Origin of the sequence: Bartonella kosoyi (genome assembly GCF_003606325.2) — a bacterium.
In the GTDB taxonomy this organism is placed as follows: domain Bacteria; phylum Pseudomonadota; class Alphaproteobacteria; order Rhizobiales; family Rhizobiaceae; genus Bartonella; species Bartonella kosoyi.
The window spans coordinates 2,172,672-2,229,122 of sequence record NZ_CP031843.2 but is presented as its reverse complement, the minus strand read 5'-3'; the positions used below and the strand labels follow the sequence as shown (position 1 = coordinate 2,229,122).

Sequence of the window (56,451 nt, the reverse complement as noted above, 5' to 3'; positions counted from 1 at the left end):
GGAATAGGGATAAAATAAAAACGTCTTAAATTACATCATCAGAGATTTGTATTCTGTTGCTCTTTTTCTATGTTGTGAAACAGAAACAGTTTTTCCCTCTGCTGTTTCTAAGTTTTTCTCAAATCTCTCGACAAGAGTTTCACCTTTTTTGTTGACTGTTTCATGTTCAGAACCCGGATTGGATTGTAAATATTCCATAAGGCGTCTTCTTCCTTGTACGTGTTTATATAAACGAGGAGGAAGATAGGGATCTAACTTTTCAGCCGGTAAAGGCGTGTCTGGCTCAAATAATACGCCCTTAACATTATCTTTGTGCAGTCTTTCTAATTTAGCGGATTCGTTATGAAGCTTTTTAGCAAGGCTCAAACTGAACATCCCACATTCAGAGGAGCTTCGTTGAATGTCCATTTCCGCCATGGCAAAATGAATAGGAGGAAATGGGTAATGCTCAAGGGATTGTCGCGTTCTTAATGCGAGTAATGCGGGAAGTGTGTCACGCAGTGAGGTCGGTTCAAAAAAGATCAAAGATATTTTATCATCAATGGTTTGATGATCAACAACCGCAAAATGGATACCCCTATCATGTGCATTAACAATAAATCTGGAAGATTTTACGCCGCTCTCGAGTGTGTCTTTGAGGGCGAGGGCAAAGCCGTTAGGAGGGCTTGTAAGTTTGAGATTCATCTCTGGATATTTACGATTTGCTTGATCAACCAAAGCGGGCATCATGTAAAGATCTAAAATATCATAATAGTTTTTAATCCAACTTCCATCGGCATTATGCTGTTCTAAACCTGCAATGATATCTTTTAATTCCGCACGGTTGAAAGGGGTATAATTTATTTTTTCGATATTAAGCTGTTCTAAATGTGTTGCAAGGCTTTCTAATGAGGCATCTGCGCTTGCACCTTCTGGTATTTGTGCACTTGCACCTTCCGGTATTTGTGAGGAATGAGGGGGGGAGTCTTGTGAATCTTGTGGTTTCATCATATCAACCTTTTTCTTGATGATCGATAGGCTATATTATTTTCTGATATTTTGACCAAATGATGTTTTGAAAGAAAGTCTTGGACTCTTGAACATTAAGGAAAAAATCGTACTTTTGGTGTTTTTATAAGCAGGCTTTTAAAACCAAAAGCTTTCTTAATTTTAAAAATCTGCGGATTTTTTACAGTTGTAAAATCTGGAAAAATTGTCAGAAGTCTAGAGGGCAACGTTATCTTTATATTTTAAGTTATTTCTATTGCATGGCTCATTTCAATGAAGAGATGACAACCTTTTTTAACAGTTTTCCCTGTGAAAAAATGAAATTATCCGCAATCGGTGTTTGTTATACAACAATGCCTATTTTTTTAAGAACATTTTAAGCTCTAGCGGGTTTTTAAGGTTCGCAAATCGGATGAAAGGGTAAGTGCGCTCTGTGAATCTCAAGTGTTCAGGTTGTCGCACACCATCAGCAGTGGGGCAACAGGAGGAGCAAGGTGTATGAGGGGAGTGGTTTTTTTTAACAGAGGGGTGACTGAAAAGGGGGGACTGGTTTGTTATGTTCTAAAACTCTGTCCTTTGAAAGGGGTTGCCTCTTTGATAGGTGGATGTGTTTTTAGGGCGCAGGGGATCTTTTAAAGCTCGTTTATGGTGCTTTATGGAAAAGTTTTAAGGGGAAAGGGTTATGGATTTCAAGTGCACCTTGGCGTGAAAGGCGTCGTTTTTTTATAAAGCAACGGGAGTAATATTCATCTTTTGTGGTGTGGGGCTTTGCAGTGTGGGGCGGCTAACTACTCTGTGTCAACAGAGATCGCTGTGTTCATCTTCTTGCTGTTTGTGTTATTGCTCAGCGTTGCTGTCATCTCTTGCATCGGTGCTTTAAGGGAGGATGGGGGGTGTTTTATAGGGGGAAGGCGGTGTTTTGTTGCGGGCGCTTTATGAGAAGGGGCGTGGTGTCAGTTTTCTCTCTCCTGCTTTTGGTGAGGCAAAACAAAGACCATAAAAAAGCTGGAAGTTAAAAAAGGACGAAAGACACCGTCAAACAATCAATTTTTGCAGCAAACTTTTGAACTTCTTAAACAGTAAAATTTCATACAACTTTATACAATGTTGCAAAACACACTGTTTTAGAACAGATTTTACAACAGTCTCTCAACAATTTCTCACAACACAAAGATGAATGGTGATTTAATGATGAAATTAAGACGCAAATACCCCTTTACCGCACCTGTCATTAAATACGATTTTTCATCTTCTGTCAACAGAAAAACCATGATTTGTCCTTTTTTATCGTGGAAAAAAAGCGAAAGAAAAAAGTGCATTTATAGGGTGTCTCTCACAAAATATGTTGTCTTACATGGGAATTTTTATAGAGAGATTTTTTTTGATGAAGCTTTTGGGTGGGGCAAAGAACATTTTTTTAAGAAAAGAAGGGTGAGGTGGAGAGCTTGTTGATGGTGATGTTGGAAGGGGAAATTCTATCGGCTGGTGGTTTGGTTTATGGAGGGAATGGAACCTTTGATTGGCTGGTATTGGAGAGAAGAGGATTGTGGGGGCGATTGAGATCTAGGGGGCTGTTATCTTCGCTGGGAGTGGAGGGACGCGGCTTGTTCCAACAAAAGAGTATGAGGAACTGTCTTGTTCTAGCGTAAAATATTGTCCTTTGAGAGCATCTGTTTCTTGGGGAGCGGCTGTAATGTTTTTTTAAAGGTGTGAGGTGATTTTGAGGCTTGTTTGGTGTGCTTTAAGCCCCGCAAATCCGATGTAAGAAGCTCTCTCATGTTCTCAAATGCTTCTTGGACGAAGAGGAGGCTTTACAAATGAGGCGTAGGGTTTTAGACGCTTTAACCTTTGAGGGGGACGATAGTGGTGTTTTTTAGCGAATGCTCTTTGGGTTGGAACAGTCAAAATGTTTATCAAGGGCATCAAGAATAATACGCAGTGAGCCAACAAGCGTTGGCAGTGGTTGATCTTCACTTACAAGATATTGTAATGCCGCATGAAAATTGTGTTGACGATGCAGATATTGGGCTTCTTTAATGGCTTCTTGCATCGCTTCATAGCGTTGGGTTGCTCTTTCAACCCATTGCTTTTTGGCTTTCTCATCGGATGCACTGTGCTTAAAGCCATCATAATAACCGTTTGGTAAACCTTTGGCACATAAATAGTCGTTTCTGATTTGCAAGTATTGTTGCGCTGTGTCATATTGCTCTTTACTGATGCCTGATGAATCCTCTTTATAGCCAAGCAAACAAAGACGCCCAATATAGGTCCCCACAAGCGGATTTTTCGCTTCTTCAAGGCTCAACCCAAAGTGTTTTGCACGCATTTCAATGGCTGTTTGAGGCGCCGATTTGCCGGCGCCTTTGGCACGTGAAATACGGCCATTGGGCTCTCTCTGTTTGCCGGTTATTCTCGGTCTACCGCGTTTTTTACCTATTTTCATGAACTTAACCATTTGAATGAAAAATAAACTGTCTACTTTTGGGGGACAGTGATTGTAAAAAGCACTTGGAGTAAATATTGAGGGGGGGAGCAAATACGGGGGGCAAATAGTGAGGGGAAGAAAATTCTTTTGGGGGGATAAGCCGCGTTGCAGAGAAAACGAGAAACAAAGCCTTTAAGCGTAAAGAACAGCAACATGATAGAGCAAAAAGATCATCTGGTGTTGCCTAGCATTGTCTTGACCCTATCAGTGTTATTTTCCCCCATCATGCTTGTTTTTATCTTTTGAGCATCGATAGCCAAGGAATTTGCTTTCTACAGATTTCTCAACTTCTTTGGAAAAAGTAAAAGAAATTTTTGTCAAATGTGAATGAAAAAATAAAGCTCTATGGGGTTGCTCTCCTTATTTTTTCTCATAAAGTCTTTTTTCATAGAATGATTGAGGGCTTATTGAGAGTTATCTGGGAATGATTGGGCTTTTTTTACGCGCGCTTTGCAGAAACTTTTTAATTCCTCCTTTGAAAAGGTTTTGTTTTTTGGGGGGGCTATTGGGGGAGTGAGATTTTTGTTTTTGAACGCAGGACCAAGATACCTGATCTCCATCACGCTGTTTAAGCAGCTCTTATTCTTTATGAGTCGTCCTTTATAGATAGAGCCTTCTTATAAAGATTATCCTTTATAGAAGAACTTCTCTTGGTGTTGAAGGGGGAGAGAACGATAGAAAACGAACTTACCCACCTTTATCATTATAGCATAAGACATCCTCTATTTTCAAATAAAATAATCGTTTATTGGTTCAAAATAAACAGTGAAGGATCAAGTGATCTGGTTTGACACCTTCCTTTTATGGTCATCATTTATAGAGGATAATTTTTTTTCGTTTTAATGGATTTTATCATAAGAAGGGGTGGCTGTCGCTTTAAATGGCGCGATGCAATATCCAAAGAAGCTTTATAAGAAGATATCTTGATAAGAGAGGCTTTTATAAAGCTGGGGGGGATTTGTGAGGTACGAGATATTTCTTTATTAATTTTAAAAGAGGCGCTTTTTTAATTTAAGAAATTTTAAAATGAGAATTGAAAAATTTTAAAGGTGCTGTAGCTGTATTTTAGATAATCAATTGTTTGTTTGTCCTGTGGGATGTTGCTTATTGCCTTACACTTTTGTTTCTTTTGTTCTTTTATGGGGCACATCTCTCCCGTAAAACAGAACGTCTCAAACCACGTACCCAAATCACATACCGTGGGGGTTGTTCATTCACGGGATTTTGCCACTCTTCATGAAAAGCTATGTCTTTCTTGTACCGTTTTTACTCCACATGGGCTTCTCCCTCTTGTAATCTGCAAACGACATGATTTGGATTGATTTCAGTATGGGGATGTGATGAAAGAATCTTACAGTATCGCGGTGTGATAATTCAAGTTTAAAAAAATGATGATTCATCATTATAAATCAATGTGTTGTTTATCAAGACACAAAGAGCTTGTGAAAATATTTTATCCTTTTATGCGATAAAATACTGTCATTTGAGGCGGTGATATAAGGTTCATAAGGCATACAACGCTTGATCCGTTAAATATTTAAAATCTGCAGCGAATATTAAAGAAAGAACTCGTTTGTAGAGCCTTATGCAAGTGGAGCCCATAAGTGATGAGCAGGTGGAATCCACTAAGAGCAATTAGATTGTTTACAAATTGATATGGGTTTTAGAATCTTTGTCCTTTGGAGGGCAGAGAGGTAGATCATTATCTTTTGTCTCGTATAGGTGCGGTTTCATTGAAGCGGTGGTAAACATGTCGTTTATGGCGGGCAGGTAAAATTTCCCCAGGGGATGTTTTTTTGAATTGAAAAGTGTTGTTGATTGAGTTTTGTCAAACAGCGCCCTTTAAGGGGAGGGTGCTTTAGGATTTATGTGATCAATCAGGAGGGAAAAAGGCGCGTTTGGGCTTATAAGCCGTGGGAGAGTGTCTTGTTGTCTCATATTCAAGGCATTAAAAAAAATACTTAAAAGGAATTATTAACGCTTGCTTCATGATGAGAAGAGTGCTAAGCGGTTTTGTCACGCTGATCGCGTGGTGTCAAATATTGAAGCGCGGGAATTTTAGACATGGGGGATTATCCGTATGATGAGAGATCAATCACAACAGCCATCTGTCCATGAGGGGAGTAAGGCTTTTGTCTCCAAGCCATTGTCGGATCAATTGGCGGCTTTCAAAAAAGGAATGTCTCTCTCGACAAAAGATTATGTCATCATTTGTTGCTTGGCTATCCTCTTATTTGGGCTTTTTGCCGCGTCTTCCTATATGCAGCCTTTGGAATTTTTTCACGTTATATCCAAAGAACAGTTTCAAGCAATGGGGCAAATGAAACAAGAAGATATTCAAAAAATGTTTCAGGAGAACCTTGCACAGCCTTTTAAAAATCCTATCATCGGGTATGTGCGTGATGCGGGGTGGAATAGTGTTTGGGCTTTTTTATGTCTTATGCCGCAAATAATTTTTGGCACTCTTTTCGCGTTCTTTCCATTCTTTTTTATTCTCCTCGCCATGGTGAAACGGGATGTGAAACAAATGATGCAGCTGTGGGAAACAGAACCAGAGCAGCAACAGTTAGACAATCAATCTTTTGACAGAATATAATAGGGGGAACACGTGAGCACCTCTTTAATCATTGAAAGGTTGATTGGCGCAGGGCTAATTATCTTTATTTATGCTATATTTTTCTCGGTATTCTTTTCCACCGTGATGACAATCTTGGCACTTTATTATTCTTTTATAAAACGAACAATCTTGTTATGGGCCATGTGGCGGAAATTACAAAAGGGTGCAGTAGAGGATTTGAGGTATGATCAGGCAGAGGGACGAGGGCAGAATATAGTTCCTGCAACACAGTTCAGTGTTCTTTCTTTTAAAAAATCTTTGGAACTCTCAAAAAAAGATTATTCGATCCTCTTTTCTATCACTTTTGTTATGTTTGTGCTTTTTACAGTTCTTATTATTTTTGCGGTTTTTCTCCCAAAATCTGCGATTTTTTTGCACAATCATGCACCTTTCTTGCTTCACATTGGTTCTTTGGTCGCGCAGCTGCTATTTGGGTTGTGGACGTGTATTGTTGTCACTTTGCCTGTCATTTTAATTCTCCATAATCTCCTTTTATTATGGCGTGAAAAAAGCAGTGAAGAAATGAGAAAAATTTGCTTGAGTAGAAAGTAAAATGATGATTGCACATCAATGCGATAGGGAAAAAGAGGGAACGTTATGATAGGACATTTGTTTTTTTTAGGCCTCATCATTATTGTCATTTTAATGTTTATGGTCATGGTCAGGCTGCCTTATCGGTTGATCAGGCATGTGAGGTTGTCCTTTAAACTTACTCAAGAATTGAAAAAGAGGACGACGCAACAAAAGCAAGCCATACAACAATTGCGCAATGATCAGGGAGAGATGAAAAGACACAATCTCGCGCTTGAGATCCTTGATGCAAAAATGCGCTTTCTTAACTTCAAAGAATCTCTGTTTCTTTCTTCAAAAGAATGTAAAATAATTCTTTTTGTCTTTATCCTCTTTTCTCTTCTAGAATCGGTTTTCTCTATCGCAAATTTGGCATGGTGGAAAAGTGATGGGATTGGCTTTATCATGATGCTGTTGAGCCTTATATCGATAGCAATTCTTCTCTTGTCTCCGATCATTGGCATGGTGTGCATAAGATTAACGAGAAAATTGAGAGAAACGCTTCAACAATTGGAAGAAGCAATCAAACAACGCGATCAGGAAATCCGTATGCAAAATGTGCAAGGGGGACAAAATGACGAGTAGTATGATAGTATTAGCAGCCCTTTCTTGCCTAGTCTTTACGCTTTTAAGTGCTTTAATATGGGTACCAATTTTGGTCATTTATTATCTGTTTATCAAGCGTGCACGGCTCTATTGCAGCGTAAAAAAGGAATTGAAATGCGTGTTGAATGAACGCGATATCGCCTTAAAATAGATCTCGCAAAAATGAAAAGCAGCAGCCTGTTTGATCAAAAACAACTTTCGCTTGTTTGGCAAGATTACAAAAAAATATTCACTTTTTCGACCGTCATGGTGACACTTCCGACAATTATAACGGTTCTCGTGAAGATATGGAGAAGGAAGGGCCTTTTTTCCGTGGCTCTCTTAGAGCCATTGGCATGGATTCTTGCCGGTGCTTTTTTATTCTTACCCGTTGTTTTTATGATGCTTTTTATCGTGACACGTCAGTTGAAGAAAACGGTGCAGCAACTGGAAGAAGAGGTTGAGCAGAAAAAAGCACCAATTATACTATACAATGTGAGCGAGGGGAAAAAGTAAAGAGGGACTTTTGTTGTCATAGGCATTGTTTGAATTTGTTCATTAAGGAGCATGAGACGTGGTTGCGTTTTATGCTTTTTTTAATGCTTGTGTGCGTTTTGAAAAGAGTTGGGATTCTTGCCTTGTGAGCAGAGAAAAGTGAAGAGGAGGCGCTTTTGATGTGTTCATGAAGGGAGCGTGGGGTACCTTGGTGTTTTATGCTTTTATTCCCAAGCGAGAGTGTTTTGAGAAAAGTTGATGCAGTTGCATAATGAGGGGAAAGTGAAGTGCTTTAGCGTACAACTGGAAGAAGAGGTTGAGCAGAAAAAAGCACCAATTATACTATACAATGTGAGCGAGGGAAAAAAGTAAAGAGAGACTTTTGTTGTCATAGGCATTGTTTGAATTTGTTCATTAAGGAGCATGAAACGTGGTTGCGTTTTATGCTTTTTTTAATGCTTGGGTTGTGTTTTGAAAAGAGTTGGGGCTTTTGCCTTGTGAGCAGAGAAAAGTGAAAAGGGGGCTTGTGAGCCTTGGCTTTGATTGATTGATGAAAAGGTGTAGGGGATTTATTGATGAAAGGGTGTGAGGCGCCCGCTTGCATTTTATGCTTTTATTCCCAAGCGAGGGTGTTTTGAGAAAAGTTGGTGCAGTCGCATAATGGGGGGAAAAGTGAAGCGCTTTAGCGTATTTTTGGGCGCTATCGTTTTGGCTATCGTTTTTTTCTTCTTTTAAGAAAGAAGAGGCTTATTTTCCTTTTATCAAAAAATGTGTTTTACCAAGCGATAAAAGAATGAAAATCTGTGCTTAAAGCAAAAGATGCAGTGGTGGGTGAGGGGCAAGAAGAGCCTATTTTCTCCACAGCGTATGGAGCAAAAGTGCATGAGGTAAAAGCACATGGAAAAGGTGAGCCAAAAGCACATGTTTTGGATTTGCATGTTTGCGCCCATAGAAAGGGCAACGGTGTTGTAAAAAAAGTTGGGGTTGGAGGGGAAAAATTGAAGGAAAAGCAGATCATTGGGAATCCTTTTTTTATCAGATCGCGCGGGCCAAGTTTCTCTTTGGATGAAAAAGATTTTGCGCAATTTTATTGTGTCCTTTGATTGTGGAATTGTGGTGGTCTCTGGTCGATAGGCTGTGGCTTGCCAAACGATAAAAACCTTTATTATTCTGGAGCATTTCTTGCTCTAAAATTCGATTTTAAGGCAAAGGGGATGGATTTTAAGGCTTTAAGATAAGGGGGGTGGGTTTTAAGGCAAGGGAGTGGATTTTAAGATAAGGGGCGTTGGGAGTTTTTGAAGCATAGGTAAGCTGTGCAGGTTTAAAGGTGGTAGAGGGTAAAGGAGAAGATCTTCGCAAGGTGCTGGGCTCTCGATAGGGGGGCATACCTTTGGAAAAGGAAAAAACAAAATATTATACTCTGCGAGCATTTTGGGGCGTTAGCATGGATGGGGGGTGTTGAAGCCCTCTGATCACAACAGCTGTTAGGGAAGGTGAGGGGCTAGGCTTTGAGACCTAGGCTTTGAGAAAGGCATCAAAAAAATTCATTTCGGCTGCGTTTTGGTGATGGTTCAAGCCGTGGTACAAGACAAAAGCAACACAGTTATGATTTTCTTGAACCGGTTCGTTTCTCTTGTGAAAGGAACTTATCTCCTGAAAATAATCAAGAGCAGTACTCAGAATTTTAGAGCCAAAGCTTCACAATTGTGCAATAGAAAGATATCCCTAATCAAAAATGGCTTGAGGAGAAAAAACAGACATTAAGACAACCGAGACATATTATGCGTGAGGAAAACATGATGTTTAAAGTTGATAAAAAAAACGTTTCTCCGATATTGTCTTCATAAAAAAGATGGAAAAAGAAAAGCGATTGATTTAACAAGTGATTGATCGTGATACATTGATATAAAAATTGAATTCATTGGGGAGGACAAAAGTTTTAATCAATGAAAATAGCTTAAAATTTTAGACAAATGAGGGGGCAAAAAATGAGGGACAGTGGGGGAAATTCAATATCGTCTAAAGAACCACGGTTTTTTTCGTTTAAAGAAGCGTTTCTGACGCGCAAAAATTATAAAGTTATCTTTTGTATTACTTTTATGATTGAGGCTTTTAAGATAGCACTTGTGCTGTTATTTGAGTGGGATTTGACAGGGTGGTGGAATTATAGCCTCTTCATTCTCATCTTAATATTGGTTTTTATATCAGCGCTTCTTTTTTTATTGATCCCTGTTGTCGTTGTGGTTCGTATCCTCTTTACACATTTGTTGAAAAAAAAGATTGATCAGCTGGAACAAGTAATCTGGCAGCGAAGAAAAACCATTTATTAACAAAATAAGCGCGTGAGGGAGAGGACAAAATGAAAGTTGGTTTTTCTATATTTTATGTATTATAAGGCGCGCTTTTATTGGTGTGATGTTTAGAGGCAAGGGAAAAGACGCTATCGCGCATAAAAGATGAGGAAAGACCGAGTGATTGATCTAACAAGCGATTGATCGTGATACATTGATATAAAAATTGAATTCATTGGGAAGGACAAAAGTTTCGATTCATGCAAATGGCTTAAAATTTTAGATAAATGAGGGGCAAAAAATGAGGAGCAATGAACAAAATGCAACATGGGGTAAGGAACGAAGGCAACCACGGTCTTTTTCGCTTGAAGAAGCATTTCTGACACGCAAAAATTATAAAGTTATCTTTTATATTGTTTTCATTATTTCAGTTTTGAGAACGGTTTCCATAATACCCATGTTGTTTGAGTGGAAGTTGACGGGATGGGAAGGGAATATCTCGATAGTTTTATTTTTCAGCATGGAGTTTATATTAGAGTTTTTTTTGATGTTCATCCCCATTGCTTTTGTTTTTGTGGTTCGTGTCATCTTCACGGTTTTGTTGAACAAAAAGATTGATCAGTTAGAGCAGGCAATTGACCAAGCGGATAGCGGCTGCGTATCGACAAAAAAGCACATGAAGGGGAGGGGGAAATGAATACGGGGCTTTATTTATTCTTATGGGTTGTCGCAGCGGTGCTCGTCACCCTGCTTTCTGCTCTGTGCATGATGTTTATTTGGGCATTGTGCTGTTCTGCTTTCAGGCGGGTGAGACTGTATTGCCAAGTGAGAAAAGAATTAAGACGTGTGCTTAAACAACCGGTTGCCTTTGAACAGCACAGTGGCGAAACACTGACGATTAAGGCGTCATCTGAAGTGGATCAAAAAACACGGATTTTTTCGCTTGAAGAAACGTTTCTGACAAGCAAAAATTATAAAGTCATCTTTTGTATTACTTTTATGATTTCAATTTTGAGAACGGTTCTCGTCGTACCATTTCTGCTTGGGTGGAAATTGACAAGATGGGAAGGAAATGTCGCGGCTGTTGTCTTGTTAATCATGGAGTTGATATCAGGGTTTATTTTTGTGTTCATCCCCATTGCTTTTGCTCTTGTGGTTCGTGTCATCTTCACGGTTTTGTTGAGCAAAAAGATTGATCAGTTAGAGCAGGCAACTTGGGAGCGGACAGCGGCTGTGTATCGACAAAAAAGCACATGAAGGGGAGGGGAAAATGAAAGATATCCTTGTTGTATTCTCATGGGGGGTGGAATTGATGCTCTTCACGCTGCTTTCTGCTCTGTGTACGATGTTTATTTTGGCATTGTGCTGTTCTGCTTTCAAGCGGGTGAGACTGTATTGCCAAGTGAGAAAAGAATTAAGACGTGTGCTTAAAGAACCGGTTGCGTTTGAACCGCCCAGTGGCGAAACACCGATGCTTAAGCCGTCATTTGAAGAAAACGCTTCGAACGCATTTTCTCTTGCTGATGAGGAAATTCTCACGATGGAAAGTGCAACGGCACTTTTAAAGAGTTTGGGGGGAAGGATAGAAATTGACGAAAAAGGGGATTATTTGGCAACCTTCTTTTTACCAGATCGTGAAGTACAGTTCCTTTATAATGCTGAGAAGGGGTATCCGCAATTTGATTGTGCCATTGCGGTGGTCTCTGGTATCCATGCGGCAGCTTGCCAAACGATAGACCCTTATAATTCTGGAGGCTTGATTGCTCTCGAATTGAGTTTTGATGTGAAGGGATTGGAAATTTTTGAAGAAAAGGTAAGCGCGGGGCGTTTACGCCATGCACTTGAGAGAGCTTTAGAAAAGGCAATGAGGGATGTTGATCTTAGCAATATGCTCCGCTCTCAATATCGCACCTTTCCTTGGGAAAACGAAATTGTGGTCCCGCAATTGACTCCTTATTCGCTGCGCTATCTTGCGGCTCTGGCTTTGCTGGGAGATGTTGAAACTTTACACGCTTATCACAAAAGCTTTATAGAAGGCGAGAGGCTGGGCTTTGAGACAAGCATTAAAGAAGAGCACTTGGCACGCGCGATGGTGATCGCTCAGGCGGTAGAAAAGGCAAAGCAACCCAGTTACGATTTGCTTCAGCAGGCGGCAAAAACCTATTCCCTAGAGGTGGAGAGTTATGAATATTTTAGAGCCACAGATCCAGATTTGTGCAATAGAAGGCGCTTTATTTACGAAAATTTGATCGAGGAAAAAAGACAAGAATTAAGGCAACAGGGATATACTGTTTACGAAAAAGACACGGTTTATGAAGTTGATGGAAAAAACGTTCGTCCTCATATTCTTTACATGAAGGATGGGGAAGTAAGATATATGGATGTAAAAATTGGGATTAATGAAAAAAATTATTGAGAAAAATAAAGAATTTACATACATTAAAGAAAGCTTAAAATGGCGCGTAAAAATAAGAAAAACAGAGGGGATCAATGCAGGAGAAAAACGCAACATTTGAAGAGTCTTTCTTTTCATTCAAAAAAATTAAAATTTCTTTAGGCAAAAAAATTACGGTCGCTCTAGGAGAAGTCCGTAAAGGGGGGGAAAGCTTAAAAATGATAGGGCTCCGCTTTTTCATGGCGTTTTGCACGTGTCTTATCATGATGGCTTTAAAAGTCCCTGCGGGTGCAAAGCCTTTGGTACAGCCGTTGCAGTGGGAAAGATGGGAGGGAATTGCTTCTCTTATTTTTCTCTTACCGGTGTTGATTTGGTTTTGTCTTCTCACACCTCTTCCTATCCTTTGGGGGCTTCATCGTTTTAAAGAGCGAAAATTGGAAAAGATAAGGCAAAAACTGGAAAAAGAAACAAAGCTGCTCAAGATCAATCGGTGAGGCGCTCGCCATGAAGAATGAGGCCGTGCTTTTTATTTTTTTTCTGCCGTTTGGACTTTTTCTGCTCGAGACCGTGACGATTTTTGCTATTTTTGTCAATATGCTTATTGTGGCGCCTTATTATTGTTTAATCAAGCGTTTGAGGCTCTATTTCAGAGTGAAGAAACAAAGACGCTTGATGAGCGAACAGCCGCAGCATTTTTGTTTCTCTAAAAAAAGCTTAAAAGAAATTGTGCAGCAAAATTTAGCACTGGATACAAAAATAAGTCCCCATTCGTTTAAAAAATGGCTCGCTTTTTCGCGCAAAAATTATGTCATTCTCTCATGCCTCTCTCTCATCATTATGGTTTTCAAAGTTTATGTCTCTGTGATTTTTTATGAAGAGATAAATTTTGTGACAGATGAGAAGAGATTTATCTCTCTTACCATTTTCTTTTTTTTCTTTGTTCTTTTATGGATATGTATTTTAGCAACGGTTCCTGTTATTATCATCCTTCGTGAAATTTTAACCTCTCGGCTCAACAAGAAGATTCAGCAATTGGAAGAAGTGACTAAAGCACCCCAATCAATCAATTTATAAAAGGAAGAGGATAAAATGCATTACGGTATGGCGGTAGCGTCCACGGTGGTTTTGGTGGGTTTGTTGGGGGGCATTCTTGATTTTTTCTTAATAATACCTATTGCGGCACTGTATATTTCTTTTATCAAGCGTTTGATCTCGTATTATAAGGTTACACGGCAATTAAATGCAGTACTGAAAAAGCGCATGTAGTCTTCATGGCGTGAGGAGGCACCCTTTTAGATCATGCCCTTGCTTTACGGCTTTGAGAGGCATGGAGGAGCTATGGTGCACTATGTTTTACATTTGCTATTGTTTGAAAGGGGATTAAATCAGTCGTCTTGAGATGATATTGGCTCTCTACGGTTTTCTGTGAATAATCAAAATCGTAAAAACGTGGAACTGTAGTTCCAAGGTGGGTGCGCTTGGTCAAGAGTATGACGGTTGTGGGAAGGATAGTCGGGTGCAGAGAGTGTGAATGGTGCGGTAAAGGTGAATGGAGACAGGGTATTGGAGAGAAGGGGCTATAGGGTTTGCGGATGAAACGATAGAGAGCGTCTAGGGAAGAGCTGTAAATAAGCTGGAATGGCATTAGTGATGGGAAAGTTGTGTGGAGAATGGGGGAAGAGATTGGAAATGCGGGAAGGCGTTTTGTACAAATTTTATTTAAAGATTTGGCTTTTAAAAATATCGTCTTCATTTTTTTCTCAGGATTGTCATTGGTGATCGTTTTGGAAATAGCATGATTTGAAGAGTGGTGTCTTTTTATAATAAATTGGTGGAAGGTTTTCGTATTACATTTGCCATTGTTTGAAAGGGGATTAAATCAGTCGTCTTGAGATGATATTGGCTCTCTACGGTTTTCTGTGAATAATCAAAATCGTAAAAACGTGGAACTGTAGTTCCAAGGTGGGTGCGCTTGGTCAAGAGTATGAGGGTTGTGGGAAGGATAGTCGGGTGCAGAGAGTGTGAATGGTGCGGTAAAGGTGAATGGAGACAGGGTATTGGAGAGAAGGGGCTATAGGGTTTGCGGATGAAACGATAGAGAGCGTCTAGGGAAGAGCTGTAAATAAGCTGGAATGGCATTAGTGATGGGAAAGTTGTGTGGAGAATGGGGGAAGAGATTGGAAATGCGGGAAGGCGTTTTGTACAAATTTTATTTAAAGATTTGGCTTTTAAAGGGATCTTATTGTCTTCTCAAGATTGCCATGGAGGTGTGTTTATTCTCAATATCCATGATTTGAGAGAGTGTCGTTTAAGAGAAAGTTTAGAGCACAGAGTTTGGAGGGCACTTGCTTGGTTAAGAAAAAGCAAAAGGAGGGATTGAATTACAAGTTTTGTTTCTTCATATGATTTTTTATAGCATCGAGAATCTGTTGACTTATTTCCTGACGGGTTAGCCAGCGTGGACCTTTTGATGTTGTCTTTTGTCCTAATTGAATAGAGATGAAATCAACCTTATTTTTGCGTGCGCACTCAGTGATCATTTGATCATGAGTATTGGAACCAAAAACATGAAGAATGCATGGGGGATTAGGTAAAAGCGCTAACTTTTCAATTAATGCGCAAGAAAAGGCAAAGGCGGATGAATGAATCCATAATATACAATATTTTAAACCATGCCATTGGCTCATGGCTTCTAAAAATTGTGTCTGTGATGTTGCACAATCATAATCCAATCGTACGCACAACTGCTGTTTTTGGAATGCTTCAAACTGGACTTTGGGAGAAAGAAAGCGGGCGGCGATAATAACTTCTTTTGGCTTGAGGGATTGACAAAAAGGAGCAAGCATCCCTGTGCCCCCTACAACTAAATAACGATAATGCGCATCCTTTTTTTGCATGCTCTTCCCCCTTTTCCTTCAAACGCGTTGCTTTAAAATGTACACATTTCATCAAAAAGTCGTTCACAATGTGTTTGTATCTCTTTCCTTATAACTTGCCAAGGAAAACCTTTATCCTCTAAGGCAGAAGCTTCATCTAAAAAAGGTGAATTGATATTGGCGCGCGTAATCCATAAAGCGTGCGCACTGACCTGCAATCAATGCGTAGATGGTGGTGTGTATTTTGGGCGGAACTTCCAGGAGAGATAAGCTTAACGGGTTTATTTCAAAAGGCATTATAAGCGCATTTTTTAAAACACACATGAGCCTTGAGAAAGCGGATTGGCGAGAAGAGATTCCTCGAGCCACTGCGATGGTTTTTATAAATTGTGGCAGCTATGGTTGTTCGTGGCGGTGGGATATGACGCGGTTGGGAGGGCTGGTGTGGTTTTGTGGGTGTGGATGAGGTTTGTCGTGAGCGCAGGGGGCGGTGTGTACGTAAGGTAGCGTGGTGCAGCTATGGCTATCCGTGGCGGTGGGATATGACGCGGTTGGGAGGGCTGGTGTGGTTTTGTGGGTGTGGATGAGGTTTGTCGTGAGCGCAGGGGGCGGTGTGTACGTAAGGTAGCGTGGTGCAGCTATGGCTATCCGTGGCGGTGGGATATGACGCGGTTGGGAGGGCTGGTGTGGTTTTGTGGGTGTGGATGAGGTTTGTCGTGAGCGCAGGGGGCGGTGTGTACGTAAGGTAGCGTGGTGCAGCTATGGTTGTTCGTGGCGGTGGGATATGACGCGGTTGGGAGGGCTGGTGTGGTTTTGTGGGTGTGGATGAGGTTTGTCGTGAGCGCAGGGGGCGGTGTGTACGTAAGGTAGCGTGGTGCAGCTATGGCTATCCGTGGCGGTGGGATATGACGCGGTTGGGAGGGCTGGTGTGGTTTTGTGGGTGTGGATGAGGTTTGTCGTGAGCGCAGGGGGCGGTGTGTACGTACGTAAGGTAGCGTGGGGTGCAGCTATGGTTATCCCGTGGTGGTGGGATATGACGCGCAGTTGGGAGGAGCTGGTGTGTGGTTTTTGTGGGTGTGGATGAGGTTTGTCGTGAGCGCAGGGGGGGGCAGGTGTGTACAAAAAGTAGCGTGGTGCAGCTATGGTTGTTCGTGGCAGTGGGGGATATGACGCAGTTGGGAGAGCTGCTGGTGTGGTTTTGTGGGGTGGTGGATGAGTTTTTTGTCGTGAGCGCAGGGGGGGGCGGTGTGTACGTAAGGTAGCGTGGTGCAGCTATGGCTGTCCGTGGCGGTGGGATATGACGCGGTTGGGAGGGCTGGGTGTGGTTTTGTGGGTGTGGATGAGGTTTGTCGTGAGCGCAGGGGGGGCGGTGTGTACGTAAGGTAGCGTGGTGCAGCTATGGTTGTTCGTGGCGGTGGGATATGACGCGGTTGGGAGGGCTGGTGTGGTTTTGTGGGTGTGGATGAGGTTTGTCGTGAGCGCAGGGGGGCGGTGTGTACGTAAGGTAGCGTGGTGCAGCTATGGCTGTCCGTGGCGGTGGGATATGACGCGGTTGGGAGGGCTGGTTGAGGTATTATGATGGTGCTCGATGAGACTGTTAAAGCCATGAGGGTGATGGAATGGGGCGCTTGATTTTTATAGAGTTATCAGAGTGTTATCGCTATACCATTCATGAGGGGCTATGAAATAGGGGTGAGGCTTGTTGGTTTGGCAGTGTTGAGCGTGCGCTTCTTTAAAACAAGACCGCGAAGGGGCGGTATTTAATGATTGACACCATCAAGATTGAGAATATCCCGTGTACTTTGGGCGCATTCTCTTTAAGGACTTCTCTTGGATGACAATGTGTTTTATTTAAGAGATGATTTGTGTCAAGAAAGAAAAAACACATATTTTGTAAACAAGGAAGCGCAAATGAAGGGGGAAATTTCAACAGGGGATAAAGAACCGCGCTCTTTTGCTCTGGAAGAGCCCTTTCTTTCCTATAAAGAGCATAGCATTATTTTTCTTATTTCTGTAATCATTGCGCTATGTCGGTGGTTTTTTTTGATATTCTTAGAATTCAAGAAGCCGTTGACTGTTGCTCAAGACAACACGCTTTTTGCCTTTTTTGTGCTGCGTGAAGTCATTATGGTTTGTGTGTTTGCTTTGATGCCTGTTCTCTTGGGGCTTTATCTCCTCTTAACGCATTTTTTGAAAAAAAACATTCAGCAGTTGAATGAGCTTCTTCAGCAACGGAGGCAAACAATCGATCAACAAAATCATCTTTCAAAAAAACATAGAGAAAAAATAAACTGTTTTTTTATCGTATTCTTTTGCTTTATCATTTTGTTTGACGTGTCTTTTACGGCTGGGATTGTCATGCTTATTCTGGAATTTTATTATTTTATCTTCAAGCGCGTGAGACTGTATTGTCGCGTGAAACGCGAATTAAAACATGGCAGACAAGAGCCAAACAGAGCGCTGTCGCCGTTATCGTGAGGGGAAAAAACCATGTTCAGCCATTCTCGTGATACAACGCGTGACACAAGAAGAGGAGAGGGTTGAAGAATCATCAGATAAAGAGGGTGATGACGTCCATTGTCGTTTGTGGTGAGGAGGTGCTCTTATCATTTGGAGGGCAAGAGCGTTAAAAAATCTCTTTTTAAAAAAATCTCTGGGAGATTTATTCGAAAACAAGGGAAGAGCCATGCATCGCGCTTTTCGTGCGGCTTAAAAGAGCGGGGCTTAAAAGAGTGGGCGTGAAAAAAGAAATGTGCTTATATAAAAAAGGGAAGAGCAAATGAAGGGGAAAAATTCAGGATTTTATAACGGACTGCGCTCCTTTTTAGAGAAAGAGTATTTTTCTGTGCGAGAGTGTGTTGTCATTTGTCTCCTCTCACTTATGCTTGAGTTTGGAAACAGAATCTTCTTTCTACCACTGTTATTGGAGTCTCAAGAGCAATTGACAGGGGGACAGGCTAGTCCTCTTTTTCTCGCTGTATGTGTGCTCTGGAAAGCTATTGTCGGGCGCGTTGTAGTTTTGAACTCCGTTATGATGATCCTCTGCATCATATTGTGGCGTTTGTTGGTTAAAAATACACGCAAATTGAACGAAATAAATGAGCAACGGGGGAAAATAACCCTTCAGCAAAAAGAGCGCTATAAAAAGGGTGCGAGGGTAAAAATGGACGAGCTTCTTGTTACACTATTGGGTCTTGTGTTTATATTCGTGGTGATGTGGTTTGCGGCCATTCCCGTGACGAATTTGCAACTTTATTATGGTGTCTTTAAAATTGGCGAGAAAATATGGCTGTTTAAAAAAAGAACTAAAAAGCCTGTTGAAAGAACAGGAGATAGCCTTTCAAAAATCATGAGCGAAGGAAAAAATTCTAAAAAAATGCTGAGAAATTGAGCACTGATGGGGAGTGCTCTCGATAACATTTTGCATTTGAAGTTTTGGGGGGGGGGCGTGAGGGGCGGCCATGCAACATTGTTCTAAAGGGTGGGGGAGGGTGAATGACATTTTTGGGGAAAAAGCTTGAATTGTAGATGGTCATTGATAGGCTGTGTGGGATTAAAGACCGCGTGGAATTAAAGAAATGTGGGATTTAGAGTCTGGGGTCCTAGAGCTTAGAGTGTGTTTGGGGCGCTTGACTTTATTCATTTGAAATGTGAGATAGGTAAAAGAGCAGTTTTGGGGAGTAGGTGATTGCGGTCTATGTGCTGGTTCCCTCTTTTTAGGTGCCTTGTTTATAGAGGTTTTGAAATGAATCTGATCGTGTGAGGGCTAGAAAATTTTCTTGAAAAAAGAGGAATTTTTTGGCAGAAAAAGATCGAATTGTGACTGATGTCTTTTAAAGATGGGCGCGGGTTGAAATTCTTTATTGTTTGAGGAAGGCAAGAGGGGGAAAGATCCCTCGGATATTATTACTTTTATGATTTTTATTATGACGCAAGCCATGAACCGCCTGTGCTCTTTTTTTTGATTTTTAGATTTCGCATGAGGATGCATGCGCTAATTGCAAAAAAAATATTCAGAAATGAGAAGAAGCACTCTCTGTACGAGAGCAAATAAACTCTCTGTCGCATGAGGCTTTAGCAAAGAGTGAGAGGGAAAAAATGAAAGAGCAAAATTGGACATCAGAGCAAGAAATCCATAAAAGAGCCCATTCTTTTGCGTGTCAGCAAGCGTTGCTCTTTAGCCAAGGGATTATAAAGTTATCTTCGCTCTTGCTGTGATCATTATCCTTTGGAGAATGATTCTAGAAATACCGGATGTCTTAAATTGGCAGCTGACAGGGTGGCAATATGCGGTGCATCTCGTGATCTTTAAGGCAACGGTCACCATAATGGGCTGTGCTCTTTTCTTGATTCCGGTGATGTTCCGAGTGTGTCGCAACGTGATGTGTGCTTTGCAAAAAAAATATTCAGAAATGAGAAGAAGCACTCTCTGTACGAGAGCAAATAAACTCTCTGTCGCATGAGGCTTTAGCAAAGAGTGAGAGGGAAAAAATGAACAATAATCCTATCGTCGTACGTCTCTTGGATCCCGAGTTCTGGGTGATGATTGCACTTTTCATGATTATTATCATGCTGGTTTTGGCTCTTTATATCTCTGTCTTCAAACGGATGAAAATGAATTTTCAGGTGAAAGACGAGCTGGAACGCGTGCTGAAAGAAAATGATCTAGCAATGCAGCAGTTTTGGAAGGACGAAGCCAAGGTGCAGGAAAGGCATTTGCAACAAGAGGGAAAAGAGTTCTTAGTCGATGATGATGAAATTCTCACCGTGGAAAGTGCAACAGTGCTGTTGAAAACTGGGGTGGTCCGTGGAATTGTTGAGAAAAGGAGATCATTTGGCGACCTTCTTTTTACCCGATCGCGAATTGCAATTTCTCTATAACGAGAAACACGTAGAAGATTTTTCACCCTTTGATCGCGGACTTCTCGTGATGAGCGGTATTTTTGCGGCGGCTTGTCAGACCATTAATCCTCATAATTCTGGGATTTTGCCAACGGTATTTATAAATTTTGTTCCCAATGGATTGGAAATTCATGAAGAGAAAGTGAGTGCTCAGCGTTTAAAGAAAGAACTCGACAGAACTTTAGAATGGGCAAAGGAAGATGATTCTTTGCATGAAATGCTTCGCACTCAATATTGTATTCCACCTTGGGAAAGAGACTCTTTAGTATGGTCAACCGTTGAAGCAGAGCTAGCTCCTTATGCGCTGTTGCATCTTGGTGCTCTTGCCTTGTTGGGAGATGTGGAGACGTTAGGTTCTTATGATGAAAGTTTTACGCTAGGAGATAAACTTGGCTTTGATGAAACCATTGAAAAAATCCATCTGGAACGCGCGATGGTGATGGCTCAAGAGGTAAAGGAGGCAGGAGAATTCAGTTACGATGTGCTGGAACAGCTTGTAAAGATCTGTTCCATAGAAGTGAATGACACTCAAATTTTCAGAGTGAGAAATCCTTATTTATGTCATCAAAAACGAGATTTGTATCAAAAAATAGTCCAAGAGAAAAAACAAGAATTAAGGCAACAAGGATACGTTGTGAGTGATGAACCATGCGTCATAGAATCAGAGGGGTAAAACATGCTCCTGATATTACCACTATCAAAGAGGGTGAACCTGCATTGATGGATATAAAAATTGATTAGTTTACGCACTTGTTGAAGCTCCTCCTGATTTGAAGAAAAGCATTCTTGTTGAAAAAGGGAAAGCGCCACCATTGAGATGCTTTGACACCAAAGCAAAATAAAAGGGCTCGAAAGAATCAAGAAGTACAGCGTGTTTTAAAAAAATAAGCTGAAAATAATTTGATTCTTAAAAATAGGGGCGGACAAATGATGGAAAATTTGTCCTTTTCTTGTTTTTTTAAGTCTATTCTTTTTTAGAAGACGCGCTTTATGCTTTCATTATGTGAAAAAAAGCACGCTAGAGATAAGAAAATATTCTGCTGAATAAAAGTAGAATACATCATGATTGACTGCGTAAAATACCATCGTTTTCAGTGGGATGATCTTTTACACATTCTGGTGTTTTTTGTAAAAGTGTGTGATGAATATTTGAGGGCAAGATTTTCCCGTATAGCTTATGAAATCACTGTTGTTTCCGGTGTAGGGGTTGAAGCGTGCAAGAGGCGAACACGATTCAAGAAAAACTGGATTTTTTACGGTTTGACACAAGTTGAGAAATTTCGTCCCTTACGGTGGAGAGTGCTAGGAGAGCGCGACGGGAGAGAGTGTGCCCTAGGAGAGAACCACGAGAGGGGGACTATGACAAAAGGCAAGTCATTTGAGGCATGGGGATGTTGATCCGAAAATTTTAGGCTATTTTCGTATGTTTAGGTGTCTTGTTCAGCGAGGCTTGGACGTGAAGACTATGGTGTAAGGTGCCAAGGTTATTTTCTTGAAAACAGCGGAATTGACTGGAAAAACAGTGAGGTTGTGGACCCTCATTAATGAAAGCGGTATGGGGAGAGCGTGGAGGCTAGGACTTTTGTCTTTTGAAATGCGGGAAAGTAAAAAGTGTTGTTGTTTAGGGAAGTAATATTGGACCAATAAAAATAAAACTAAAACAAAGGCCCCATTCTAAAAGGGCCTTTTTATTTAAATTTTATAATATACAACTATAATATACAACAATGTATATCATTTTATTATAATAACTTTTTGTATCTTATATTCTAACGGAAACATTTTATGAGATACATAAGAATCGATCTTAAAAAATCAGTTATTGCATTCAATAAACTTTCTGCTTTTTCATGTATATCGTTTATTGAGTCTTGTCTGTTATTTATTTTCAGTATATCCAATGTATCCGAAGGGCTCTTTACTTGTTGTAAAAACTCTAAATGTGTTTTTTCTACAGTATAAGGAATAACAATAGGAGAGGGCTTTTGATTGACTATACGATCAGACTTTTGAATCGCAAGGGCTAAACCACTTGTAATTGCCCCCGCTATAAAAAAATATCTGATATTCATCGTTTTCTCCTATATTTATTTCTATAAATAAATATCGATAAACAAAGGCCCTATTTTAAAAGGGCCTTTTTATTTAATTTTTAATATATACAAAATGTATATAATTTTATTTTAAGGGCTGTTTGTATTTTATATTCTCGCAGAAATGAGCTGTATGAAATATATAACAAGTGAGCCTAAAAAACTAGCAAAGGCGTTTAATAAATTTCTACTTTTTTCATATATATCATTTATTGATGCTTGTTCTGATGCAGTTCTACCGTTTATTCTCAGTATATTCAATGTATCCGATGGGCTCATTACTTGTTTAAAAAACTGTGAATGTGTTTTTTCAACAGTATAAGGAGCAACAATAGGAGAGGGCTTTTGATTGATTATACGATCAGACTTTTGAATCGCAAGGGCTAAACCACTTGTAATTGCCCCCGCTATAAAAAAATATCTGATATTCATCGTTTTCTCCTACTATTTATTTCTATAAATAAATACCGATACGTATCATATATAAATTCACTTTAACTGACTATAGTAAAAATACAACAGTCATAAAAAAGAATAAACTTTGTCTACATTTTGACAAAATTTACTCTTAATTGCCTAAATCAATTCTTTATGATTCCATTTTATGGAGATTTTAAAAAAGCTTAAACGCTCTGTCCGTGAAGTGGAATCCCGTAAGATGAGTGACAAAAGAACTGCTGTCAAAATTCTTTTTGTGCCATTGAGTAAAGATTTGTAAAAATGAGGGTTCATTAAAATTAAAATGAGATGCGATAAAAGTTAAGTCAAACCCGTGAAGGGAAGGATGCGCTCTTTTTACGCGTGAGTGCATCTTTTATGAGATTGGGTACATGCCGCATGAGGGTTAGGCACGTATCCCTTGAGGGGAAGGATGCACTCTTTTGAGGGCGGAGTGCATCCTCTATGAGATTGGGTACATGCCGCATGAGGGTGAGGCACGTATCCCTTGAGGGGAAGGATGCACTCTTTTGAGGGCGGAGTGCATCCTCTATGAGATTGGGTACATGCCGCATGAGGGTGAGGCACGTATCCCTTGAGGGGAAGGATGCACTCTTTTGAGGGCTAGAGTGCATCTTTTATGAGATTGGATACATGCCGCATGAGGGTGAGGCACGTATCCCTTGAGGGGAAGGATGCACTCTTTTGAGGGCTAGAGTGCATCTTTTATGAGATTGGATACATGCCTCATGAGGGTTAGGCACGTATCCCTTGAGGGGAAGGATGCACTCTTTTGAAGGCGGAGTGCATCCCTCTATGAGATTGGGTACATGCCGCATGAGGGTTAGGCACGTATCCCTTGAGGGGAAGGATGCACTCTTTTGAGGGCGGAGTGCATCCTCTATGAGATTGGATGCATGTAGGGTTGGATGCATCCAATGGAGGAAGGATGCACTCTTTTGAAGGCGGAGTGCATCCTCTAGAGATTGGATACATGCCGCATGAGGGTTAGGCACGTATCCCTTGAGGGGAAGGATGCACTCTTTTGAGGGCTAGAGTGCATCCTCTATGAGATTGGGTACATGCCGCATGAGGGTTAGGCACGTATCCCTTGAGGGGAAGGATGCACTCTTTTGAGGGCGGAGTGCATCCTCTATGAGATTGGGTACATGCCGCATGAGGGTGAGGCACGTATCCCTTGAGGGGAAGGATGCACTCTTTTGAAGGCGGAGTGCATCCTCTAGAGATTGGATGCATGTAGGGTTGGATGCATCCAATGGGGGATGGATGCACTCTTTTGAGGGCTAGAGTGCATCCACAGGGGAAGGCATATCTCATAAAAATAGAGAAAGCCCAAGAGATTTATTTTTATTTTATCTCTATCGGTTTGTGTATTTTATAGATATTTGCTTTGTCTCCTCAATATTTGAGAGGGTTATAGAGTAAGACTCACTAATGAAGGTTAGCTAATGAATATTGAGATCTCTATGAGAATTAAGATATTTTTGTGCTTTTTTTTTGTCTTTTTCTTGATTTTATTAGCTCACATGAAATTTATGAGGCATTTGTCTCCAATTTGGCTTTTGGTTTTGCCAATGGATTTGGTTTAATATTTCAATGATTTCAATGGCTTTATTCAGATGCCCCTTAAAGAATGGGGTTTTATCATAGAACAGAATAAATTGAGTCAATTTTTGTAATTTTTTATCTTTGACGTGTTTTATTCTACACGAGCTCGCTTGCTTGTAATGAGTCGTTGGTTTGATGAATTTTAATTAAGATAAAACAGCGTTGAAAGAAGAGAAGTCCGTTAAAAGAGGAAAAGTCTGAGAGAGTTGGCTCTTTGATGCCTAAGATTGCTAAGATGAAGAGCAGAAAACAATAATTCATCAATCCATTGCTAGAATAAAATACCTTATTGCTGTTTCAACAATAAAGAACAATATCAGTGATTCTGTTGTGTCGTAAAACAGCGTATGCCGTAAAACAGCTTCTCTCGTGAATCCCTCGTCCTTTGAGGGGGAATTTTTAAGTTCATTTGAAAAAAGAATAATCTTTTTTGCAGGGAGAACTTATGGAAGAAAAGCCCAAAGTTTAAGAAGAGGGTTTTTAAGACAATACAGACATAAAAAAAGCCCTCTGCTTCAAACAGAAGGCAATAATAAGAAGATTTTCAACATTGGGTCGTAAAAATATCAAAAAAGAATGAATTAAAAAAATGTACTCAATACAAAAATTCACTCTGAAAAAACTTACCTTCTATAACTAGCAGAAAATTAAAAAGAGAGCAATATAAAAATACTTTTTACAAAAAAGAAAACTTTGCTTTTTATGCCTTAAAGGTCATGAATACTTCTTTTTCATTGAATGTTTATTTTGCAATTCACTGTCAACTTAAGTCTTTAAAGATATTATGACGTATGCAACCATATTTATTCTTCACTAAAAAACCAACAAAGAGAGCAGCACCCCATGGTAATAAACCGGTACAATAAACCGCTGCGATAGATCGGTGTTGGGGGGAGCGGCTTTTTTTTAGGGTGTGCGTGTTGCGTGTAAGGGTTTTGTGAGGCTTGTGTTTGTTAGGTGTGGGGAGAGAGATAGAGGGGGGAGCTGTTGGTGTGTGTGCGTGGTGTGGAGGCGTTTAGATATCTGGTTTTGGTGCAGGGTACAGGCTTTTTGTTTGAGTCTTGAAAGGGAGGAGAGAGCGGAGTTAGCTGTTTTCCTTGAGTGACTTGAGGGAATAGTGAAGCATTTTCGTGTGATGTGGAGGTGTTAGGGGGGCTCATGTTTTGGGAGCAACGTTTCAGATAACAATGGGCTGGTGTTAAAAAAATGTTGCCTGCTCTATAGATAAAGAGAGGGGGCTTAAAAGAAGACATGGGGGGCGTGTGTGGGGATGCGCTTGGGTTTTGCTGGAATTGTTGCGCGGCATGGGGGGAGCGGCTTTTTTTTAGGGTGTGCGTGTTGCGTGTAAGGGTTTTTGTGAGGCTTGTGTTTTGTTAGGTGTGGGGAGAGGGATGGAGGGGGGAGCTGTTGGTGTGTTGCCCTGAATGATGAGGGGGATTATTCAGAATGTTTATGGTTTGCATAGCCCCAATGAAAGGCAAGTAAGTCTAAACAATCGCGTAAATGATCGGCAAGGGAGTTTTGTTTGCGTTTTGAAGGACTTAATTCTTTGATCGCTTGGCCATAACCGATAACCCGCTCAAGCAGTGAATAGCCAAGAATACCAAGTTGTACTTTGATTGTTTTTAAATGATTGGAGGATTCTATTTGCCGTTCAATGGGGTGCGTATAGCTTTGGCTACAGGAAACTTTTTCACGGGTGGTGTCAAGGCTCATGTGGAGGTCTGCCTGACTGTGTCGCCAGTAAAAATAAAAACGTTCTGCGGCTTTATATTGTGCCTTACTCAGATGTCCTTTCGCATATAAAAGCGCAATGGGATTACTTTGTGCATTGACAAGGGCTTTGATGGTGCGCGGGTTGCTGGAACTTTCTGGATGCGTGGGCTGAAAATAAGGGTTGCTGGTTTCAAGGGCGACTTCTTGCGTCTTTAAATGACCCCTATGCTTTTCTTTCTCTTGGGGGGTGTTCTCGTAAGGCTTAAGAAGGGGTGTATTTTTTTTCTCTTGATGGTTCATATCATCTCCTTGAATAAATTATCGTTTGATTTTCGTTTAAAAAAAAATGTTGCTTGGGTTTTAATGAAGAGGGGGCTCCAATGGAGAGAGGGGGATGCTGAAAGGCATGTGTTGGCGTATGTTGGATTGTGTGCGTAGGGAGGCGGTCGTGTGGAGCTCCATGCGGCGCTGGGTGGAGAGGGCGCGGTGGTGTTTATTGTGTGTGTTTTCATTCTTGAAAAGAGAGGTGTCTTGCTGCACTGTGTTTTGTTCCCTTGTGGATATTTCCCTTGAGTGACGTGTTCCTTGAGTGATTTTTGCGTGACTTGATGCGGGAGGTTTAAGGGATGGTGCGGAGGTTTTGTGCCGTTGCTGCTACCTTTAGCCGTTTCTGCTGCCTTTAAAAGTGGGGTTGGGAGGGAGGAAAGCTGTTTTGAGTGTTGTACTGTATGGAAATTCTCCCTTGAGAGTGGACAACATTGTCTCTGGTTGAAGTGAGGGTTATGGGTGTCTTTTAGGCTTGATGGGGGCTTGGATTGTTGTGCTGTGGGGGGTGGAAAAACCATGGATTTGGATCTTGAAAAGAGAGGTGTTTTGTTGCACTGTGTTTTGTTGCCTTATGGATATTTTTCTTGAGTGATGTGTTTCTTGAGTGACTTGATGAGGGAGGAAAGTGATGGTGCGCGGGGTTTTGTCTCTGAGGGGATTAGTGTTGAGCGGCATTGTGGCAGCCGTCTCTGTGGCTATTTATATAGAAATGAAGGCGCTTGGGATGACGTGGGGCGTATTTTTACGCGCTGTGGCGTTTTATGGTACTCCCGGCATTGTCCTTATGGTTGGTTATGAAGTTATGCAGCGGCGGGGTGTAACAAAGGGTTTGTTCTTCAAGATGGTGTTGTTTAGCATCATTTTGGCGGTTCTTTCTGATTTTATTTATAAGCAAGCTGAGCATTTTGGTTTGGCATGGCTCTGGTTCTCAAATAAATGGGTGTTTAGTGTCCTTTTGGGCCTTGTCCTTGGTCTTTTCCTTGGTCTTATTTATAAAGGGGCAAGGCGTTTTGGGTTTAGGATTTCATGCTTTGAAAAGGATTGATATTTTGCTTCCATTGCCGGCATTCTTGTTGGGTTTGTTTTTATAGGAGTGGGGGGTATTGATTTCACGTGGTTTGCTGTTTTTAAAGGGATGAGCGTTTTGCTGCATTGTGGCACTTGTCCTTCTGTTTGCTTAGTCTTGGAGCAAAGCATTTTGATATTCTGCGTTTTGATATTCTGCGTTTTGATATTTCAGGGGGGGGAGAATCTTTTTGCCTGGGTAGGTGTTTGTATGGGGGCTGGTGTTTGTTGTCTTGGTGAAACTATCCTTGGATTTACGGATGAAGAGGATTTTGTTGATGAGGAGGCAAAGCTTCAGTGATCGCGCGTGTTTTTTTTGTTTTTGAAAAGCTTTGCCTTGATTTGCTTGTTGGGCTTTATCCTTGGTTTGGCATATGTGGGGGTGAAGCATCTTGATGTGCCTTGGCATTGGGTTTCAAATGAGTGGGGTTCGATTTGCATTTTTGTATTTCTTGTTCATTTTATGAGCACTTTTTTTCATGAGGCAATGCTGTGTGTTGGTGTGATGTTAGGTTGGTTCTTAAAAAGGATGGGGTTTTTGCTTACATCGTAGGCGTTTTCTTTCATTTTATTGTTGTGGGGAGATATAAATGTCGCAGGGTTTGTGGCTTGTACTGTTGGTGGTATTTTTGGGCCTTTTTGCTGTTGCCTTGGTTTGGGGCATTGGGGTGTCACGAGGCTGCCGGTTTTCTGGCAAGGGTTCGTGAAGGCGAGCCTATTTTGTTGCATGATGGCTGTTCTCCTTATGCTTTTTGCTGTGGGTGTCAGGGATATGGATAGTATCAGGGGAATGTTCTTGATGGTGTTGGTCTTGGCACTCTTGTTGAAGGTGTTTTTGGGGGTCTTTCTACGCGAACAGAGCGATACTCTGTTGCAGAGGGTGTTGCGTGTTTTGAATTTTCTGCTGTTTTGTTGCATTTTGGCACTTATTTTTAGTTTTGCTCGTTGGGGAGCAGAGCATCTGGGGTTGAGTTGGCTTTGGTTTTCAAGTGAGGATGTCTTGACCATTATAAGTACATTTTTCTTTATTTTGACTTTTCAGGGAGCGAAGTTTGCGCGTGTGATGGGGAAGGCATTTTTTTAGAGGATCGTGTTTTGGGGTGGATATTCCACATAAACGTAGGTTTGTTTTTTAAAAAATTGAAATGTTGCTTGGGCTATCATGAAGGGGTATGGAGGGAGGTATGTATTGGTGTGTGTGGATTATATGAATTCCATGCTGCGGTTCGGGTGTAGAAGGAGATGTGGGCTGATGTGGGGGAGAAGATGTGTGAAAGCCCCGTGTTGCAGGGTGCGTATGCGGAGAGTGCGCGCGTGGGGATTTGTGGGGGGGATTGGGTGTTTTTTTGTTCTTGAAAAGAGGGATGTTTTGTTGCACCATGAACGTTTTCCTTGCGTGATTTAATGGGGGAGCTTTAAGTGATGTCGCTTGATGGGGTCATTTTGCCGTTCTTGATGCTTTTAGGCATGATGAGTCTTTCCGTGGCTTCTATTTATATCAGTGCGCGTATCGCTATGAAGCGTTTAGGGCTTACAAAAAAGGCTTCTTTAAAAATAGTGTCTTTTGCTTCTTTGTGGGTCTTGCTTCTCAGTGGGGTTATGGGATGGCGGAGCATCTGGGTTTGACTTGGGCTTTGGTTCTCAAATAAATGGGTGTTTATGTTCTGTGGGGCATGATCTTTGGTCTTGTCTTTGCTCCTATCTTTGCTCTTATTGATCTAAGGGCAAAGCGTTTTGGGTGACCTTAGGTATTTTTTTTAATTAATTGGGGTGTTGTTTTTAATTGGGCGTTTTCTTTCATTTTATTGTTTGTGGGGAGATATAAATGTCGCAGGGTTTGTGGCTTTTGCTGTTGGTGGTATTTTTGGGCCTTTTTGCTGTTGCCTTGGTTTTTCTTGATAAGCTGGCTGCGCGTCGTGGGGTTACAAGATGGCGGTTTTGGGGGCGATGGGTGGTCTTTTATGGCTTGGTGAGTGTCTATCTTGGTTTTATTTCTGTGGGTGCGGGGCGTTTGGCTTGGAGCCAGGAGCTGTTGTTGAAAGGAGCGGTGTTTTCTTTTCTTTTTGGTGCTGTCCTTGGTTTGGGGCATTGGGGTGTCACGAGGCTGCCGGTTTTCTGGCAAGGGTTCGTGAAGGCGAGCCTATTTTGTTGCATGATGGCTGTTCTCCTTATGCTTTTTGCTGTGGGTGTCAGGGATATGGATAGTATCAGGGGAATGTTCTTGATGGTGTTGGTCTTGGCACTCTTGTTGAAGGTGTTTTTGGGGGTCTTTCTACGCGAACAGAGCGATACTCTGTTGCAGAGGGTGTTGCGTGTTTTGAATTTTCTGCTGTTTTGTTGCATTTTGGCACTTATTTTTAGTTTTGCTCGTTGGGGAGCAGAGCATCTGGGGTTGAGTTGGCTTTGGTTTTCAAGTGAGGATGTCTTGACCATTATAAGTACATTTTTCTTTATTTTGACTTTTCAGGGAGCGAAGTCTGCGCGTGTGATGGGGAAAGCACTCTTCAAGCGAGGGGTGTTGATGGGGCGTTAAAGATAACGCCGTGGGGGTGGTTGTTCAAAAGAACAGCGATAGCGGTAGGTTTGGGGGTCAAACCAAAGACCGACTTTGCCTTCAAAATCACCAGAGCGTTGTTTGGCAATATTCATAATGACACCGGGGCGTTTGGCTAAATCTGCTTTTTCTTGGGCGAGCGAGGCGGCGAAGATTTTGTCTTCTAAGGATCGATTGCGCCAAATGGTGATGATGTTAAAAGCATTGGCACCAATTTCTGAGGCACCTTTGATATCTTCTGTCCCGGGGATATCTTTATCGAGACCCCCTTTGCGGGCATGGGCGACAAGATGAATATGCACACTGTTTAAAACAGCCCAATCCACCATTTTATAAACCGCTTGTTCTTGTCCCGCATAATCATCAGAGGCAATGCCAAGCCGCATCAGACTGTCGATAATAAATTGATCGCAACCATAGCGCGCGCGGCAATAATCAAAGACATCAAGCAAGGTGTCGACACTTGATTTGCCAACATGTTCGTAAAGAATAAGCCCATTGTCTAAAAAATGCAAAATGCGTTCAATGGTTTCTTTTGTAGGCTTTTCTAAGCCGCCTGTTTGTTTGGTTAAACGCCGGAGGGATTGTTCTCCTTTCATCTCTAGAGATGCTAAGCAAAGACGGCTGTTTTGCGCAATCCAATGGGGAATACAGTCGGACAACAATTGGCTTTTGCCTGCTCCACTGGCACCGCTCCAAAGCGTTAATTCTGCGGGGCGAAAATGCAATTTGTCCTTCAGTTTCGGATAGGGAACCGTATAGCCAAGATGTTTTTCAGGCTCTGGCCAAAAAAGCCCAATCACTTGATCTTTATAGTCTGAGGCGCGCCGTAAGCCTTCTGGTGCAAAGCTTTTTGCTGAAGAAAAAGCTGCTTTTATGGTGGCAGCATCAATGCCTGCGGTTAAACAATCATTGGCATCTTTGCGGGGTAAGCGGACACGGTAGCAACGGTGGCGTCCAAGCCTGCTGGCAATTTCATGGGCGGCTTCTTCTCCGGGCTGGTCCATATCGGTGGCTAAAAAAATGGTTTCAAAAGCTTCTAAATGATCAAATTCATTTTCAATCCAGTTGTGTTTCCCGCCCTTTCCTCCGCCAAAGGGTACAGAGACCGCCGGATATCCATAGGCGGCGAGCGAAAGCGCATCAATTTCCCCTTCCGTGATGACAATGGTCCGGCTTGTTGAAGAAAGCGTGGGGAATGGTGCGTGGTCTGAGGATGTGTGTGTGGTGGTGTTGGTTGCGGGGGTGGGTTGGGAGGTGTGTGTGGTGGTGTTGGCTGTTGTGGGTGTGGGTTGAGAGGTGTGTGTGGCGCTGTTGGTTGTTGTGGGTGTGGGTTGAGAGGTGTGTGTGGCGCTGTTGGTTGTTGTGGGTGTGGGTTGGGAGGTGTGTGTGGTGGTGTTGGCTGTTGTGGGTGTGGGTTGAGAGGTGTGTGTGGCGCTGTTGGTTGTTGTGGGTGTGGGTTGGGAGGTGTGCGTGGTGGTGTGGTTTGTGGGGTAAAGGGCTTGCCAACCAAATAAAATCGGTTCACATTGGGCTGCTGTGGGTTTTGTTTTGGCGCCTGCTTGTGCAAGTCGCTCTTTGACTAAAGCAAGGGTACCATCGGGTTTATAAAAGGGGAAAATGATTTTTTCACCCTCTTCCCCTATGCGGTAGCGCTTGATAATCTCTAGAGGGATATGGCGTTCTTTATGGAGATAGTTTTTTACGAGATTTTGTGGGGGATACCCTTTAGGAACTGGTGGACGGCGGTAAGAGCGTTGGGGAACCATAAAAGGTTTGGGGCGTGTGAGATTGAGAACTGCCCGTGCTTCTTCGAGTGCTTGAGAGAGGCTAATGCCTTTGACTTCACACCAAAGGTCTAAAATATCGCCTCCGATACCTTCTGCAAAATCATACCAAAGGCCTGCTTTACTGCCGCTTAAGCAAATCGATAAACTTTGACCAGGCTCACCGCGTGTGTTGCCAACAATCCAATGATTGCCACGTTTATGCCCTTGGGGAAGAAGCATTTCTGCTATCCGATCAGATTGGGCGATAAGTTTTTGTTTGATTTCAAAAATTGTGCTCATGGTTATGCGTGATTTTATGCGTTTTAGGATTCTATTTTGCAGTTCTCGCCATTCAATCTCGTGGCAAAATCCGTAGCGCTATGGCGCTTGCCAATCTACTTTGTGGGCTTTTTACGGGTTTTGGTTGGCTCGTCATTGCCAAACCTCTTGCTTTGCCAATGGGCTTGGCTCTCACTTAAGCCTTCTAAAACAGCAACGCAGCTGTTTGTTTGCTTGTGTGGGAAGTGGAGCCCTTGTGCAAGGACGGTGGGGCAAGGTGTGTTTGTGCTGGAGTGGGTGGCTGGAGGGCGGCTGTAAGGTGTTGTGTTCCTTTGCGTGGAAAAGATGAGGCGTGTGGGGCATGGGCTGTTATGATGGGAGCAGTGTGGGGGATGGGGATGCGTTTTATGGTGGCTGCTTTGCCTGTTGTTTGGGTGGGTGTTGTTTTGTTCAGGGTTATTTTGTCTGATGGTGTTTTGTTTATGGTTTTGAAACATTGGTGCCCCCGCGTTTGCTTGTGTGAAAAAAGGGTTGGGCTATGTGATGTCAACAATCGTCGCTATAGTTGATCAGACTGCGGTAAAGGTTCTCGTCGCTCGCATAAGGGCGTGGTGAGACGCTTTCCTGTTTTTGCTGTTCTAGCCGTTCGATCTCACGGCGAAACCAGTTGCGCCATGTGGCTTGCCAATCTACTTTGAGGGCTTCTTTGCCACTCTTGGCTTGCCAGTAGTCGCGAAACTTCTTGGCTTGCCAATGGGCTTGGCTCTCACTTAAGCCTTCTGAAATTGCTGCCTTGATGTCTGCTTGCCAAGTTGCAGGAAGACGGTGTCCTTTGACAATGCTGGAGGGGGTGTTTTTTTTGTTGAAACAAGGCGACGATGGCGATGTTGAAAAGCTTGAGGACACACAATTGGCGGGTTTTTTTGTATTTTTCTTTGGGACAATTGCTGTGAGAGCGGCTTCTCGCGCCCCTGCTTGGAGAGCGGTGGCGGTGCTATTTTCATGCTTTGTTTCTGCCGCTGAGGAGGCGGCTAGTGAGGCGGAATTTGGTGAGGAAGAAAGCGCCAATGTGGGAGGTGGTGCGCTTTGCTCAAAGCTCTCTTGGCTGGAAAGCGCAGGTTCTTTCTCATCAAATACCCTATTCTTTTCAAAAACACCGTTAGGTGTTTCCTTTTCTTCTTCTTCTGCCTTTTGAGCTTCTAAACTTTGTTGATCATCTTTTGTTCGTGCGTTGAGCGGTTGTTGAATCTCAGCATTGATTTTCTTGCGCTTTTTTGCTGAAGAACGACCCGCAAAGGATTTTTGTTCCAGCAATTTTTCACGCTCTTGAAAAACATTTTCGCAACGCGCATTCCATAAGCCATTGGCTAAATTTAAAATCTTACCTTCTCGGATCAGCATGCCTAAAACATTAACAAAAGTTCGCTTGTCACAACCGCAAAGACGCGCTAAACGTTCTTCCGATATTTCTAGAGGACGACCGCGTGCATACATTTCATTGAGAAGAATCGTATAAATTCCAATCTCGTGTGCGCGCATGCCACGAACACCGCCTAGAAAGTCATTTTGGTACCAACAAACATATGGAAGCCTGGACGATTCATAGTGAGGAGTTTCTTGTTGATTAACGTTTTTCATACGGCAATCTACTTTCTTCTTTCTTATACAGTTTCATTGACGATAAAAGCGTAAACAGAAATTTAGCTTGTTGTTGCTTTTGGCTCTGCTCAATAACGATTAAGAGACTTCTTTATGATCTTTATCAATGAATGAGTGCGCTTGAAGGGCATGAAAACTTAAAACTTGAGATTATAGTGATGGAAAAAATAAAAAGGACAACACTTCTCAATGGCTTAGCTTTTGGAAGTGGTCTTTCGTACCCTATGGTGTGGTGAAAGCGTTTTTATGAGCAAAAAATGATTTTTTATTCCCCCTTAAAAAATAAAATTTGTCTCCTTCATTTTATCCTTTTTAAAGGATATTTCAAGCCCATTTTGTAAAAAGGACGTGTTTTTTTTAAAAGACGCGCTATATGGTGAAATTATGAATATCGATGGTTGGCGTAAAAGATTGAGGGCCGCTTTGGAAAAAAGTGGACGCTCAAAAAGGTCTATCTCCCTCGCTGCCGGTAAAGGTGCGGGCTACCTTCATTCTATCCTTTCTGAAGGAAAAGAGCCAACAATCGAATCTCTTTCGCGAATTTGTCACGAAATTGATATCAGTATGAATTATATTCTTTACGGTAAGGGGGCTAGCCTTGAAGATAAAGAATTTATAGAGCTTATTTCAAAGCTCTCTCCTGAAGAGAGACAGGCGATTTTAACTCTTTTGCGGCGACCCATTGGCGAAGCTTCAAAATAAGTTCTTTTTGTGCTTTTGAATCAAGACGACTCCAGTATTCTATTAATATTATATCACTCATTTTATCTCTCCTGTGTGTTTATCGTTGCAATTAAGTGAGAACAAATAGCGAACAACAAAAGAACATGAGGGGAACAGGAAATAACAGATCTTTGGTTATGTATGTCATTTGAACCCCGCAAAGACTTAAAATATATCTTTTATGAAGGATAAAATGCTTGACATCTCTCCTATAGAGGAGATAAGACTAACGCTATATTTGATCTTGTCAAGATGAAGCTCTGCTTTATCAACTATCTAAAGGGGGAAAATCATGAAAAATATTCCATTCGTTAAAGAGGATGAAATCATTATCATTCTCTGCGAAGATGAAAAGCCAGATAGCTATGAAGGACCTATCGAGGAAATCGAAGAAGTACTCGAACTGATTGAAGAATCTGAAACTGTTTATAAAGTTTTACGATTTGATCTTACAACAAATCATGCTGAAGATGTGACCGAACAAATCGCTGATTGTTATGTTGAAAATTATGAAATAAACGAAGAAAATACACACTTGCAGCCCTTCATTTTGAATAGTGAAGCCTATCATACCTGTTTAGATGAAAGAGTGGCACGCGATTATGAAGATAATCTCTATGGATCTTATGAAAAACAGCATCGTTTACGCCCTTGTGATGTCTTGTCAGATTATTGGTGGTAATCATGCCAAGTTATCTCAAAACTTCTTATCGAGGCTTTCCACTTTATTATGCTGGAAAGACTCGAAATCTCATCAGACTTGAACCACAAAAACACAATGCTGTTCTTTTTATATCGCAAGAGGTGGCTCTGTCGATGGCAAAAAACTTGGCAGAAGAATATTGTCGCTGTGATTTTTCTGTCGTGCAATAGCAGCATGGAAAAAAGCTCCTCCCCTCCTATGAAATAGATCATTGATGGGCAAGGTAAAGGCCTCCAGTGTTTTTTTACGGGGGGAAAGGACGGGCTTTCCTTTCATTCATTTCTAGGCGCTGTTGGGGGGGAAGTGCTGTTTTGTTGGGGCGGGGAGCCGATAGGGGAGCGCTCGTCAAGAGAAAGGAGGAGGGGATGAGTACGGCGCGTGAGGGAGAAAAGTTGGTGGGGGGGTGATTGATTTTAGCGGATAGGAAATGAAAATGAAAAAGATGTCGAGGAAGATAGGGGGGAGCGACAAGTGAAAGCGTGCTGGAGAACGAAAATGAGGATGAGGCGAGAAAGAGGCGGATCTTGTACAGCGTTGATGAGGGGCAAGCTTTTGTCACAAGAAAAGAGCAAAGCAGAAAAGTAGGAGGTGTTGGAGGGGGGAAAAGCTTCGCATGACAAGTATTGCTTGGGAAAATGGTAGTGGTGTTTGAAGGGGGAAGCTAAGGACGTAGGGGGAAAGAAGGGGATTTTGTGCAGCGTTGATGAGGGGCAAAGCTTTCATCACAAGGCAAAAGCAAGGTGGAAAAGCAGGTGGGTGTTGGAGGAGGATGCAAGCAGGGGGCTTAGTGCGTGTGAAAGTATTTTGGGAAAATGGTGGGCGGTTTTGGGGGGCGCCAAGGAGGGGATCAGGAAGCGCTTTGGGGCAAGATGTTGGGGAGAGTGAGAGAGATGTTTAGGCATATTGGGCGCGGTTTTGTCCGCTTTTGTATTGTGTGTGTGAGGGGCAATGAGAGCTCCAACTATGGCGGGAAAGTTGACGGATAATTGACGCGGCAAGTGTTTTTTCATTGGAGGAAAGGAAGGGCTTTCCTTTCATTCATTGCTAGGGGTTGTTTGGGGGAGGTGCTGTTTTGTTGGGAGGGGGAGCCGATAGGGGCGCCAGTATGGAGAGAGAGGGTGTGTGAAGCGTTTGTAGAATTTTTTGGGAGGGAGGAGGCGTCTGTTGTGCGTGGGGGGGGGAAGTGTGATGTTTTAAAGAGCATCTTGCAAAGAGGATAGAGTGTCAAAAAAAGAGCCAGATAAAGGGGGGGGAAACATGCCAATTATTATCGATTGTATTCAGGGAACAGAGGAATGGCAAAAAGCGCGCAATGGTTTGATTACAGCTTCTCTGTTTGAGATGGTTATGGCAGAAAAAAAACAGGGACAAAAAACATCACGCTATCATAGTGTCATGATGAAATTGGCAGGAGAAAGAATGACCGGAAAAACCGTTGAGGAAGGGACAACACTTTCTCAGCGTCGGGGGACAGAATTAGAACCAAGCGCGCGACAGCTTTATGGAAAATTGACACAGACAGAACCCGAATGTATTGGCTTTGTTTTAGCCGATGATCGCAGAAAAGGATTTTCTCCTGATGCTTTTGTGGGAAAAAATGGATTGTTGGAAATTAAAACAAAAAAACCTGAAATTTTGATTCCTCATTTTGCGCAAAAAAATTTTCCAGAAGAACATAAAGCACAATGTCAAGGAGGCTTATGGATTTCTCAACGCGAATGGGTGGATTTAATGCTCTATTGGCCGGATATGCCTCCTTTAATCAAACGGGCTTATCGTGATGAAGCCTATATCAGCAAGCTTGAAGTTGAAATTCATCGTTTTAATGAGGCTTTGGAGAAGATGGTCCAGCACATTAAATGTTTCGAGACAGGCTTTAGCATAAGAACAGACAGGGCTTTGAGGGAGAGGGAAGGCAAAAAGTTGAAGACAAAGCGTCTGTTGAGAGGAAAAACAAGCGTAAAACGGGGAAGAAAGGGATCTTGTGCAGCGTTGATTGGAGAGAAAATTCTATAAAAAGGTAAGTTTTAAGGGGAGAGAGTGCAGACGCTTAGCGTGACACGTATGACTTGGAAAATGGCGGTACGTGGCACATGGTATCTCAATGCGCGGAGATACAGTTCAAAACGCTTGAAAATGTGCGGCGTTCTTCATATTTTGAGAAAGTTTTTTTACAAAAGAAGTGAGAGACGATCAACCAATTATAAAGGGGATGCCCATAATTGCCAAGGCTGTCATTATTGTCAATAAACAGGCTGGAATCTTAAAGCGAAAACGCCAAAGGATATTGATTGGAACGGACATGATCGTCGTTATGATGAATCCTACGATAAACCATTGCAGAGATAATCCTATTATATTGATCTCATTTCTATTCAAACGATCTTGTTCTAATTCTTTCTCTGAAAACACAATCGATAATAGAAAAACCACGATAAACAGGAAATTCTCTACTTGGACAAGAAGTAACGGAAAATTTTTCAAGCTTTGACTATTCTGCTTCTTGTTCTATTTCCAATCGCTTCTTTTCTAGTTTTTGTCTTATATATTCTTTTGAAATACAATTGATCGGAGCTGTCCCCCCTACGAAAAATCCTTCTTTTGCACAGCTACTCTTTACAGGATCTGTGAATAAAACTGCGCTTATTGCTACAGCAAACAAAATAAGGGGTTTAAACATGGGGCTTTATTGTCTTTTGTTGCTAACGCGCTTTTATAAGCAATTTCTGTTGAAAGGATCAATATGTGTTCTTTTTGCGTTGAAAATATGCACAGAAACGTGTTTAACGAAAACGGTGATAGTGAGATCATCCTGTATTCCAATAAGGGTGTAGTACAGGTTAAAGCCCCGCTCAGGCGGGGTTTTTATTTGTTGGAGAGGGGATGAATGGTTTTTTTAAAGTACTTTGAAAGACATTTTATTGTCCGTTCTAAAGATTTTTCAGATACTGTTTCAATTTTTCAAAAGCGCTATATCTCACAGGAGATCTTACATCTTTGTTTTTATAAGGCATCATTGTACGATATATATTTACAGCAAGGGCGCATATCTGTCCTGTATTGCTAAAACGAGTAGCCTCACTGGTTATTATCATTTCTTCTGTACGAAGCGTTTGTTCTTTTCGACTAATGCCATCGGGAGAATCCCAAAATGCTTCTGCGTACGCAAACATCGGATCATCAAAGTTTGTTTCAAATTTTACTTCTAAGAAACGTCGTGTTAAATTATTCCAAGAACCATCATATTGCACGACAATATTTTTAAAAGCCTCAAATTCACTTTTAAAATTATTAAATACAAGTGATGGCATATTTTTATTGCCTTGCCATAAATCGGCAAAGCGCCCACAAAAAACAAGGGCTATGTGATAATGTTTTAAAATATCAAATTCTGGAGGATTGTTGGTAATATTATTAAGTATTTCCAAAATTGATTGTTATCATATTTTATAGAGAGCACGGGTGTTATACTCTTTTGATAATATTCTATTTCTTTTTTGGCTTTTTCTAATTTCTGGGAATATTCTGAAGTCGTATAATTTTCATGGACATATTCTTGGTAAAGTCTATTGTATTCAGCGAGGGGTTCTTACCTTCTTATACCCAATAATAGAGAGACAGAAAAAACTATTATGGGTATTATAATGCAGGTTTTAGATAGTGATTTTACCATTTTAACCTTTAATGATTATCATGAATGTTTAACGGATTTATGCTAATTAGATCAATCTGTGTTGTTTTTGTGTTGAAAAATATACACATAATGAAAATATGCACAGAGACGTGTTTAATGAAAACAGTGATAGTGATCATCCTGTATTCCAACAAAGGGGTGTGGTACAGGTTAAAACTCCGCTCAGGCGGGGTTTTTATTTGTTGGAGAGGGGATTCATATCATAAGTAGGATCGCCTCGTAGGGGAAAAACATTCAAAAAATGAAAATGCCTCGACAAGTCTAAAAGAGCTAAGGTGAAGGCAACGGGCTTTTGCAACAGAGAGGCTTGGGTAAAGAGAAGAAGAGGGTTTTTCATGAAGCCAAGAGCAGGTATGCAAGGTAAGAGGAAGATGTGCAATGAATGGGGGCATTGTTCTTGGCGTGTCAATGTCAAAATTTGTGCGCAGAGCGTTTGAGAGATCTTGCAAAGTGTTTGGGAAGCTAAACGCGTCATTGAGATCATTAATTTTGAAGCCATTAAAGCGCATGGTCTAAAGGAGAGGGGCTGGGAATGAAGCCGATGGAGGTTGGGAGGAGAAAGATTGATGCTTAATGGGCAAGATTTAATGGGCAAGAAGAATACAATGGTGCTGCGAGAGAGGATTGAACTCTCGACCTCTCCCTTACCAAGGGAGTGCTCTACCACTGAGCTACCGCAGCCGTTTTCAATCGTTGCGCTGTCTTGTGCCATATTGTCAGAAAATAGGCAAGAGAACATTTGTATATTCTTGCAAGAAAACGTATCTTATGTCATGACATAAATATTTCTTATACTCTTAACATATTTAAAAGCCGTGAGTTGATTGGATAGAAGCTCAACACTGTTTAAAAGGTTGCGCAATGACACAGATGCATCAAAAACAAAAGCACGATGAAATAAATCATCAAGAGGAAAAAGCAAAACGACGCCAAGAAAGATTGGCGCAGCAATTGCGCCAAAACTTAAAACGTCGAAAAGAGCAAAGTCGAAAAAGAGCCCAAGAAGAGCTTTAGAATGCAAAAAAAATGTTTTTTTTAAGGCATCTTTGCAACCAAACGTCTCAATTATTTGTTCTCATTGTTAGAAGACGTTTTAAAAAAACGATCAATAAAGCATAACTTTTCAAAAGGATAAAAACCTTTGGAAGGGGTGGCGCAAAGGAAAAGAGGGAAAACACGATGGATGCTATTCAAATTGTTGGTGGGGAAAAACTTAAAGGGACAATTCCGATTTCAGGAGCAAAAAATGCTGCATTGCCTCTTATGATTGCGTCATTGTTGACAGAAGAAACGCTTACGCTAGAAAATATTCCGCATCTTGCTGATGTTGAGTTGCTTATTCGTATTCTTAATAATCATGGGGTGGGATATGCCGTTGATGGACAAGAGTTTGATGATGATGGGACCAATTCAAGAACCATTCACTTTACCGCGCAAAAAATAGCCACAACACGGGCGTCTTACGAATTGGTGAGAAAAATGCGTGCAAGCTTTTGGGTGATTGGACCGCTGCTTGCTCGATGCTTCGAGGCTTATGTTTCGCTTCCTGGAGGGTGTGCTATTGGAACAAGACCCGTGGATTTTATTCTCGAAGGACTAAAAAGTTTAGGCACTCATATTACGATCGAAAATGGATATGTTCATGCAAAAGCACCAAAGGGATTAAAAGGGGCGCATTACCGTTTTCCTAAAGTTACGGTTGGGGGAACCCATGTGTTGCTGATGGCGGCGACAATGGCAAAGGGAACAACCACTCTTGAGAATGCGGCGTGTGAACCAGAAGTTACAAATCTTATTCGAACCTTGAATGCCATGGGGGCTCAAATAACGGGTGAAGGAACAACGACGCTGACCATTGAAGGGGTGAAAAAACTCAAAGGAACAAGAATACGCGTCATTGCCGATCGAATTGAGGCGGGGACATATGCAATGGCTGTGGCAATAGTGGGGGGAGATGTCTTTCTGAAAAATGCTAACCCTAATCATCTGACAACAGTGCTGAAGGTTTTACAAAAAACAGGGCTTGAGATTCAAATAGAACCTCAAGGAATTCACGTGAAGCGAAATCCAAAAAACACAAAAATTATGCCGGTTGATATTAAAACAGGACCATATCCTGCTTTTCCAACGGATCTCCAAGCGCAGTTTATGGCGCTGATGACACGGGCTGAAGGCATTTCCCATATCACGGAGACGGTTTTTGAAAATCGTTTTATGCATGTTCAAGAACTTAATCGTTTAGGGGCAGAGATAAAACTCGATGGTGAGAGAGCAACTGTCTATGGAAAGGAGAAGTTGCAAGGCGCCCCCGTGATGGCAACCGATTTGCGCGCTTCTGTTTCTCTGGTAATTGCGGCATTGGCTGCAAAGGGCGAAACAATCGTTAATCGTGTTTACCATCTTGATCGTGGCTTTGAGCGGTTGGAAGAAAAATTAGCCCGATGTGGGGCGAAAATTCAACGGATAACGGCGTGATCTTATCCCAAGAACATGGCTTGAATGTCTGTTGTTTGGAGGGGGCATTCAGGCATGTTTTTAGGTGCGCTGTGAGAGGCGGTGATGGCGGGGAATCCCATGAAACAGAAGAGGTGGCAATAGTGGGGGGTGATGTCTTTTTTGAAAAATGCTAATCCTCATCATCTGACAACAGTGCTGAAGGTTTTACAAAAAACAGGGCTTGAGATTCACATGAGAGCCTCAAGGAATTCACGTGAAGCGAAATCCAAAAAACACAAAAATTATGCCGGTTGATATTAAAACAGGACCATATCCTGCTTTTCCAACGGATCTCCAAGCGCAGTTTATGGCGCTGATGACACGGGCTGAAGGCATTTCCCATATCACGGAGACGGTTTTTGAAAATCGTTTTATGCATCTCTGAGAACTTAATCGTTTAGGGGCAGAGATAAAACGCGATGGACAAACGGCGACGGTCTATGGAACATGAGAAGTTGCAAGGCGCCCCCGTGATGGCAACCGATTTGCGCGCTTCTGTTTCTCTGGTAATTGCGGCCCTTTTAGTCTTGTTACCTTGGCTGCAAAGGGCGAAACAATCGTTAATCGTGTTTACCATCTTGATCGTGGCTTTGAGCGGTTGGAAGAAAAATGAACCCGATGTGGGGCGAAAATTCAACGGATAATGGCGTGATCTTATCCCAAGAACATGGCTTGAATGTCTGTTGTTTGGAGGGGGCATTCAGGCATGTTTTTAGGTGCGCTGTGAGAGGCGGTGATGGCGGGGAATCCCATGAAACAGAAGAGGTGGCAATAGTGGGGGGTGATGTCTTTTTTGAAAAATGCTAATCCTCATCATCTGACAACAGTGCTGAAGGTTTTACAAAAAACAGGGCTTGAGATTCACATGAGAGCCTCAAGGAATTCACGTGAAGCGAAATCCAAAAAACACAAAAATTATGCCGGTTGATATTAAAACAGGACCATATCCTGCTTTTCCAACGGATCTCCAAGCGCAGTTTATGGCGCTGATGACACGGGCTGAAGGCATTTCCCATATCACGGAGACGGTTTTTGAAAATCGTTTTATGCATCTCTGAGAACTTAATCGTTTAGGGGCAGAGATAAAACGCGATGGACAAACGGCGACGGTCTATGGAACATGAGAAGTTGCAAGGCGCCCCCGTGATGGCAACCGATTTGCGCGCTTCTGTTTCTCTGGTAATTGCGGCCCTTTTAGTCTTGTTACCTTGGCTGCAAAGGGCGAAACAATCGTTAATCGTGTTTACCATCTTGATCGTGGCTTTGAGCGGTTGGAAGAAAAATGAACCCGATGTGGGGCGAAAATTCAACGGATAACGGCGTAAATCCTGTCAAAGGGATGCTGACATTGAAGAGGCTGAGGGAGATTTCTTGGGGGAAATTATTTTGGGGGAGGCATGATTTTTAAAATTCCCTCTTTGAGGGGCGTGATTTCTCATGGAATAAAACACGGCTTTAAATTTTATTGTAAATTTTTCGAAATTACTTTATCAATAGACCTTGTGAGTTTGGTTGTATACGCGACAACCAATAGGGAACTGAAAGCCCTAAAGTTCAGTACATAAAATTAACCTACTTTTGTGGGTATCCCGGAATTCCGGGAGATTTTGCACTGTCCAGGTGTGTCCACACACTAAAAGCAAAAAAAGCTGACTGAACTCAGTACTTTCAGACTCCCGGAATACGCATAAGAGGCGCTCGCAATGGGTCAGGGGGGTGACCCGTGAAAGCTAGAAAACAGCCTTCTGGTTGATTTCTCATGAGTGTAAAAAAATTTAAAGAGTCTTTTTTCTCCATAATAAATTATTCGATAGTTTTTTTCTAAAGGAAGGGAGTGCTGTGGTGGCGGGTGCTGTGGTGGCGGGTGCTGTGGTGGCAGGTGCTGTGGTGCGGGTGCTGTGGTGGCGGGTGCTGTGGTGGCGGGTGCTGTGGTGGCGGGTGTTGACCTTTTCCTCGCAGAAATATCCCAAGAAAATCTCTTCCTTTTCATTTAAAAAATCATAAAGTTCTTATCCTTTATTCTTAAAGGCGGCTTGAGATAAAGCGCTTTGGGTGAGAGGAAAACGCATTCCATCAAACAAAGGGCGCTCTCGTCGTGGTTTCTGTATTCAAAGGCGCTCTCTCTCCAAGCGTTTTTTCAATGTTTCAACAGTGTGATTGACTCATTGGCTGTTTTCCCTTCGCAAAACTCTTTTTAAAACCGACCACGCAGCATATTCTTGTAAAACAACACCTAAAAGCGGTCGTGTATAGGGAAAGGTAAGTTGATCTTCATCATAGCCTTTCATCTGTACGGTTATTGTTGCATGGCCAAGGCTCTCTGGCTGCTTTTCTAATGTTTCAATGGAAGGGGAGAGGCTTACTTCAACCTCAATCTGCGGAATATTTTGGGGATTTTTTTCTGGCACCTGAAAATATTTTAAAAGATGTGGATCATCGATCAACCAATGTATCTGTGCGTATTTTGCGAGTTGTTGAGACGCTGTGGTCACTTCTCTGCCTACCAAATGGGAGCGAAAATGATGTTCAAATTCTTCGATTAAAGGTTGTGCCAAGGGGGTAGATGATTGACCAACCAATTGCACTAAAACATAGGGGCTTTTCCATAAAAAATGGCGTTCAAAGGGTTCATTTGCAAAATGACGATCAACCCAATGTGCAAGGGTACTTTCATCAATTCCAATCAAAGTCCAGGCATACTCCGCGCGCGATAGTGAAGAATATTTCTTCTCATTTTGCTGTAAATAATCTTCTAAAAGGGCAAGAGCTTGGGAGGGGGGACCAGGCAAAACAACAAGTGTGCTACCCTCACAAGAAAGGTAAAAACCAGGGGCTGTGCCTGTCGGATTATCAAGCACTGTTGCTGTTTTCGGAAATAAGGCTTGACGCGCATTATTCTTATCTGGCGCAATCTTTAACCGCTCCAATTGACCTTGTACTGTGTGCCAAACATCTTCATGATGCACCAAAGGTTGTCTTACAGCTTGAGAAACGCTATCTCGTGTTTTATCATCAGAGGTCGGTCCTAAGCCTCCACTGATGATAATCAAATCTTCTTGTCCAAGACAAGAAACAATCGTCTCACTGATTTGCTGTAATTGATCCGCACAAACAAAATGACGCGTGACTTGAATGTTTCTTTTTTCCAAACTTTGGCTTAAATCTTGTAAATTCGTATTCAAATATTGTCCTGAAAGAAGTTCATCACCAACGGTGATAATGGCTGCTCGATATGAAGAAACAGGATTTGCAAGAGAATTGCTAACAGCTTGTGCCATTTGACGCGGCGAGGCGCTCCCTCCTAGATCATGGGGGACCGTTTTTCCGCTACGGATAACGTGATCAACACTTTGAGACAATTCTTTTGCTTCCTCGTAAAAGCCTAAATGCTCTAAGAGTAAAGACACAGTATAAAACATTCCAGAAGGATTGGCTTTATTCTGCTCCGCAAGGTGTGGTGCACTTCCATGAGCTGGTTGAAAACAGGCAATCTTATCCCCCACATGAGCATGGGCTGCAAGCCCCAAGCCACCCATCACGCCGGCAGCAAGATTAGAGAGAATGGCGCCAAACATGTTTTCAGCAACAATCACACCAAATTGCTCTGGCTTTGTTGCAATCCACACTGCCAGAGCATCAACATTATGAATATCTGCTTCAATTTCTGGATAGTTTTGTGCGATTTTTTCAAAAATTTCCTGAGCAAATTGTCCACTTTCTCGCAGCACATTCGGCTTATCCGAAAAGGTAACCCGCTTAAATCCATGGCCACGTGCATAAGAAAAAGCGTATTCAAATAATCGCTCTAAACCAAAGCGTGTTTGCAAACGAACGGACCACGCTGCTTCTTTTAGACCATATTTTGCTAAATTGGGATGTTGTAACCAGGCGGATGTTTCAGGCGTGATCCCTCGAAAATCTAATCCCGCAGAAAGACCTTCACTCTTTTCGCTGATCACACAAAACTGAAAAGGCTTTTTGGGACCAATGATGTATCTTATCGGACATATCGTGGCAAACAAGCTTAACTTTTGGCGAAGTTGAAGAAGGGGAAAAACATCGCTCAAGTTTTGCTCTTTTAAAGGCGGCGCAAGTTCTTTTAAAGCCGTTTCTTTTCCTTTGTCTGTCACAACCCCAAGTAAAAGTGCATCACTGTCAGCTATCTTTTGCCATGTTGCTTGAGGAACAGAATCCCCTTCCTTTTTCCAACATTCCCAACCAATATCACCATACATGAATTCAATCGGTAATTGAAATTGCTCCAAGACCATCAGTGCTGCATCACAGAGCTCTGGTCCCACGCCATCTCCTGGTAGCACAAGAACTTTCTTTTTTATCATCTCGCTCCTCCATGCATCAATGACTGCATTTGTCATGACAGAATTTTCCCTCCCTCAAATGCAACCTAACCATGACAGATAATCTTATATTTATGATTGATACAATGGCTTTTTGTATGATGATGAACCAAAGCTGTCACTTTTTTCCCCTTAACGCTTAAAAACGTGTCCTTATTTTTAATAAGCTTATCTCTAGCATCCTTTCCCATAAGTGTTAAATCTTTTAGGTATCCATGCACGTGTCATCCGTTCAATGGCTATGCTTGTCTGATCTTTGGCTATGCTTGTCTGATCTTTGGCTATGCTTGTCTGATCTTTTGAAATTTTCCATAAGACTCTTTTTTCAATGGCGGTTGCACGAAAGAGTCTCATGTTTCTAAAGCCGCCAACAGATTACCTTCTTGCCAATAAGGTTAGAAGATATCCAAGGCATTGTTGCAAAACTTTATCTGGATAGTCTGGAGCATTCAAAGCTAAGGAGTGCGCACGCATTGGGGAGCCCGTGTTGCCAATATTGGTCCTCGTACTCCTGTTCATAGCAAAGCATACAAGCACAAAAGGCTCATAAAAGTGCTCTTTGAACTTTGCTGTAAGCAAAGGGATACCTTCTAGTGTAGCGTTGCTCGAAAAAAGAGATAATGTGTCTAGGAGTGTAACCTTAAAACCTCTTGCTAAAAATAGATTTTTAAAGGAGAGGGTAAAAACTTCCCTTGTCCCAAATTGGCATTACAGGCGCAAGAATAACACTATCAAAGCGCATGGCATTTAAACGCCTTGCGCTTTTTGTTTTGAAGCTTGGAGTGTCATGAGTCCCTTCTCTAATCCTAAAGACGTCTTACTCTTTCGCAAAGCTTGATATTCAACGCTGAAATGATTTAGGGCTAAAAGAAAATCGATAGAGCTTCCATGCACTGGTCAAACAAAAGAATGGTTCTTGAGATTTTCTGTTTGTTGCAAGATTTTATCTAGATTATAAGATGTTTTCTTTTTATGCAAATTTAAAAGCGCTAACCATAACTCTAAAGTGAGCTTTCCTGCTCCTTTGCCCATTCCCATTAATGAACTATCAATAAAGCTTGCACCTGCTTCTACAGCAGCTATGCTATTGGCCATAGCCATACCTAAATTATCGTGTGCATGAAAACCAATCTCTAGAGGTGTTATACTTTTTGTTTTTTGCACGAAGTGCGTTACAGTATCAGGTAAAAGACTTCCATGAGAATCGGCCAAATACAAAATGCTCGCGCCACAATCATTGGCTGCTATTGCTATATTCCGTCAATAGTTTTCATCACCTTGGCTCACTCTTGTGATATTGATACTGCTAGACAACCCTAGAGAACGCGCATAGCGGCAGAGTGTAAATGTAGATTCAGTATCATTTTTATTGAAACAGAGTCGTATAAAGTATGACTCCAAAATTTTTTAGCTCCCGAATATCCGACTGGTTAATATTATGTGGATGGGCAATAATAACAAGCTTAGCGTCCGGAACAGCTTTGTGTAATAGCTGAATATAGTCATTAGAGCACAAAGCTGTTTGACCCACGTTGTCCATCGGTTTAAACGAGCCCTTACGATAGCCGATCTCAACATATTCAACTTGAGAATGCATCAGATTTTTAATATGCTCGATGATGTAGTCTAATGAAAAAGAAAATTGATTTCGATATCCTCCATCACGTAAAGGGACATCAAGATTTTTAAGCATAGCCCCCCTCAATCTGGTTATTCGACTTGATTTATGGTGATAAAATAATTGGCTTTTCGAATATAAATGACAAAACCCACGAGACAGCATATTGCTAATAAAAGTGCAACAGCCGGAGGATTATGTCCGGATATTTTTCCGATCATTGCAGCGCTTAATGCAGCGCTTCCTAATTGTAAAGCGCCCATAACACCGGATGCTGCTCCAGCAGCTTGCGGATGTGACGAAATCGCCAACGCTGTTCCTAAAGGCAATAAAAAACCATTGCCAAAAGTAAGAAGTGAAATTGCACTTAAACTCGTTATAAGTGGCCATGGACTCACATACATTTGGATGCCAAACAATAACCCTCCTATGACAAAAATGATATATCCACGTCGGATTGTTCGTTCCATAGATTCTTGTTTAAGAAATCTTCGTGCAACCAAGTTCCCTAAGACATAGGTTAAAGAAACACCAATGTAACTATATCCAATAGAGTGAGTGGATAAACCCAAAGCTGTGAGAAAAAAAGGCGATTCTACGATGTAAGCGAAATAGGTTGCATAGGCAAAACACGGAATCAGTGCATAAAAAATAAATTGCTTATTTCTAAGGACGCCTAAACTTCCTTTAATGACTCCCACAGGCGTAAAAGATTGACGTTTTTGAGGCGGTAAAGTCTCTGTTATGACAAAATAACAAAGCAAAATGGTCGAAAGGATAAAAAGGCTTAAAAAGATAAAAGTGGCTTGCCAATTAAAAACTTGTAATAAGAGACCTCCAATTAATGGTGCAAGGGCTGGTGATGTTCCAACAAAAGGAAAAATAACCAAATAAAGCCTTCCTGCGGACTTTTTATCCATCAAATCATTAATAATCGCGCGACTTAAAACGATCCCGGAACAGGCTCCAAGACCTTGTAAAAAACGCAGTGCAAAAAAAGCTTGTATATGAACGGTGTAAATGATCCCCAAAGTGGTAAAGAACCACAAAAATAAGCCAAATAAAAGCGTCTTTTTACGTCCAAAATTATCGCTGAGTGGTCCATAAATCAGTTGTCCAAGTGCTAATGCAAGTAAAAAAACAGCCACTGCACTCTGAATATCAGACTCGCTTACCTGATAATATTGACGCATATCTCCAAGAGCGGGGAGAAAAATATCCGTAGATATTAAACCACCGATGGATAAACATACAATAGAAATTATAAATAATAAAGAAGGCTTATGGATCACAAAAAATACTTTTCAAATTTTAAGACTTCTAAAGTCAATTTATATTTATAAGTATAGTTACATTGTATAATTTTTTATAGTTACCCACAGGAAAAGAGGTGTGTTTTATACGTTACCTGCCTTTATCGTCATTGCTTTTTCGTTCACTCATGTCAATAAATGTCAGCTCATAAAAATACGTGAAAATAATTGAGAGATCTATAATTTATGAGGAGCTGGGATATTGGGGGCTTGAAAAATCACTTTGCAAAAAACAGTTCCCAAAAGGAAAAAGTGGCGCGTGACACCTCAAAGGAGGGAGCTTAAAAAAGCGGTCATCAAAGGGGGGCTTTGAAAGAAGCCTACCAAAAATCGGGAGCTTCAGGCTTTAAATGAGGACCAATCCGTACCGCTGAGACCTTTTCTGCTAAACCGGTGCGATCTGAAATCTCAACCGCTAAACCACAAAGGGTGGCTGGACCACACGCTGGTTCAAAACGATCTTGCTTTGTCTTATAAAGAAAACGGTGTAATGGTTCTTCTTTATCCATGCCAAGGGATGAGTTGTAATCGCCACACATGCCAGCATCTGTTAAATACGCACTGCCACCTTCTAAAATCTGTGCATCAGCGGTGGGAATATGCGTATGGGTACCAGCGATAACACTCACACGACCATCAAGAAAATGGCCAAAACATTGCTTCTCACTCGTCGTCTCTGCGTGAAAATCAAAAATAATGGCATCGGCTTGTTCCATTAAAGAACAGGCGAGCAGAATATTTTCTGCTGTTGCAAAGGGATCTTCTACTTGGCATGGCATAAAAACACTGCCCAACAGATTAGCAACAAGAACACGGGCGCCATTTTTTGCTGTAAAAACACTCGCACCTCTTCCTGGAGTCTCTTTCGAGAAATTGGCAGGACGTAAAAAACGATCACTCTCATGCGCATACTGTAACGCTTCTTTGTGAGAAAAAGCATGGTTTCCGGTGGTGACAACATCAACACCCGCCATTAAAAGATCTTGATACGTCTCTTGCTTGAGACCAAAACCATTAGAGGCATTTTCACCATTCACGACAACAAAATCAAGCTGCCATTTCTCAATCAGTTGAGGAAGATGCTCAAAGACAACTTTACAGCCTGTATTCCCAACAATGTCACCCAAAAATAAAAACCGCATAGGCGTTTTAATCACATTTTAACAGTTTAAGAAACCTTTTTCTGTAAAAATTCCCTGTACCTGGAGATCATGTTCGGCTGCGGGAATAGAGGAAACCTCCTGACACGAAAATCCTATGCCCCATAAGGTCATTTTATGGCCTTGTTTTTCAAGGGCTTCAACTGCACGGTCATAATAGCCACCTCCATAGCCAAGACGATGACAGTGATGATCAAATGCAGAAAGCGGAACAATAATCATATTGGGGATAACAACGGCATTGTCTTCCCCTGGACCCAAAGTGCCAAAACGCATGGGCTCGAGAATTGTGCTCGGTGAAAATGCTCGAAAAATCATGGTGGTGGAATCAAGCACGGCTGGTAAGGCTAAACGCCCTCCGCGTGATGCTATCGCCTCCAAGAGAGGGCGTGGGTCAATTTCCGATTTAATGGGCCAATAGCCTGCCAAAATGAGGCGTGAAAAATCGGTTCCTTTTTTTTCAAGGCTTTCAAGAAAGTGGTGACAAGCGCGCTGTGAAAAAAGGGCACGCTCTTCTTTTGAAAGAGCTTCACGACGCAATAAACCATTCTTGCGCTGCTGTGCGCGAAGCGATGAAGCTGTTTCAGAAGGGGGATTATGGGTCATTTTCTCGCCAAATTATTAAGCTGTTACTTTATAAGCTTTGGGTATTTTATCTATTGTTGGCATTGTGTAAACCGCTTTATGGACAAAAGCTCGTGCGCATGAAACAAGCAGGGCTCGTGAAAAAAAGGGCACGCTCTTCTTTTGAAAGAGCCTTTTGAGGCAATAAACCATTCTTGCGCTGCTCACGCGCGAAGCGATGAAGCTGTTTCAGAAGGGGGATTATGGGTCATTTTCTCGCCAAATTATTAAGCTGTTACTTTATAAGCTTTGGGTATTTTATCTATTGTTGGCATTGTGTAAACCGCTTTATGGACAAAAGCTCGTGCGCATGAAACAAGCAGGGCTCGTGAAAAAAAGGGCACGCTCTTCTTTTGAAAGAGCCTTTTGAGGCAATAAACCATTCTTGCGCTGCTCACGCGCGAAGCGATGAAGCTGTTTCAGAAGGGGGATTATGGGTCATTTTCTCGCCAAATTATTAAGCTGTTACTTTATAAGCTTTGGGTATTTTATCTATTGTTGGCATTGTGTAAACCGCTTTATGGACAAAAGCTCGTGCGCATGAAACAAGCAGGGCTCGTGAAAAAAAGGGGCACGCTCTTCTTTTGAAAGAGCCTTTTGAGGCAATAAACTATTCTTGCGCTGCTCACGCGCGAAGCGATGAAGCTGTTTCACAGAGAGGAACTTTTGTCATGATTTCGTCATTTGTTTAGCGGTTGGTCTTGTCTCCATTGTAGCCATGGTTGCTCTTTTGTAAACTGCTGCTCAAAATAAGCTCCATCCCTTGTGAAAACAAGAATGCATTCTTCTTGTTAAAAAGCATCACAACGCGATAGACCGCTCTTGTGCTGCTCTCACGCGAAGCGATGAAGGAGCCTGTTGCAAATCTTATGAAGTTAAAGCTTATCGTCATTTTGATCGCTTAAGCCTCTTGCTTTATGGACAAAGAGGGGCTCATAGAAAAGAAAGCTTCACAGAAAAGGGAGTCTCATAGAAAAGGGCATGAACAATTTTAGTGTAGGGGCGAAAAAGTTTTAAGGGGGAAAAATGATGCAAAAAAAGGGTGATCCACAACAGCCGATGGAAAAAGTTGACCCCGGGAACCTATACAAATAGGTGGGCGCCATATGAAAAAGCCCACGGGCTTCATCAGGGACAGCTCCCTTGGAGATCACTAAGGTCTCAGGAATACGTTATTTCCTGTCGAGAAGCGCAGAACACCCCCTTTAATATAAAACAATTTCACAGCTTCTGCTAGAGATAAAATAATCTCAACCATTTATTTTTTATAAAGTTTTACAAGAGATTTTTTACATCCTCGTTGGTGATGGCGGGGAAGCGCTGAAGAATGGATGGATGGCTTATTCAAAGTATAAAAATCAAAAAAACACTGGATGGGAGAGGGAGAATGTAGCAACTTTTTTCCATTGGCAATGCTTGATGGGCGTTTTGCTTTTTCGAGCAATGTTTGATTGCTTTTTCGGGGGAAAGCTTGATTGGCGCTTTCTAGGCAAGGCTTGACTTTGATGTTTTATGGAAATGTTTGCCGGCAAAGCTTGAAGGGGAATATTTCTTATTCAAGGATGTTTGTTGAATTCAAACGAAGCACCTTTGAAGTTTTTTGTCTTATGAAGTGTATTTTAAGGCTGTTTGATCAATTATGAGAGCACGCAGGGGATATCTTTCGTTTTGATCACTAAGGTTGTAAAAAAAACATTGCCAATAGCATAGTGCTGGAGAGCGTGGTGCTGGAGGGTGCGGTGCTGGAGGGTGCGGTGCTGGAGAGCGTGGTGCTGGAGGGTGTGGTGCTGGAGGGTGCGGTGCTGGAGAGCGTGGTGCTGGAGGGGGCGGTGCTGGAGGGGGCGGTGCTGGAGGGGGCGGTGCTGGAGAGCGTGGAGGGTTTGTTTGTGGTAGGGAGCAGGGCGCATTTATTCAGTTTGAAAGGGGCCGCGCGTTTTGTGCAAACTTGCAAGAGGCGTAAGGGGGGCAGTATGATCCGTTCAAAGAGCTTGCGGTGATTGTTCGTCTAAGAGAGCCTCAATGCGCTTTTGAATCCTTTGCATTTGTGGGTAGATGCTTAAGGCCTTTTCATAAGCTTTAAGAGCAAGTTTTGGACGCTCTGTCGCTTCCATGGTAACCCCAAGTTCAAAAAAGGCAATGTAGTTACGCGGCTCAAGTTCAAGAGCATGGTTGAGATCAAGCATGGCAAGTTTGAAATCACTCAGTTGAATGTGAATCCAAGCACGTCTTATCCAGGCTTCAGCGTGGTGAGGTAAAAGGGCAAGAGCATTATCAATATAATCAAGTGCAAGCCCATAATCATCATTATTGATCGCATTTTCAGCCCATGACATTAAAAGATCAATCGTCTCACTCCCCGATTGGGACCATAAAAGTTGAAGTTGTTGACTGATCTTTTTTGCTTTCGTAACATCAGCACAATATTTTAATTCTTTCAATAAACGTAAAATTTCTGCCTCTTTGCGTTGCTGAACCTTGTCAACAGAGGAAAGCTGCTCTGAGTCGAAATCTTCAAGAATCATCGCCGATGAATCAGAATCAGAGGATGTTGCAGAGGGAGGAGGAGAATTGGGGATGAGATCATCTAAAGGTAAAAGCGATTGTGGAGAAGGACGATCTTCAGGAAGTGAAGGGGGATTTTGTCCATAGCTAGAAGAAATGAAACAAAAAATGCCCATCAAAGAAAGAAAAAAAGCGCGCTGGAAAAGACAAAAAAAACACCGCGGAAAAAATTGAAAAGCTTTTAAAATAGAAAAATCCATAAAAACAAGCCCTCAAAAGATAAATCACCAAACATTATCAAACAGTGGACTCGTCACCAATAGACTTACACCCCTTAAAAAAATCTCAAGAGAAGACTTTAAATGCCTACAAAAAGTAGGCATAAAAACATTCACTCTGAAAAAATTAGCCCTGACGTGCTCTAAAACGCGGGTTCGTTTTATTGAGGATATAAACACGTCCTTTACGGCGCACCAAACGATTGTTCCGATGGCGTTCCTTGAGTGCTTTAAGCGAATTTTTAATTTTCATCCTATTCACCGTTTAAACAGTTTACATAACACAATATCATAACAACAATAAAACAATACACGGCATACAAACATTGCCCTATGATCATATCATTGCATCATAATACAACACCATACACTTTTTCACTGTGATCACAAAAATAAAAACACACCCTTAAGGCACGCTCAATACACTTCATTAGCACAAATGAATAAGCGAAAATTGCAAAAAAGTGAGCGAAATCTAACAAGAAGACTTACGCTTGTCAAGGGTTTCTCTGCAACAAAAAGGCTATCTTGATGGTTGCTTTGAAGGACAAAATATTTGAGCAAAACAGGGATAAGGTATGAAAATAAGCTCAAAGTTTCTCAGTTTTGAACAAATAAGCTCTGTTAGAGGGGCGTTGAAGAGTTCGGGCCCCGCGCCGTTGTTGCGCCATTGGATTGTTGCATGGTGGCGGGCTTTTAAGGATGTGGTGATGTTTTTAAAAGAGTAGGGTTATGAATCCTATCAGACAAGGAGAGCTAACGGGTGGTGGCGTTGTTCGTGGCTCTTGTAAGATGCTTGAAGCGCGGAAAATTTGCCGCTTTGTAAAGTGCTGTTTTGATGGTCTTGATGAATGATATTGCTGAGATAAGAGAGAGAAAACAGTTTCTTATGTGTGACAAGCTTATTGCAAAACACAAGGAGGCTTACGTTAAGGGGAGGCTTTGTGCAAAATGCCATAAAATAGGGCATAAAATTAATGGATATTCAAGGTTCCTGAGGCGCCTTATCATTTCATGATCATTCATTGTCTGAACAAACTTAAAGAAAAAATGGAAAAATACTAAAAAAAGCTGGGAGCGTGAGAGAAGAAGAGTGCATTGCATTGTGAGAGTGCTTTTTCTATGGGGGCAAGAGACAAGTCTATTCCTTAAAGGTTGGAATGAAAAGGGTATGAATGGGGGAAGAATGATGTTGTGAAAGGTGGAGGAAAGGCAAAACTGAGTGCGACAGTGGATGGTTTTAAGTCGTGGAGGGAGATTTTTGAAAAGGGAAGGCACTGTTGGATTGTTGAATGGTGCGTTTTTTTGTTTTTTTTTCAGAGGGAGGCATGGAGGAGAAGGGAATTGGCAGGAAAGAAAGCCGTGAGGAGCGGCAAGAATTAGAGGCGTGGTTGGCCGAGCCGTTGGATAGCGGTGTTGGGTGGAAGTTTTTATTCTTTCAGTTCATTCGCGGGGGAATGGATGAAAAAATGTTTGTATATAGGGGGTTAAGATTTATTCGCTGGTCCCGTTAATTGAATGACATGGCCCATTTTGCGGTAGGGTTGGACAGTGCTTTTGCCATATAAATGGATCGAAGTGCGCTCTTGCGTGAGAAAATATTTTAAAGTGTTCAAATTGCTCCCAAGAAGATTGGTCATTTGGCAATCACTATGGCGATAGGGGCTGCCTAAGGGCAGACCACAAATCGCACGAATATGCTGCTCAAATTGTGAGGTGATGCAGGCTTTTTGCGTCCAGTGACCAGAATTATGCACACGCGGGGCTAATTCATTCACTAAAAGACGACCATCCGTTAAGACAAAAAATTCAATGCAAAGAACACCTACATAATGAAGAGCATTCATCACTGTGACGCTGATATCTTGCGCGGCTTTTTGCACTTCAAGGGGAATATGAGAGGGAACAAACGATTTATGGAGAATGCCGTTTTGATGTTGGTTTTCAGGACAATCATAAAAAATATGCGTCCCTTCTTTTGTCCGCGCTGAGAGAACCGAAATTTCCGATAAAAAAGGAACGATTTCTTCCAAAATACAAGGCTGTCCTTGAAAAGTTTTTAAGGCTTCTTGACAGGTTTGTTCATCGGGACGATCAAGCTTGAGCTGATTTTTTCCATCATAACCAAAACGACGTGTCTTTAAAAGAGCACGTTTACCTAAGGCATCAAGAGCAGAAATAAGAGAAGAAAAATCGTCAACAGCATGCCATGAGGCGGTGTTGATCCCTTGATCCCGTAAAAATTGTTTCTCAAAAAGTCGGTCTTGTGCGATCTCTAAGGCGTTGGAAGAAGGATAAACAGGCTTGTCCTTCTCTATATATTGAATCGTTTCAAGTGAAAGATTTTCAAATTCATAACTGACAACATCACACTGCGCAATCAATTCATCTAAGGCTGATGTATCATCATAGGAGGAAACAATATGCTTATTGGCTGTTTGAGCGGCTGGGCAATCAGATTCAGGGCAAAAAATAACCGTTCGAAATCCTAATTCTGCGGCCGCTATGGCGAGCATGCGTGCTAATTGTCCACCGCCGATTAAACCAATGATACTACCTGGAGGGAGCATGCTAGAAGAGGCCGGCGTGCTGGAGATAGTAGGCGTGCTGGAGGGTGCGGTGCTGGAGGGGGCGGCGTTGGAGGGCGTGGAGCTGGAGGGGGGCGGTGCTGGAGGGGGGGGTGGAGCTGGAGGGCGTGGTGTTGGAGGGGCGGCGTTGGAGGGCGTGTTGGAGGGTGCGGTGTTGGAGGGCGTGTTGGATAGGGTGGTGCTGGATGATGGGGCGGTGTTGGAGGGCGTGGTGCTGGAGGGGGGGCGGAGGTGCTGGAAGACGGTGTCATTTTAAACCTCCGTTACAGGCGTTAGGGCGACATTGGCGGTTTGTTGCTGACGCCAATCTTCTAAGCGTTGGGCAAGATCAGGATCATAAACCGCCATAACGGCGGCGGCTAAAAGGGCGGCATTAATTGCCCCTGATTTGCCAATGGCTAACGTGCCAACCGGTATGCCTGCTGGCATTTGCACGATTGAAAGTAAAGAGTCTTGACCAGAGAGAGATTGTGAGTGAACTGGAACGCCAAAAACAGGAAGTGGCGTAAGCGCTGCGAGCATTCCAGGAAGATGCGCTGCACCTCCAGCACCAGCAATTAAAACTTTAAAACCTGCCGATTTTGCTTCTTTGGCAAATTGATAAAGGCGTTCAGGGGTGCGGTGGGCTGAGACAATATGCGAACTATGAGAAACGCCAAGAG

At 42.0% G+C, this 56,451-nt stretch carries 58 protein-coding genes, 1 tRNA gene, 1 other RNA gene and 3 pseudogenes (1 of these 63 cut by a window edge); 38 read left to right on the top strand and 25 right to left on the bottom strand.

The window, feature by feature from the left end; all coding sequences use genetic code 11:
• Positions 1-30: 30 nt before the first annotated feature.
• Positions 31-987, bottom strand: a complete 957-nt coding sequence (locus tag D1093_RS09610) for a YopJ/AvrA family T3SS effector serine/threonine acetyltransferase (protein ID WP_120099831.1) — start codon at positions 985-987, stop codon at positions 31-33.
• A gap of 1,436 nt (positions 988-2,423) precedes the next feature.
• On the opposite strand from D1093_RS09610, the gene D1093_RS09605 reads away from it, so the two are divergent.
• A complete protein-coding gene (locus D1093_RS09605; RefSeq protein ID WP_150222348.1) occupies positions 2,424-2,636 on the top strand; it encodes a hypothetical protein in 213 nt (70 codons plus the stop codon).
• A 224-nt stretch (positions 2,637-2,860) separates the two neighbouring features.
• Here the strand turns inward: D1093_RS09605 and D1093_RS09600 are convergent, their stop codons facing one another.
• Positions 2,861-3,430 carry a hypothetical protein gene (locus tag D1093_RS09600; protein WP_120099828.1) on the bottom strand — a complete coding sequence of 190 codons (570 nt, stop codon included), beginning with the start codon at positions 3,428-3,430 and terminating at the stop codon, positions 2,861-2,863.
• Positions 3,431-5,552: 2,122 nt separating this feature from the next.
• Here D1093_RS09600 and D1093_RS09595 point away from each other — a divergent pair.
• The 11 genes from D1093_RS09595 (at position 5,553) to D1093_RS09540 (ending at position 13,499) form a co-directional block, all read left to right on the top strand.
• Positions 5,553-6,068 carry a hypothetical protein gene (locus D1093_RS09595; RefSeq protein WP_120099827.1) on the top strand — a complete coding sequence of 172 codons (516 nt, stop codon included), beginning with the start codon at positions 5,553-5,555 and terminating at the stop codon, positions 6,066-6,068.
• A 12-nt stretch (positions 6,069-6,080) separates the two neighbouring features.
• Positions 6,081-6,641 carry a hypothetical protein gene (locus tag D1093_RS09590; protein WP_120099826.1) on the top strand — a complete coding sequence of 187 codons (561 nt, stop codon included), beginning with the start codon at positions 6,081-6,083 and terminating at the stop codon, positions 6,639-6,641.
• A gap of 45 nt (positions 6,642-6,686) precedes the next feature.
• A complete protein-coding gene (locus D1093_RS09585; RefSeq protein WP_120099825.1) occupies positions 6,687-7,244 on the top strand; it encodes a hypothetical protein in 558 nt (185 codons plus the stop codon).
• A 183-nt stretch (positions 7,245-7,427) separates the two neighbouring features.
• A complete protein-coding gene (locus D1093_RS09575; protein WP_244614007.1) occupies positions 7,428-7,760 on the top strand; it encodes a hypothetical protein in 333 nt (110 codons plus the stop codon).
• Positions 7,761-8,542: 782 nt separating this feature from the next.
• Positions 8,543-8,842, top strand: coding sequence for a hypothetical protein (locus tag D1093_RS09570; protein WP_120099823.1), 300 nt, complete (start codon positions 8,543-8,545; stop codon positions 8,840-8,842).
• An 885-nt stretch (positions 8,843-9,727) separates the two neighbouring features.
• Complete coding sequence (locus D1093_RS09565) at positions 9,728-10,069, top strand: hypothetical protein (protein WP_174767409.1); 342 nt, start codon at positions 9,728-9,730, stop codon at positions 10,067-10,069.
• Between the two features lie 262 nt (positions 10,070-10,331).
• Entirely contained in the window at positions 10,332-10,727 is a 396-nt protein-coding gene (locus D1093_RS09560; RefSeq protein WP_120099821.1) for a hypothetical protein, read from the top strand.
• Positions 10,724-11,287: a 6TM ABC transporter family protein gene (locus D1093_RS10390; protein WP_244614006.1), complete on the top strand. Its 564-nt coding sequence runs from the start codon at positions 10,724-10,726 to the stop codon at positions 11,285-11,287. Before D1093_RS09560 ends, D1093_RS10390 begins: the two co-directional genes overlap by 4 nt.
• A 13-nt stretch (positions 11,288-11,300) precedes the next feature.
• The gene (locus D1093_RS09550) at positions 11,301-12,446 is read left to right on the top strand and encodes a DUF6990 domain-containing protein (protein ID WP_120099820.1); all 1,146 of its coding nucleotides are present in this window, start codon (positions 11,301-11,303) and stop codon (positions 12,444-12,446) included.
• Between the two features lie 74 nt (positions 12,447-12,520).
• Complete coding sequence (locus D1093_RS09545; protein WP_120099819.1) at positions 12,521-12,919, top strand: hypothetical protein; 399 nt, start codon at positions 12,521-12,523, stop codon at positions 12,917-12,919.
• Between the two features lie 10 nt (positions 12,920-12,929).
• Complete coding sequence (locus tag D1093_RS09540) at positions 12,930-13,499, top strand: hypothetical protein (protein ID WP_120099818.1); 570 nt, start codon at positions 12,930-12,932, stop codon at positions 13,497-13,499.
• A gap of 1,307 nt (positions 13,500-14,806) precedes the next feature.
• Here D1093_RS09540 and D1093_RS09535 read toward each other — a convergent pair.
• Positions 14,807-15,322 carry a Rossmann-fold NAD(P)-binding domain-containing protein gene (locus D1093_RS09535; protein ID WP_120099816.1) on the bottom strand — a complete coding sequence of 172 codons (516 nt, stop codon included), beginning with the start codon at positions 15,320-15,322 and terminating at the stop codon, positions 14,807-14,809.
• Between the two features lie 853 nt (positions 15,323-16,175).
• On the opposite strand from D1093_RS09535, the gene D1093_RS10010 reads away from it, so the two are divergent.
• The 5 genes from D1093_RS10010 to D1093_RS10375 all read left to right on the top strand — a co-directional run bounded on the left by D1093_RS10010 (position 16,176) and on the right by D1093_RS10375 (position 20,876).
• Entirely contained in the window at positions 16,176-16,385 is a 210-nt protein-coding gene (locus D1093_RS10010) for a hypothetical protein (protein WP_167309103.1), read from the top strand.
• A 1,350-nt stretch (positions 16,386-17,735) separates the two neighbouring features.
• Positions 17,736-17,894 (top strand): hypothetical protein, encoded by a 159-nt coding sequence (locus D1093_RS10385; RefSeq protein WP_244614005.1) that lies wholly within the window; start codon positions 17,736-17,738, stop codon positions 17,892-17,894.
• 186 nt (positions 17,895-18,080) lie between these two features.
• The gene (locus D1093_RS09520; RefSeq protein ID WP_244614004.1) at positions 18,081-18,692 is read left to right on the top strand and encodes a hypothetical protein; all 612 of its coding nucleotides are present in this window, start codon (positions 18,081-18,083) and stop codon (positions 18,690-18,692) included.
• 1,100 nt (positions 18,693-19,792) lie between these two features.
• On the top strand, positions 19,793-20,182 hold the full coding sequence (locus D1093_RS10380; RefSeq protein WP_244614003.1) for a hypothetical protein: 390 nt from the start codon (positions 19,793-19,795) through the stop codon (positions 20,180-20,182).
• Positions 20,136-20,876 (top strand): DUF6990 domain-containing protein, encoded by a 741-nt coding sequence (locus tag D1093_RS10375; protein WP_244614002.1) that lies wholly within the window; start codon positions 20,136-20,138, stop codon positions 20,874-20,876. The genes D1093_RS10380 and D1093_RS10375 overlap by 47 nt, the downstream gene beginning before the upstream one ends.
• A 1,096-nt stretch (positions 20,877-21,972) precedes the next feature.
• Here D1093_RS10375 and D1093_RS09505 read toward each other — a convergent pair.
• The 3 genes from D1093_RS09505 to D1093_RS09495 all read right to left on the bottom strand — a co-directional run bounded on the left by D1093_RS09505 (position 21,973) and on the right by D1093_RS09495 (position 26,379).
• On the bottom strand, positions 21,973-22,275 hold the full coding sequence (locus D1093_RS09505; RefSeq protein WP_150222344.1) for a hypothetical protein: 303 nt from the start codon (positions 22,273-22,275) through the stop codon (positions 21,973-21,975).
• A 129-nt stretch (positions 22,276-22,404) separates the two neighbouring features.
• Entirely contained in the window at positions 22,405-22,728 is a 324-nt protein-coding gene (locus tag D1093_RS09500) for a hypothetical protein (protein ID WP_150222342.1), read from the bottom strand.
• A gap of 3,072 nt (positions 22,729-25,800) precedes the next feature.
• Positions 25,801-26,379: a hypothetical protein gene (locus D1093_RS09495; RefSeq protein ID WP_150222340.1), complete on the bottom strand. Its 579-nt coding sequence runs from the start codon at positions 26,377-26,379 to the stop codon at positions 25,801-25,803.
• A 688-nt stretch (positions 26,380-27,067) separates the two neighbouring features.
• Between D1093_RS09495 and D1093_RS09490 the strand changes: the two genes are divergently transcribed.
• From D1093_RS09490 to D1093_RS09475, 4 genes are all read left to right on the top strand, one after another.
• Complete coding sequence (locus tag D1093_RS09490) at positions 27,068-27,451, top strand: hypothetical protein (protein WP_244614049.1); 384 nt, start codon at positions 27,068-27,070, stop codon at positions 27,449-27,451.
• Positions 27,452-28,075: 624 nt separating this feature from the next.
• Positions 28,076-28,555 (top strand): hypothetical protein, encoded by a 480-nt coding sequence (locus D1093_RS09485; protein WP_174767408.1) that lies wholly within the window; start codon positions 28,076-28,078, stop codon positions 28,553-28,555.
• 338 nt (positions 28,556-28,893) lie between these two features.
• Positions 28,894-29,097, top strand: coding sequence for a hypothetical protein (locus D1093_RS09480; protein ID WP_150222338.1), 204 nt, complete (start codon positions 28,894-28,896; stop codon positions 29,095-29,097).
• A 199-nt stretch (positions 29,098-29,296) separates the two neighbouring features.
• The gene (locus D1093_RS09475) at positions 29,297-30,004 is read left to right on the top strand and encodes a hypothetical protein (RefSeq protein ID WP_150222336.1); all 708 of its coding nucleotides are present in this window, start codon (positions 29,297-29,299) and stop codon (positions 30,002-30,004) included.
• On the opposite strand, the gene D1093_RS09470 is transcribed toward D1093_RS09475, so the two are convergent.
• Positions 30,001-32,094 (bottom strand): bifunctional DNA primase/helicase, encoded by a 2,094-nt coding sequence (locus D1093_RS09470; protein WP_150222333.1) that lies wholly within the window; start codon positions 32,092-32,094, stop codon positions 30,001-30,003. The genes D1093_RS09475 and D1093_RS09470 overlap by 4 nt on opposite strands.
• A gap of 8 nt (positions 32,095-32,102) precedes the next feature.
• Here D1093_RS09470 and D1093_RS10005 point away from each other — a divergent pair, with 8 nt between their 5' ends.
• Together D1093_RS10005 and D1093_RS09465 are read left to right on the top strand one after the other, a co-directional pair.
• Entirely contained in the window at positions 32,103-32,273 is a 171-nt protein-coding gene (locus tag D1093_RS10005; protein WP_167309102.1) for a hypothetical protein, read from the top strand.
• A gap of 93 nt (positions 32,274-32,366) precedes the next feature.
• Entirely contained in the window at positions 32,367-32,642 is a 276-nt protein-coding gene (locus D1093_RS09465; RefSeq protein WP_150222332.1) for a hypothetical protein, read from the top strand.
• On the opposite strand, the gene D1093_RS09460 is transcribed toward D1093_RS09465, so the two are convergent.
• Positions 32,620-33,711 carry a YdaU family protein gene (locus D1093_RS09460; protein ID WP_150222329.1) on the bottom strand — a complete coding sequence of 364 codons (1,092 nt, stop codon included), beginning with the start codon at positions 33,709-33,711 and terminating at the stop codon, positions 32,620-32,622. The genes D1093_RS09465 and D1093_RS09460 overlap by 23 nt on opposite strands.
• Positions 33,712-34,116: 405 nt before the next feature.
• On the opposite strand from D1093_RS09460, the gene D1093_RS09455 reads away from it, so the two are divergent.
• From D1093_RS09455 to D1093_RS09430, 6 genes are all read left to right on the top strand, one after another.
• Positions 34,117-34,434 carry a helix-turn-helix transcriptional regulator gene (locus tag D1093_RS09455; protein ID WP_150222327.1) on the top strand — a complete coding sequence of 106 codons (318 nt, stop codon included), beginning with the start codon at positions 34,117-34,119 and terminating at the stop codon, positions 34,432-34,434.
• Between the two features lie 313 nt (positions 34,435-34,747).
• Positions 34,748-35,137 (top strand): hypothetical protein, encoded by a 390-nt coding sequence (locus tag D1093_RS09450; RefSeq protein WP_150222325.1) that lies wholly within the window; start codon positions 34,748-34,750, stop codon positions 35,135-35,137.
• A 2-nt stretch (positions 35,138-35,139) separates the two neighbouring features.
• Positions 35,140-35,328 carry a hypothetical protein gene (locus D1093_RS09445; RefSeq protein WP_150222323.1) on the top strand — a complete coding sequence of 63 codons (189 nt, stop codon included), beginning with the start codon at positions 35,140-35,142 and terminating at the stop codon, positions 35,326-35,328.
• 66 nt (positions 35,329-35,394) lie between these two features.
• Positions 35,395-35,565, top strand: coding sequence for a hypothetical protein (locus D1093_RS10000; RefSeq protein WP_167309101.1), 171 nt, complete (start codon positions 35,395-35,397; stop codon positions 35,563-35,565).
• A gap of 296 nt (positions 35,566-35,861) precedes the next feature.
• Complete coding sequence (locus D1093_RS09435; RefSeq protein WP_150222321.1) at positions 35,862-36,056, top strand: hypothetical protein; 195 nt, start codon at positions 35,862-35,864, stop codon at positions 36,054-36,056.
• A 359-nt stretch (positions 36,057-36,415) separates the two neighbouring features.
• Positions 36,416-37,174, top strand: coding sequence for a lambda exonuclease family protein (locus tag D1093_RS09430; RefSeq protein ID WP_150222319.1), 759 nt, complete (start codon positions 36,416-36,418; stop codon positions 37,172-37,174).
• A 177-nt stretch (positions 37,175-37,351) separates the two neighbouring features.
• On the opposite strand, the gene D1093_RS09425 is transcribed toward D1093_RS09430, so the two are convergent.
• From D1093_RS09425 to D1093_RS09410, 4 genes are all read right to left on the bottom strand, one after another.
• On the bottom strand, positions 37,352-37,642 hold the full coding sequence (locus D1093_RS09425; protein ID WP_120102250.1) for a hypothetical protein: 291 nt from the start codon (positions 37,640-37,642) through the stop codon (positions 37,352-37,354).
• Positions 37,643-37,649: 7 nt separating this feature from the next.
• Positions 37,650-37,838 carry a hypothetical protein gene (locus D1093_RS09420; RefSeq protein WP_120102249.1) on the bottom strand — a complete coding sequence of 63 codons (189 nt, stop codon included), beginning with the start codon at positions 37,836-37,838 and terminating at the stop codon, positions 37,650-37,652.
• Between the two features lie 250 nt (positions 37,839-38,088).
• A complete protein-coding gene (locus D1093_RS09415; RefSeq protein WP_244614001.1) occupies positions 38,089-38,586 on the bottom strand; it encodes a hypothetical protein in 498 nt (165 codons plus the stop codon).
• A gap of 872 nt (positions 38,587-39,458) precedes the next feature.
• A tRNA-Thr gene (locus D1093_RS09410) sits at positions 39,459-39,533 on the bottom strand.
• 180 nt (positions 39,534-39,713) lie between these two features.
• On the opposite strand from D1093_RS09410, the gene D1093_RS09995 reads away from it, so the two are divergent.
• From D1093_RS09995 to D1093_RS09990, 5 genes and pseudogenes are all read left to right on the top strand, one after another.
• On the top strand, positions 39,714-39,866 hold the full coding sequence (locus D1093_RS09995; RefSeq protein ID WP_164713652.1) for a hypothetical protein: 153 nt from the start codon (positions 39,714-39,716) through the stop codon (positions 39,864-39,866).
• 165 nt (positions 39,867-40,031) lie between these two features.
• Entirely contained in the window at positions 40,032-41,327 is a 1,296-nt protein-coding gene (murA, locus tag D1093_RS09405) for a UDP-N-acetylglucosamine 1-carboxyvinyltransferase (protein ID WP_120102245.1), read from the top strand.
• Between the two features lie 113 nt (positions 41,328-41,440).
• Positions 41,441-41,961, top strand: a pseudogene (locus tag D1093_RS09400) (UDP-N-acetylglucosamine 1-carboxyvinyltransferase); the annotation flags it as partial.
• 152 nt (positions 41,962-42,113) lie between these two features.
• Positions 42,114-42,634 (top strand): annotated as a pseudogene (locus tag D1093_RS09395) (UDP-N-acetylglucosamine 1-carboxyvinyltransferase); the annotation flags it as partial.
• 556 nt (positions 42,635-43,190) lie between these two features.
• Positions 43,191-43,352, top strand: coding sequence for a hypothetical protein (locus tag D1093_RS09990; RefSeq protein WP_167309100.1), 162 nt, complete (start codon positions 43,191-43,193; stop codon positions 43,350-43,352).
• 158 nt (positions 43,353-43,510) lie between these two features.
• Here D1093_RS09990 and D1093_RS09385 read toward each other — a convergent pair whose 3' ends face one another.
• From D1093_RS09385 to ssrS, 8 genes are all read right to left on the bottom strand, one after another.
• Positions 43,511-45,685 (bottom strand): isocitrate/isopropylmalate family dehydrogenase, encoded by a 2,175-nt coding sequence (locus tag D1093_RS09385; RefSeq protein WP_120102422.1) that lies wholly within the window; start codon positions 45,683-45,685, stop codon positions 43,511-43,513.
• 195 nt (positions 45,686-45,880) lie between these two features.
• Entirely contained in the window at positions 45,881-46,060 is a 180-nt protein-coding gene (locus D1093_RS09380) for a hypothetical protein (RefSeq protein ID WP_120102244.1), read from the bottom strand.
• A gap of 543 nt (positions 46,061-46,603) precedes the next feature.
• Positions 46,604-46,918 (bottom strand): beta/alpha barrel domain-containing protein, encoded by a 315-nt coding sequence (locus tag D1093_RS09375; RefSeq protein ID WP_167309099.1) that lies wholly within the window; start codon positions 46,916-46,918, stop codon positions 46,604-46,606.
• A 154-nt stretch (positions 46,919-47,072) separates the two neighbouring features.
• Entirely contained in the window at positions 47,073-47,399 is a 327-nt protein-coding gene (locus tag D1093_RS09370; protein WP_120102240.1) for a beta/alpha barrel domain-containing protein, read from the bottom strand.
• Between the two features lie 17 nt (positions 47,400-47,416).
• On the bottom strand, positions 47,417-48,616 hold the full coding sequence (locus D1093_RS09365) for a multidrug effflux MFS transporter (protein ID WP_120102239.1): 1,200 nt from the start codon (positions 48,614-48,616) through the stop codon (positions 47,417-47,419).
• Between the two features lie 341 nt (positions 48,617-48,957).
• On the bottom strand, positions 48,958-49,779 hold the full coding sequence (locus D1093_RS09360) for a TIGR00282 family metallophosphoesterase (protein ID WP_120102420.1): 822 nt from the start codon (positions 49,777-49,779) through the stop codon (positions 48,958-48,960).
• 18 nt (positions 49,780-49,797) lie between these two features.
• The gene (locus D1093_RS09355) at positions 49,798-50,403 is read right to left on the bottom strand and encodes a 5-formyltetrahydrofolate cyclo-ligase (protein WP_120102237.1); all 606 of its coding nucleotides are present in this window, start codon (positions 50,401-50,403) and stop codon (positions 49,798-49,800) included.
• Positions 50,404-51,461: 1,058 nt separating this feature from the next.
• Positions 51,462-51,622, bottom strand: a non-coding RNA gene (gene ssrS / locus D1093_RS09350) — 6S RNA.
• 523 nt (positions 51,623-52,145) lie between these two features.
• Here ssrS and D1093_RS09345 point away from each other — a divergent pair.
• Positions 52,146-52,418, top strand: a complete 273-nt coding sequence (locus D1093_RS09345) for a pentapeptide repeat-containing protein (RefSeq protein ID WP_167309098.1) — start codon at positions 52,146-52,148, stop codon at positions 52,416-52,418.
• On the opposite strand, the gene D1093_RS09340 is transcribed toward D1093_RS09345, so the two are convergent.
• Positions 52,401-53,183 (bottom strand): tetratricopeptide repeat protein, encoded by a 783-nt coding sequence (locus D1093_RS09340; protein ID WP_120102229.1) that lies wholly within the window; start codon positions 53,181-53,183, stop codon positions 52,401-52,403. The two genes, D1093_RS09345 and D1093_RS09340, sit on opposite strands and share 18 nt — an antisense overlap.
• 145 nt (positions 53,184-53,328) lie before the next feature.
• Complete coding sequence (gene ykgO / locus D1093_RS09335; RefSeq protein ID WP_004863016.1) at positions 53,329-53,454, bottom strand: type B 50S ribosomal protein L36; 126 nt, start codon at positions 53,452-53,454, stop codon at positions 53,329-53,331.
• A gap of 325 nt (positions 53,455-53,779) precedes the next feature.
• On the opposite strand from ykgO, the gene D1093_RS09985 reads away from it, so the two are divergent.
• The 3 genes from D1093_RS09985 (at position 53,780) to D1093_RS09330 (ending at position 54,715) form a co-directional block, all read left to right on the top strand.
• Positions 53,780-53,929, top strand: a complete 150-nt coding sequence (locus D1093_RS09985; protein WP_154645792.1) for a hypothetical protein — start codon at positions 53,780-53,782, stop codon at positions 53,927-53,929.
• A gap of 4 nt (positions 53,930-53,933) precedes the next feature.
• Positions 53,934-54,056 carry a hypothetical protein gene (locus tag D1093_RS10500; RefSeq protein ID WP_005775279.1) on the top strand — a complete coding sequence of 41 codons (123 nt, stop codon included), beginning with the start codon at positions 53,934-53,936 and terminating at the stop codon, positions 54,054-54,056.
• A gap of 437 nt (positions 54,057-54,493) precedes the next feature.
• A complete protein-coding gene (locus tag D1093_RS09330) occupies positions 54,494-54,715 on the top strand; it encodes a hypothetical protein (RefSeq protein ID WP_005775280.1) in 222 nt (73 codons plus the stop codon).
• Here the strand turns inward: D1093_RS09330 and D1093_RS09325 are convergent.
• The 3 genes and pseudogenes from D1093_RS09325 to purE all read right to left on the bottom strand — a co-directional run.
• Positions 54,689-55,771, bottom strand: coding sequence for a 5-(carboxyamino)imidazole ribonucleotide synthase (locus D1093_RS09325; protein WP_051012639.1), 1,083 nt, complete (start codon positions 55,769-55,771; stop codon positions 54,689-54,691). The two genes, D1093_RS09330 and D1093_RS09325, sit on opposite strands and share 27 nt — an antisense overlap.
• Complete coding sequence (locus D1093_RS09980) at positions 55,741-56,040, bottom strand: hypothetical protein (protein WP_174767407.1); 300 nt, start codon at positions 56,038-56,040, stop codon at positions 55,741-55,743. The genes D1093_RS09325 and D1093_RS09980 overlap by 31 nt, the downstream gene beginning before the upstream one ends.
• Before the next feature lies 1 nt (position 56,041).
• Positions 56,042-56,451: pseudogene (purE, locus tag D1093_RS09320) on the bottom strand (5-(carboxyamino)imidazole ribonucleotide mutase) (it continues 89 nt past the right edge of the window).

Excerpts from the sequence above, each read along its gene's own strand:
- D1093_RS09535 (WP_120099816.1), bottom strand. The coding sequence starts at position 15,322 with ATGCAAAAAAAGGATGCGCATTATCGTTATTTAGTTGTAGGGGGCACA.
- D1093_RS09560 (WP_120099821.1), top strand. The coding sequence starts at position 10,332 with ATGAGGAGCAATGAACAAAATGCAACATGGGGTAAGGAACGAAGGCAA.
- D1093_RS09340 (WP_120102229.1), bottom strand. The coding sequence starts at position 53,183 with ATGGATTTTTCTATTTTAAAAGCTTTTCAATTTTTTCCGCGGTGTTTT.
- D1093_RS09505 (WP_150222344.1), bottom strand. The coding sequence starts at position 22,275 with ATGAATATCAGATATTTTTTTATAGCGGGGGCAATTACAAGTGGTTTA.
- D1093_RS09460 (WP_150222329.1), bottom strand. The coding sequence starts at position 33,711 with ATGAAAAACGTTAATCAACAAGAAACTCCTCACTATGAATCGTCCAGG.
- D1093_RS09470 (WP_150222333.1), bottom strand. The coding sequence starts at position 32,094 with ATGAGCACAATTTTTGAAATCAAACAAAAACTTATCGCCCAATCTGAT.
- D1093_RS09330 (WP_005775280.1), top strand. The coding sequence starts at position 54,494 with ATGGTGCGTTTTTTTGTTTTTTTTTCAGAGGGAGGCATGGAGGAGAAG.
- D1093_RS09430 (WP_150222319.1), top strand. The coding sequence starts at position 36,416 with ATGCCAATTATTATCGATTGTATTCAGGGAACAGAGGAATGGCAAAAA.
- D1093_RS10500 (WP_005775279.1), top strand. The coding sequence starts at position 53,934 with ATGAATCCTATCAGACAAGGAGAGCTAACGGGTGGTGGCGTTGTTCGT.
- D1093_RS09380 (WP_120102244.1), bottom strand. The coding sequence starts at position 46,060 with ATGAGACTCTTTCGTGCAACCGCCATTGAAAAAAGAGTCTTATGGAAA.
- D1093_RS09420 (WP_120102249.1), bottom strand. The coding sequence starts at position 37,838 with ATGTTTAAACCCCTTATTTTGTTTGCTGTAGCAATAAGCGCAGTTTTA.
- ykgO (WP_004863016.1), bottom strand. The coding sequence starts at position 53,454 with ATGAAAATTAAAAATTCGCTTAAAGCACTCAAGGAACGCCATCGGAAC.
- D1093_RS09585 (WP_120099825.1), top strand. The coding sequence starts at position 6,687 with ATGATAGGACATTTGTTTTTTTTAGGCCTCATCATTATTGTCATTTTA.
- D1093_RS09995 (WP_164713652.1), top strand. The coding sequence starts at position 39,714 with ATGACACAGATGCATCAAAAACAAAAGCACGATGAAATAAATCATCAA.
- D1093_RS09520 (WP_244614004.1), top strand. The coding sequence starts at position 18,081 with ATGAAGGGGAAAAATTCAGGATTTTATAACGGACTGCGCTCCTTTTTA.
- murA (WP_120102245.1), top strand. The coding sequence starts at position 40,032 with ATGGATGCTATTCAAATTGTTGGTGGGGAAAAACTTAAAGGGACAATT.
- D1093_RS09355 (WP_120102237.1), bottom strand. The coding sequence starts at position 50,403 with ATGACCCATAATCCCCCTTCTGAAACAGCTTCATCGCTTCGCGCACAG.
- D1093_RS10380 (WP_244614003.1), top strand. The coding sequence starts at position 19,793 with ATGAACAATAATCCTATCGTCGTACGTCTCTTGGATCCCGAGTTCTGG.
- D1093_RS09495 (WP_150222340.1), bottom strand. The coding sequence starts at position 26,379 with ATGAACCATCAAGAGAAAAAAAATACACCCCTTCTTAAGCCTTACGAG.
- D1093_RS10390 (WP_244614006.1), top strand. The coding sequence starts at position 10,724 with ATGAATACGGGGCTTTATTTATTCTTATGGGTTGTCGCAGCGGTGCTC.
- D1093_RS09595 (WP_120099827.1), top strand. The coding sequence starts at position 5,553 with ATGATGAGAGATCAATCACAACAGCCATCTGTCCATGAGGGGAGTAAG.
- D1093_RS09565 (WP_174767409.1), top strand. The coding sequence starts at position 9,728 with ATGAGGGACAGTGGGGGAAATTCAATATCGTCTAAAGAACCACGGTTT.
- D1093_RS09500 (WP_150222342.1), bottom strand. The coding sequence starts at position 22,728 with ATGAATATCAGATATTTTTTTATAGCGGGGGCAATTACAAGTGGTTTA.
- D1093_RS09450 (WP_150222325.1), top strand. The coding sequence starts at position 34,748 with ATGAAAAATATTCCATTCGTTAAAGAGGATGAAATCATTATCATTCTC.
- D1093_RS10385 (WP_244614005.1), top strand. The coding sequence starts at position 17,736 with ATGGCAGACAAGAGCCAAACAGAGCGCTGTCGCCGTTATCGTGAGGGG.
- D1093_RS09370 (WP_120102240.1), bottom strand. The coding sequence starts at position 47,399 with ATGCTTAAAAATCTTGATGTCCCTTTACGTGATGGAGGATATCGAAAT.
- D1093_RS09325 (WP_051012639.1), bottom strand. The coding sequence starts at position 55,771 with ATGCTCCCTCCAGGTAGTATCATTGGTTTAATCGGCGGTGGACAATTA.
- D1093_RS09540 (WP_120099818.1), top strand. The coding sequence starts at position 12,930 with ATGAAGAATGAGGCCGTGCTTTTTATTTTTTTTCTGCCGTTTGGACTT.
- D1093_RS09475 (WP_150222336.1), top strand. The coding sequence starts at position 29,297 with ATGTCGCAGGGTTTGTGGCTTTTGCTGTTGGTGGTATTTTTGGGCCTT.
- D1093_RS09545 (WP_120099819.1), top strand. The coding sequence starts at position 12,521 with ATGCAGGAGAAAAACGCAACATTTGAAGAGTCTTTCTTTTCATTCAAA.
- D1093_RS09610 (WP_120099831.1), bottom strand. The coding sequence starts at position 987 with ATGAAACCACAAGATTCACAAGACTCCCCCCCTCATTCCTCACAAATA.
- D1093_RS09575 (WP_244614007.1), top strand. The coding sequence starts at position 7,428 with ATGAAAAGCAGCAGCCTGTTTGATCAAAAACAACTTTCGCTTGTTTGG.
- D1093_RS09980 (WP_174767407.1), bottom strand. The coding sequence starts at position 56,040 with ATGACACCGTCTTCCAGCACCTCCGCCCCCCCTCCAGCACCACGCCCT.
- D1093_RS09985 (WP_154645792.1), top strand. The coding sequence starts at position 53,780 with ATGAAAATAAGCTCAAAGTTTCTCAGTTTTGAACAAATAAGCTCTGTT.
- D1093_RS09600 (WP_120099828.1), bottom strand. The coding sequence starts at position 3,430 with ATGAAAATAGGTAAAAAACGCGGTAGACCGAGAATAACCGGCAAACAG.
- D1093_RS09445 (WP_150222323.1), top strand. The coding sequence starts at position 35,140 with ATGCCAAGTTATCTCAAAACTTCTTATCGAGGCTTTCCACTTTATTAT.
- D1093_RS09360 (WP_120102420.1), bottom strand. The coding sequence starts at position 49,779 with ATGCGGTTTTTATTTTTGGGTGACATTGTTGGGAATACAGGCTGTAAA.
- D1093_RS09550 (WP_120099820.1), top strand. The coding sequence starts at position 11,301 with ATGAAAGATATCCTTGTTGTATTCTCATGGGGGGTGGAATTGATGCTC.
- D1093_RS09480 (WP_150222338.1), top strand. The coding sequence starts at position 28,894 with ATGTCGCTTGATGGGGTCATTTTGCCGTTCTTGATGCTTTTAGGCATG.
- D1093_RS09455 (WP_150222327.1), top strand. The coding sequence starts at position 34,117 with ATGAATATCGATGGTTGGCGTAAAAGATTGAGGGCCGCTTTGGAAAAA.
- D1093_RS09435 (WP_150222321.1), top strand. The coding sequence starts at position 35,862 with ATGAGGGGCAAAGCTTTCATCACAAGGCAAAAGCAAGGTGGAAAAGCA.